Source organism: Candidatus Protochlamydia sp. R18, from assembly GCF_000648255.1.
GTDB lineage: Bacteria > Chlamydiota > Chlamydiia > Chlamydiales > Parachlamydiaceae > Protochlamydia > Protochlamydia amoebophila.
Genome location: NZ_BASL01000510.1, coordinates 1 through 57671, shown reverse-complemented (window position 1 = coordinate 57671; position 57671 = coordinate 1). Strand labels below are relative to the sequence as shown.

At 34.1% G+C, this 57671-nt stretch carries 41 protein-coding genes (1 of these 41 running past the window's edge); 12 read left to right on the top strand and 29 right to left on the bottom strand.

The window, feature by feature from the left end; genetic code table 11:
• The 5 genes from TY19_RS00685 to TY19_RS00665 form a co-directional block, all read right to left on the bottom strand.
• On the bottom strand, positions 1-2253 hold the 5' portion of the coding sequence (locus TY19_RS00685) for a hypothetical protein (protein WP_042278927.1). Its footprint begins 1794 nt before the window's first position; 2253 of the gene's 4047 nt are visible here — the first part of the coding sequence; the start codon lies at positions 2251-2253; the stop codon falls past the left edge of the window.
• A 492-nt stretch (positions 2254-2745) separates the two neighbouring features.
• Complete coding sequence (locus TY19_RS00680; RefSeq protein WP_052354701.1) at positions 2746-4350, bottom strand: efflux transporter outer membrane subunit; 1605 nt, start codon at positions 4348-4350, stop codon at positions 2746-2748.
• 175 nt (positions 4351-4525) lie between these two features.
• On the bottom strand, positions 4526-5716 hold the full coding sequence (locus tag TY19_RS00675; RefSeq protein WP_042278926.1) for an ATP-binding cassette domain-containing protein: 1191 nt from the start codon (positions 5714-5716) through the stop codon (positions 4526-4528).
• Positions 5717-6619: 903 nt separating this feature from the next.
• Positions 6620-7933 carry a YihY/virulence factor BrkB family protein gene (locus TY19_RS00670; protein ID WP_052354700.1) on the bottom strand — a complete coding sequence of 438 codons (1314 nt, stop codon included), beginning with the start codon at positions 7931-7933 and terminating at the stop codon, positions 6620-6622.
• 125 nt (positions 7934-8058) lie between these two features.
• A complete protein-coding gene (locus tag TY19_RS00665; protein WP_042278924.1) occupies positions 8059-10338 on the bottom strand; it encodes a hypothetical protein in 2280 nt (759 codons plus the stop codon).
• 274 nt (positions 10339-10612) lie between these two features.
• Here TY19_RS00665 and TY19_RS00660 point away from each other — a divergent pair, with 274 nt between their 5' ends.
• The 3 genes from TY19_RS00660 (at position 10613) to TY19_RS00650 (ending at position 13645) form a co-directional block, all read left to right on the top strand.
• Positions 10613-11218 carry a LemA family protein gene (locus TY19_RS00660; protein ID WP_011175450.1) on the top strand — a complete coding sequence of 202 codons (606 nt, stop codon included), beginning with the start codon at positions 10613-10615 and terminating at the stop codon, positions 11216-11218.
• Positions 11219-11251: 33 nt separating this feature from the next.
• Positions 11252-12229: a M48 family metallopeptidase gene (locus tag TY19_RS00655; protein WP_226988448.1), complete on the top strand. Its 978-nt coding sequence runs from the start codon at positions 11252-11254 to the stop codon at positions 12227-12229.
• Between the two features lie 477 nt (positions 12230-12706).
• Positions 12707-13645 carry a glycosyltransferase family 2 protein gene (locus TY19_RS00650; RefSeq protein WP_042278922.1) on the top strand — a complete coding sequence of 313 codons (939 nt, stop codon included), beginning with the start codon at positions 12707-12709 and terminating at the stop codon, positions 13643-13645.
• Between the two features lie 75 nt (positions 13646-13720).
• On the opposite strand, the gene TY19_RS00645 is transcribed toward TY19_RS00650, so the two are convergent.
• The gene (locus TY19_RS00645; RefSeq protein WP_042278920.1) at positions 13721-15409 is read right to left on the bottom strand and encodes a hypothetical protein; all 1689 of its coding nucleotides are present in this window, start codon (positions 15407-15409) and stop codon (positions 13721-13723) included.
• A 276-nt stretch (positions 15410-15685) separates the two neighbouring features.
• On the opposite strand from TY19_RS00645, the gene TY19_RS00640 reads away from it, so the two are divergent.
• Positions 15686-17002 carry a glycosyltransferase gene (locus tag TY19_RS00640; protein WP_052354698.1) on the top strand — a complete coding sequence of 439 codons (1317 nt, stop codon included), beginning with the start codon at positions 15686-15688 and terminating at the stop codon, positions 17000-17002.
• A gap of 14 nt (positions 17003-17016) precedes the next feature.
• On the opposite strand, the gene TY19_RS00635 is transcribed toward TY19_RS00640, so the two are convergent.
• The 3 genes from TY19_RS00635 to TY19_RS00625 all read right to left on the bottom strand — a co-directional run bounded on the left by TY19_RS00635 (position 17017) and on the right by TY19_RS00625 (position 20736).
• Positions 17017-18831 (bottom strand): glycosyltransferase, encoded by a 1815-nt coding sequence (locus TY19_RS00635; RefSeq protein ID WP_042278918.1) that lies wholly within the window; start codon positions 18829-18831, stop codon positions 17017-17019.
• Between the two features lie 571 nt (positions 18832-19402).
• Positions 19403-19870, bottom strand: coding sequence for a DoxX family protein (locus TY19_RS00630; RefSeq protein ID WP_042278916.1), 468 nt, complete (start codon positions 19868-19870; stop codon positions 19403-19405).
• Positions 19871-19884: 14 nt separating this feature from the next.
• Positions 19885-20736, bottom strand: a complete 852-nt coding sequence (locus TY19_RS00625; RefSeq protein ID WP_052354697.1) for a c-type cytochrome — start codon at positions 20734-20736, stop codon at positions 19885-19887.
• 273 nt (positions 20737-21009) lie between these two features.
• Between TY19_RS00625 and TY19_RS00620 the strand changes: the two genes are divergently transcribed.
• Together TY19_RS00620 and TY19_RS00615 are read left to right on the top strand one after the other, a co-directional pair.
• Positions 21010-21201: a hypothetical protein gene (locus TY19_RS00620; protein WP_042278914.1), complete on the top strand. Its 192-nt coding sequence runs from the start codon at positions 21010-21012 to the stop codon at positions 21199-21201.
• A 241-nt stretch (positions 21202-21442) separates the two neighbouring features.
• Entirely contained in the window at positions 21443-23572 is a 2130-nt protein-coding gene (locus TY19_RS00615; protein ID WP_226988447.1) for a hypothetical protein, read from the top strand.
• 207 nt (positions 23573-23779) lie between these two features.
• Here TY19_RS00615 and TY19_RS00610 read toward each other — a convergent pair whose 3' ends face one another.
• The 7 genes from TY19_RS00610 to tsaA all read right to left on the bottom strand — a co-directional run bounded on the left by TY19_RS00610 (position 23780) and on the right by tsaA (position 32410).
• Entirely contained in the window at positions 23780-24337 is a 558-nt protein-coding gene (locus tag TY19_RS00610; protein WP_052354696.1) for a DUF2878 domain-containing protein, read from the bottom strand.
• Complete coding sequence (locus TY19_RS00605) at positions 24306-24806, bottom strand: DUF2937 family protein (RefSeq protein ID WP_158383079.1); 501 nt, start codon at positions 24804-24806, stop codon at positions 24306-24308. Before TY19_RS00605 ends, TY19_RS00610 begins: the two co-directional genes overlap by 32 nt.
• Positions 24807-24902: 96 nt before the next feature.
• Positions 24903-25844, bottom strand: a complete 942-nt coding sequence (locus tag TY19_RS00600) for a cation diffusion facilitator family transporter (protein ID WP_042278907.1) — start codon at positions 25842-25844, stop codon at positions 24903-24905.
• Positions 25845-25852: 8 nt separating this feature from the next.
• Entirely contained in the window at positions 25853-27868 is a 2016-nt protein-coding gene (locus TY19_RS00595) for a cation:proton antiporter domain-containing protein (protein ID WP_042278903.1), read from the bottom strand.
• A 190-nt stretch (positions 27869-28058) separates the two neighbouring features.
• A complete protein-coding gene (locus TY19_RS00590; RefSeq protein ID WP_042278901.1) occupies positions 28059-29771 on the bottom strand; it encodes a protease-like activity factor CPAF in 1713 nt (570 codons plus the stop codon).
• A gap of 585 nt (positions 29772-30356) precedes the next feature.
• A complete protein-coding gene (locus tag TY19_RS00585; RefSeq protein ID WP_042278898.1) occupies positions 30357-31409 on the bottom strand; it encodes a Fic family protein in 1053 nt (350 codons plus the stop codon).
• 176 nt (positions 31410-31585) lie between these two features.
• Entirely contained in the window at positions 31586-32410 is an 825-nt protein-coding gene (tsaA, locus tag TY19_RS00580; protein WP_042278896.1) for a tRNA (N6-threonylcarbamoyladenosine(37)-N6)-methyltransferase TrmO, read from the bottom strand.
• Between the two features lie 112 nt (positions 32411-32522).
• On the opposite strand from tsaA, the gene TY19_RS00575 reads away from it, so the two are divergent.
• From TY19_RS00575 to TY19_RS00560, 4 genes are all read left to right on the top strand, one after another.
• Positions 32523-32792: a translation initiation factor gene (locus tag TY19_RS00575; protein ID WP_052354695.1), complete on the top strand. Its 270-nt coding sequence runs from the start codon at positions 32523-32525 to the stop codon at positions 32790-32792.
• A gap of 134 nt (positions 32793-32926) precedes the next feature.
• Entirely contained in the window at positions 32927-33367 is a 441-nt protein-coding gene (locus TY19_RS00570; protein ID WP_042278894.1) for a host attachment protein, read from the top strand.
• Between the two features lie 21 nt (positions 33368-33388).
• Positions 33389-34897 (top strand): hypothetical protein, encoded by a 1509-nt coding sequence (locus tag TY19_RS00565; protein ID WP_042278892.1) that lies wholly within the window; start codon positions 33389-33391, stop codon positions 34895-34897.
• A 3-nt stretch (positions 34898-34900) separates the two neighbouring features.
• Positions 34901-35758, top strand: a complete 858-nt coding sequence (locus TY19_RS00560) for a DUF2156 domain-containing protein (RefSeq protein WP_042278890.1) — start codon at positions 34901-34903, stop codon at positions 35756-35758.
• Positions 35759-35832: 74 nt separating this feature from the next.
• On the opposite strand, the gene TY19_RS00555 is transcribed toward TY19_RS00560, so the two are convergent.
• The 5 genes from TY19_RS00555 to TY19_RS00535 form a co-directional block, all read right to left on the bottom strand.
• Positions 35833-36303, bottom strand: coding sequence for a hypothetical protein (locus tag TY19_RS00555; RefSeq protein ID WP_042278888.1), 471 nt, complete (start codon positions 36301-36303; stop codon positions 35833-35835).
• 34 nt (positions 36304-36337) lie between these two features.
• Positions 36338-36772, bottom strand: coding sequence for a hypothetical protein (locus TY19_RS00550; RefSeq protein WP_042278887.1), 435 nt, complete (start codon positions 36770-36772; stop codon positions 36338-36340).
• 2 nt (positions 36773-36774) lie between these two features.
• Entirely contained in the window at positions 36775-37449 is a 675-nt protein-coding gene (locus TY19_RS00545; protein WP_042278885.1) for a hypothetical protein, read from the bottom strand.
• Between the two features lie 223 nt (positions 37450-37672).
• Positions 37673-38980: an APC family permease gene (locus TY19_RS00540; RefSeq protein ID WP_042278883.1), complete on the bottom strand. Its 1308-nt coding sequence runs from the start codon at positions 38978-38980 to the stop codon at positions 37673-37675.
• A 10-nt stretch (positions 38981-38990) separates the two neighbouring features.
• Entirely contained in the window at positions 38991-39731 is a 741-nt protein-coding gene (locus tag TY19_RS00535) for a gamma-glutamyl-gamma-aminobutyrate hydrolase family protein (RefSeq protein ID WP_042278881.1), read from the bottom strand.
• A 353-nt stretch (positions 39732-40084) separates the two neighbouring features.
• On the opposite strand from TY19_RS00535, the gene TY19_RS00530 reads away from it, so the two are divergent.
• A complete protein-coding gene (locus TY19_RS00530; protein WP_042278879.1) occupies positions 40085-40543 on the top strand; it encodes a YkgJ family cysteine cluster protein in 459 nt (152 codons plus the stop codon).
• Positions 40544-40562: 19 nt separating this feature from the next.
• Here TY19_RS00530 and TY19_RS00525 read toward each other — a convergent pair whose 3' ends face one another.
• The 8 genes from TY19_RS00525 to TY19_RS13905 all read right to left on the bottom strand — a co-directional run bounded on the left by TY19_RS00525 (position 40563) and on the right by TY19_RS13905 (position 56093).
• Positions 40563-41213, bottom strand: coding sequence for a carbonic anhydrase (locus TY19_RS00525; protein ID WP_042278877.1), 651 nt, complete (start codon positions 41211-41213; stop codon positions 40563-40565).
• 82 nt (positions 41214-41295) lie between these two features.
• Entirely contained in the window at positions 41296-42309 is a 1014-nt protein-coding gene (locus tag TY19_RS00520) for a phosphatidylglycerol lysyltransferase domain-containing protein (RefSeq protein ID WP_042278875.1), read from the bottom strand.
• A 269-nt stretch (positions 42310-42578) separates the two neighbouring features.
• Positions 42579-42797 carry a DJ-1/PfpI family protein gene (locus TY19_RS00515; protein WP_338140279.1) on the bottom strand — a complete coding sequence of 73 codons (219 nt, stop codon included), beginning with the start codon at positions 42795-42797 and terminating at the stop codon, positions 42579-42581.
• 46 nt (positions 42798-42843) lie between these two features.
• Positions 42844-43899 carry a class I fructose-bisphosphate aldolase gene (locus tag TY19_RS00510; RefSeq protein WP_042278873.1) on the bottom strand — a complete coding sequence of 352 codons (1056 nt, stop codon included), beginning with the start codon at positions 43897-43899 and terminating at the stop codon, positions 42844-42846.
• 5 nt (positions 43900-43904) lie between these two features.
• On the bottom strand, positions 43905-44519 hold the full coding sequence (locus TY19_RS00505; RefSeq protein ID WP_042278871.1) for an HAD-IA family hydrolase: 615 nt from the start codon (positions 44517-44519) through the stop codon (positions 43905-43907).
• A gap of 7 nt (positions 44520-44526) precedes the next feature.
• Positions 44527-45510: an ROK family protein gene (locus TY19_RS00500; RefSeq protein ID WP_042278869.1), complete on the bottom strand. Its 984-nt coding sequence runs from the start codon at positions 45508-45510 to the stop codon at positions 44527-44529.
• A gap of 365 nt (positions 45511-45875) precedes the next feature.
• Positions 45876-46535 (bottom strand): outer membrane beta-barrel protein, encoded by a 660-nt coding sequence (locus TY19_RS00495; protein WP_042278867.1) that lies wholly within the window; start codon positions 46533-46535, stop codon positions 45876-45878.
• Between the two features lie 12 nt (positions 46536-46547).
• Entirely contained in the window at positions 46548-56093 is a 9546-nt protein-coding gene (locus TY19_RS13905; RefSeq protein ID WP_042278865.1) for an Ig-like domain repeat protein, read from the bottom strand.
• Positions 56094-56398: 305 nt separating this feature from the next.
• Between TY19_RS13905 and TY19_RS00485 the strand changes: the two genes are divergently transcribed.
• Positions 56399-56944, top strand: a complete 546-nt coding sequence (locus TY19_RS00485; protein WP_042278862.1) for an HdeD family acid-resistance protein — start codon at positions 56399-56401, stop codon at positions 56942-56944.
• The last annotated feature ends 727 nt before the right edge of the window (positions 56945-57671 follow it).

The following is a 57671-nucleotide window of genomic DNA, read 5'->3' as shown; positions in this document are numbered from 1 at the left end:
CTCTAAATCAAACTGAGCAATATTTTTCATCGCCTGCAAAGAATAATCAACTTGCAACTGCTCAAGTGTTAATAATGTTCCCTGTTTTTTTTCTTCTGTCTCAATGCGATCGATGCTAAGCTTACCGTTTAACAATAGACTACTTAGATTCTTTGATTCGAGATTGACTTGAGTTGGTTCCGCAGTTAATTGAATAAAAGAAGGTTTTTTAAGTTTCGGTAAACTAAGCTGAAAAGCTGCACTTAGTTCTTGAGAAGCCTCCGGCACTAACAAATAATTAATCTGTAAGGGTTTTGTTAAAGCAAGCACCTCATTCATCAGACTTCCTTCAATTTCAGCCTTAAAGTTTGAATTTTGCATTTGAAGTAATAAAAATGGAAAATTAAGATGATTATGGCTTTCCATTTGTGCAAGAGTATATAGATTAAATTGCACAGGTCTGTTTAAGAGGGGAGAGTAAAACCCATCGTTTTTTAAAAAAGAAAGTTGCGATGATAAGTGAGTTTGAAATGTAGAGAAATTATCGCCATCTATTTTTAATTGAATGTCTTTTAATTGTACGGTTCCTAAATCAGTAAGATAAGAAAGTTGGATCAGTTTTATCGTTGATTCTAATTGTAAGCGGCTATTTGTTTGACCATTTAACGGAATATGCAATTTGTTAATTGTAATTAAAACTGGGCAGGGTTGATCTAGAGCAAATTGTTCTGAAGAAAACATTGATTTCAAACAATCTGAAGGAAAAATCCAACTTAAATTTAAAGGCGAGATTAGCTTAATCTCCTTTCCAATTTTAAATTGTGCTTGATTAAGAACTATTTGCGGGGTTTGTATAGATAAAGATAAAGAAAATTCACCTTCATTTTTTGCTTTAATTGAAAATTGAAGGTCGGCAAAGGAACCTGCTTGTTTGATTAATTCTGGGTGGTCTTCTAAAAAAGGAACTAATTTTAAAGGAAAATTAGAAATCTTTAAGGAAGATTCCATTTCTTTTTTTAGTTCAGTTTGTAAATCCTGCCAATTTTCTGGTTTAACGACTACGGTTTCAAAACGGAGATCGAATTTTTCTTGTTCGAGTTGTCCTTGACCAATTAATTGTAAATTCGCCGTTGGGGCACAAAGGGTGGATTCTAGAGCTGTTTTTAAAGAAAAAACTTTAATTTCTCCGATTGAAGGCAATTCTAAAAAGATGGTGGGAATTTCTGCTTGGGTTTTAAAAGCTATTTGGCATGGATCGATAATGCTATTGGAATCAAAAAAAGTAAGGGGGAGATGAAAATCATAAACTAATAGCTTTAGCTGCGATGATTCAAGGAGTTGAAAATAATGAGGTGTAAAAAGGTTTATAGATTCGGGTCTTAGATTGAGAGTGAATCGACCAGGTTCTCGAAGACTGAAGACTCCTTTAGAAATTTTTCCTTTGACATCTCCTTGCATTTGAGGTGATAAAGCATTCAAATGAAATGCTAGTCCTTCAGAGCTCGGTTCTTTATTAATTTGTAAATTGAGACGATCTCCAAATAAAGAATAAAAAACTGTATTTAAGCCGGGTATTTTTAATGCTATAAAGCGATCTAATAACTCAACGGGGAAATTAACAATTTTTGCATATATATGAGCATCTTTGCTTCCATCTATAGTTAAATAATTTTGAGCATTAATAGATAAATTTTCCCAGTTACTGGCTTTAAGTCCAGGTAATGTGATGTCAATTTCAAAATTTCCTGAAAGATTTTCTTGTTTGGTATTACCTTTCAGATGAGCAGCTAAAGGTTTTCCTTTAGAGAAAAAAGAAATTGTCCCATTCACATCAGAAAGTAAGATTGTTGTTGGTGGCAAAGGTGCATATTCTACATGGCGGTCATAACCAAATGCTCTCTGAAGATTACTATCTCCCTTATTATCAGTGACAATTGCCACATTTAATTCTTGTAAATGGGTTTCTCCTAAATCTGTACTTCCAAGTAAAAATTGCCAGAAAGCAGCATCGGTAGAAAATTTTTCAATTCCGATAACAGAGCGACCTTCTGGATCTTTAAGCAATATTCCTTCAATGATTTGCCCTTTTCCCCACCGCAAATTTAAAGAATTTATTTCAATTTGGCCAGGAATCGAACGATTGATCCAAGTAACAACCTGTTTTTTACCCCATTCAGAACTTATAATGGAAGGCAAAGTGATTAATCCAATTCCGAGAAGAATGCAAAAAAACAATAATAGATACGATAAACGGTATGAAAAAAAAGAGCGCATGAACTGTAGCCTTATAAAGTTTTACCTTTTATTATACAGGTAAATTTAAAAAATGGACTTTGGCTAAGTTGCTATTCTTTACCGTCTTTGAAATATATTCTAACGTTCGTGTATGTACAGATGAAATGCTTAACAACTCCAAATCTAGATTGTCAGCTTAGCCAAAATTTTAGTTTTCGAATCCACTTATGTATAAAAACAATTTTCCTCTTCGAGAGAAGCTATAAGATAATTTACAAAATCTTAAATGTCAATCGATGTTAAGATTTGATTAACTATTTATTTAGTTTTGATTAAATGGGGCTAAATTCGTGGCAATGTGAGATTTTAATTGTGAGAAAAAAATCTTAAATAAGATAAATTAATAATACTTAAGTATAAAAATGAAGTAAGGTAATAAAAATTAAAAAATTTAGTTATTCTTAGAATTAAAACCTTGATAATGGAATTAAATTTAATAAATTTTTAATTTATTTTTTTATCCTATATGGTTTAATCAGTTTCCCAGTATTTAGGAGTACAAAATTGGGTATCCCATCCTCCTCCCAAAGCTTTGATCAAACGAATTGTTGAAATATATCGTTCACCTAGCACAATAACAGTATTTTGTTCTGTTTCCAGAAGAGTGCGTTCAGCATCCACAACGTCTAAATAATTAATAAGGCCTCTTTTGTAGCGCATTTGAGATAATTTAAGGGTTTCTCTTGCAGCTTTCACACCAGCTTCTAATGCTTCTGCTTGTAAGGCTTTTTGACGAAGATTAACTAATGAATCTTCTACATCTTGAAAAGCAATTAATACATTTTCTTGATAATTAGCTAAAGTCTCTCGAAAACGAGATTTTGTGAAAGCTAAGTTGGCACAATTTCTTCCTCCATCGAAAACAGTTTGTATCAGATTCAAACCAATTTCCCAAAGCCGAGCTTTCCAAGAAATTAAAGAGTGAACAAACGGGCTTTCAAGTCCAAAACCTGCATTTAAATTCATTGTGGGAAAAAAAGAAGCATAAGCAATTCCAATTTCCGCGTAGGAAGCTGCAAGATTTCTTTCAGCTTCCGCAATGTCTGGTCTTCTGTAAAGAAGTTCAGAAGGGAGCCCCGTTGGGATGGAAGGTGGAAGAGCATTAATGGGGTTAAATTTGATAGAAAAAACAGTGGCGGGGGTTCCGGTTAAAGTTGCAATAATATTTTCTTGTAAACTTCGAAGACGTTGGATGTTGGCAAGATCTGAGCGAGCTCTTGCAAGCTCTACTTTAGCTCGACTGACATCAGAATAAACAATTAAACCAGCATTAAAGCGTGCTTGATTAATATCAAAAGCTTTTTGTCTTGCTTCAATTGTTCTTTGTAAAATTGCTTGTTGAGAATCTAGATCACGCAATTGGAAGTAATTTGAAGCAATATCAGCTGTTAACGTTAGTAAAATGCTTACATAAGCTTGAGTAGATGCTTGGGATCGAAAAATAGCTGATTCATAGGTGTTGGTTAGCTTAGACCATAAATCTAGTTCGTAGTTAAAATCAAAGGATAAAAAATATTGAGATTGAATACCTCGAACAGTCTGAGGTAAATTGCTGAACATCGCATCTTGATTGTTTTGTTGGGAAGAGGAAATCGCATTTCCAAGGGCGTTTTTTTGTAACATTCCAGATCGTGCATAAGAAGGAGAAAAATTGACAGTAGGAAACAGAGACGCTCGATCAATACGAGCAATTGCCCGAGATTGTATCACCCGTTCGAATGCTGCCCCAAGAGTATGATTTAATTCTAAAGCCTGCTCTTCTAACTTATTCAAAATAGGATCATCAAAAATTTCCCACCAGTAATCTAAATCTTTTTTTGATTGTTCGAAACGTTGCTCTTGATTAAAACTTGATGTTTCTTCCTTTGCTAAATTGGAAGGGCCTTCATTAACGGAATCCTTTTCCCATTTTTCAGGGGTGCTTATCTTACTTGCATTTTTCCAGACCTGAGGAGTCGTTATAAGAGGGGCTTGATATGGGGCAATTAATCGGCAACTTTGAAAGCTTATACAAATCAACAGCAGAATTAAAAAACGATTTAAAGTGGAAAAAATAAAAAATTTGATATATTGCATGTTAACTTACGTTTCGAGTTCGTTTATAGATTTGTTTTGGCTACTAAAATTACGTTTTGGAAATGGTTAGGTAAGCAACCAATTAATGAAATTAACATATAAAGGAAATATAGTTTTGTAAAAAGTTTATTTCGCGGAAAAACAAAATTTAGCTTTAAAAACATCTAAAAAAAGTTTATCGATGACAAACTTCGATGACACATTTTTTTTCAGCAAGTTCATCGATTAACGCAGATAAACTTTCGCGATTGTCTTTGTCTAAATTAGCATCCCATTCGTCAAGCAAAAGAACATCTACATCAACCTTGTCAATAATTTCTAAGAGTCTGCTTCGCAAAGACTCGCCTGTAGAATATTTATTTGTCTCAGAAATGAAGCTTAGCTGGTTTTGTGTCGGGAGAAAAAAAGCTCGGTCACAAAGAGCATTTTTTACAAGCATAAGGACTGTTGACTTTCCAGCTCCATTTTCACCTCTTAATGTAATTCGACCAGATTGTTGAGTGAAAGTTAACAAATCTAAGTGAGAATTTAAGGTTGGAGGGACTGATAAAGACACATGGTCAGTTTTAGGTAAATTAGAAGCATCTAATTGAATTTTTGACCATTTGATTTTTTTCTCCATCATTTGTTGAGCATCAGTAGCGGGTTGAATGGTTTTATAAATTGATAGTAACTTACTCCGATGCATTGTCCAGCGGAAAATTAAGCTAAGGGTTTGATAAGTATAAGATAAGATATTAAAAAGGATAGGGAGAGTGACTAAAAATGCTGTTAAATTAGCTACGCTATGACGATTTGTGTAAACATGGTAAACAACAACGATAAGTGAAGGAATGCAGGTCAGTAAAGAGATAACAATTGCTAAAACTTGATCAAATCGCTCTAAATCTACGTTCTTTTGCAAACATCGATTTAAACGTTGGGTTGTTCTATCTTCCCACAATTTAAAATTATATCGGTTGCCTAATAATACATTATCCCACGCAGCCAATAGAGATTGATAAAGATCTATACGGGCTGTTAAAGCTTTTTTTGTTAAACGCCTTTGCAAGCGTCGTTTAGCTTTCATCACAACCAAAACTGTTAAAACACTGATAGCATACGCTAGTCCAAACAAAGGCTCGACGACAATTGACAAAGCAAAGATGTTAAAAAACACACTAATCACATAGGCATACAAATCATAAACATAATCGATTAGAGTTTGTAAAGCGTTGGGAGCTTCTGCAGTTAGAATAGAAAGTTTTTCCTCTCTTATTCCTTTATTATTCCATTCACCAATTTGATTGCGATTAGACGAGACAAATGCATTGATGAAAGAGCGTTGAGCTTCCTGGCGCCAAGAAATTTTTATAATGCTCGCCATACAACCGGGAATATAGGGAAATACTAAGGAAGTAAGATAGATAAATAAATAAGAAAAAAAAGCTTCTCCCGCTGTAATTTTTTTAACAATTATTACTAGCCAAATTGTTGATGAAGCTTCGATAAGTTGTTGAAAAGTGAGGAGGGCAAAGGATCCAAAATTGCTTAAGTGTCTTCGGAGTAGAGGAGGAGGTATTAAACATAAAATGTTTTGCTAAGCCGCTGTTTAAATGTGTTTTTATTTAGAATCTTTCAAAAAAATTATATAGAAAAATTAAAATAATACTTATATATTTATGCTTGTTATTATCATTTCTTCCTCTATTAAGTTCTATAAAATATTTAGCTATAATGCTTCTATCACAAAATTTTATAAAGTTATGGGCTTATTGAAAATAAATGACAACAACACTTTATCATTCATTCAACTTATCGACAAGATATGATTTATAATTTTAATTATTTAACTATCAAATACTTACGACTATCTTTTTGAAACATAAGAATTTCATTTTTAAAGTTTTATATTAATAGTTTTGCCTACTTCTGTCCCTCTTTATGCCTTTATATTTCTTTAAAAATTAGATAATTAAATATTTAATTATATTAATAATTTATTTAAATGGTATTAACATGGGAATAAATATAAAAATATATTTTTTTTAATGAATTTGTAAGATTAGAAAATTTGTTAATAAAATTTCTTGATTATATCTTTATTGATAATGAGAATTTACAAAAAAATATTAAGAATAGTTAGTTTTTCGAGCACATCAACTTTATTTGCATGGTCTTTCAGAAAAATTTAAAACCAACTTCATGTTATGTAGTACAAATTGAAAAACTTATTCATAACTGTAAATGAGTAAAAATTAAAACTTTAATCTATACATCACGATTAGGTTTAATTAATATCAACCTTTTGAGAAACGTAGGTATAAAGTGATTGGTTATCAGTAGCGTTTTCTATGGATTCATCAATCAATTTTAAAAAACTATTAATCCTATCCATTTGAGGGGAAGGGCGTACTGAGGCCATTAACCTTTCACTCTTGTCTATGGCATCGCAAACTTTTTTCGTTGTAATACTTTCCACTGCTCGTGCCGGTTGATAACCAATTGTTTTATCATGAAAAGAGATTGCAGATAAAATGCGATCGCTCTGTAAAGCCTCCAAAACAAGTTGTAAGTGATTAAGTGACATGCCTAATTCATGGGATAAAGCTCGATCAGTTAAAGGCATTTCATTTTTTACAAAAGCTTCAACACATCGATAAGTAATGAGTAAAGCAATAGCTTTATTAGAAAGGGGAGTGAGACGCCTTGCAGGAAGAAATAAATCATTTTCAATTTCAAAGGCCATTTCAGCGCCAGCTAGCAAAATATTCCAGCTAAATTGGAGCCAAATTAAAAATAAGGGTAAAGCTGCAAAGCTTCCGTAAATAGCTCCATAGCTAGCAACCCCAATTTGGAATTTAATGTAAATCCATTGCCAAATTTGAAAAGCTGTTCCTGCGACAATACCTGCAATCAAAGCGGATCTTAAATAAACTTTTGTATTAGGCATGAATAAATAGACAAAAGTAAAGAGGAGCCAGCCCAAAAAATAGGGGAAAAGCTTTAAAAGATAAAAAAGAAACGGACTAAGTGCTTCTACGATAATATTATTATGCGCTGTTTGAGTGATTTGTGTATTGATAAAAACATTTATACTACTTGAAGTGACGAGAAAAAGAGGGGCCACAAGCATAGCTGCTAAGTAGTCGCTAATTTTTCGGCTATAGGGACGTGTGTGCCTAGTTTTCCAAATGGCGTTCAGAGCCATTTCAATATTATTCAAAAGCCCAAAAACAGTCCAAAGTAAGGTTAAAGTTCCAATCCCTGCTATGACACCACCTTGAACAGTTTTTAACCATGTATAAGCAAATTCGATCACTTTTTCGACAAGCTCTTTTTGTTCAAGAAATTGTTGGTTAAGCTCTGATTCTAAAGCTTTTTCAAATCCAAATCCTTTAGCAATTCCAAATAAAACCGCCAAAACAGGAACAACTGATAATAAAGTATAAAATGTCAAAGCAGAAGCTTTAGCATAACAATCATCATCAATAAATCCTTTACAGGTATTAACTAAAACGCGAAAACACCTTTTAAAAAAGGAAGGAGAGATAAATTTTTCAGGAGAAGAACTTGAATGTATGTGCTGTTGACTATCAGTCATAAATTTTTTAATATTAAAATTAGGATTCTAACATTACATGCAATAAGGACTTTGTCAATAAACTTTTCGAAGATTCCCTAATATTAAGCGAATAGAAATAAACTTCTATTCGCTTAATAAACAGTTTATATGGAAAAAGATGCTTTAAGTCGTTTAAATTGCGTAGGGTAGTCGAGTAATACATCAATTAAAATATCATGTGACACTATGTAGGAATGAGTTGGACAAAATAATGAAGCGATAATCATTCCTCCTGTTAACATTGCATTAGCCGTATTGCGCTGGACGTCAGGATTATGAACGTCTTTTTTTAATTTCTCTTCCTCTTCTGGCAACCAAACTTGTTGCAACGTTCCATAAAGCAAAGAAAGAAGATCTATGACAAAGGCACGCTTTGTCAAATCTGAAATCTCTATCACTTTATTAATGAACGCATCTTTAGATGTTGCATCTCTAAGATCACTAAAAATGGCTATAATATGTTTAAATTGACTGTCCTCATCATTTGGCCCTGATATTTGCATCAAAATTCTTTTAAGGATGGCATAAGATTCAAAAATAGTAAAAGAGGATGGATCAACGTCTTGATAAAAAAATTCGTCTAATTTATCTAGGGTGTTAGATGGATTATTTTGCCGCATTAGACGTTGGCTTGGGCCCTCAGATCTTCCTTCTGGAACACCTTGTAAAGGGTAAAGTCTAGACAACATTGAAGAGATTAAACGATGTAATTGAAAGTTAAGAGTATCGCTACTTGCAAATTTTTGAATTGTTTTATCGATCATACGATTTTCTAAATCTTGACATAACTTTGGAATAATTAATCTAGAATCATCTATGTGATTTTTGATAATGTTTAAATTTTCATACAAGTTCTTAAGTTGATCATAAGAGCATTGATCCAATACAGATTTGCTAAAATTACTAGATTGAATTAATTCCAGGAATTTTCCTTTTATAACTGTTATATCAGTTGGTTTTTCCAAATTTTTAAATTCTAAAACTCGTTTCGAAATTTTTCCATAATCTTTCGTTTGAATAGCGGTAGATTTAACTTTTAACTGAAAGCGTAGTGTAGGATCAATTTTTAATGATGTTAGCCAACGCAATGACCAGTTGATAGAATTTTGAATTTCTATGACTTTATCTTCTTCGGTTTTTAATACGGTCTTTAATTCAGTTCCTTTTTCTGGGCTTGAAGGGGGTCTTTTCGTTTTAGATTTTATTTTATCTTTTTGAGGGGTAGAAAAAATAGGAGTTTCAATGAACGTCTTGGTAGCAGTACTAACGAAAGGTAATTTTGAATCCCAAAAAAAGCTTGGCAAATCAAAAAAATCCGAACTTATAGGCTTAAGATTGACAGATGAGGTGGTGGAAGGGGTAGAAGCAGTCACTTGAGAAGAATCTTCCGTCACCTGTTTAGAAGTTTGATCATTGGATGAAGTCGTCGTGATTGGCCTAACTTTTTTTATAGCAGGCGCTTCTGTAGCTTGATGTAAAGGAAATTTTGGGCTCAAATTAGCATTTGACAAACATGTCTCCGTTACAGTAGCAGGTTCTTTCAGTGCCTCTGGAATTGAAGGGATAGATTTTGTTTCTGTTTGGGAATTATCAACTAGATTTTCGACTCTCACACCTTCTTTTTTAGCTATCACAGAAGATGTTTCTTCAAGATAATTTCGAGGAGTTGTTGGAGAAACCTGTTGGTGTAGAGTTGTTACAGATGTAATATTGGGTAATTCAACGCTTTCTGAGTTAGGTTGATTTGCTTGAGCTGGCGTTGCAGTAGGCAAAACTTGTGGTATTTCTATTGAAATAGCATTTATTGAATGAGGAGTAGAATTTTTAGCTGACAATCTTTCTGTGGTTGGATTAACTGTTGGCATCGTAAATTGTTGCATATCAGTAGAATCAGGCGAAGTAACAGCGATTGAACCTTGCTTTATTGAGTTACGTGGCTTTATTGAGTTACGTGGAATTTGTTTTTCAGATCTTGTGGACATAATAGAGGATGAAGATGAAGATCTAGGAATACATATTGGTGAAGAAAGTGAAGCTGAATTGCTCGACGGTACAATTCGATTATCAGAGATTAATCCAGTATAAACGTGATATTGATAACATGCTTTGGGATTTCTTTGCATATAATAAGGGCCGAATAAAATATTAAAAGCCAACAATCCTGCTTTCCCTAAAAGACGATAAAAAGGTTCCGGATTTCTTTTAAATTCTTCATTTTGTATTGATTTAAAAAGAATATTTCCTATTACACAAATACATCCAGCAGCTTCGAAAATGGGTAGTACAAGCATTTTTAAATTTGCTTTAGCTAAATTCCCATTAGCAATATCGTTTTGGATTTGGTTCATCCAAATTTTTAAAGGAATTAATCCATGAATTTTCATTTTTGGCCCCTTGAATAATAAGTAAAATAAAAAATTATAAAAACTTTTTTTTAAAGTCAATGCAAAGATTATTTAAAAAGAATACTTTAATTATTATTAATATTAGTATTAAATTTAAAGCTCTTTAGAACAATCATCAACGTCTGATAATATATGTTATGTTCCTTTTATAGGGAGTTAATTTATTTGTCTCTAGATGCGTTAAAAAAAATAAAAGTCTATGATTAGGAAATAAATTTAAATTAACGAAATTGACCTCGAAAGGAGTTTTTTTATGGCTACAGCACTTTTAATTTTATTGGGAATCGTCATTGTAGTTTTTTTATGGGGTATGGGAGTTTACAATACTCTCGTTCGTTTACGTAATCAAGTCAACAATGCCTGGGGCCAGATTGATGTTCAACTACAACGTCGCTATGATTTAATTCCCAATTTAGTGGAAGCTGTTAAAGGATATATGAGTTATGAAAAAAACACACTAGAAGCTGTAATTAGTGCGCGCAATCAAGCTCAAGCTGCACGCGGTCAAATTACCCAAAGTGGCGGTCCCACTGAGAGTTCTGCCAGTGCTGTTAAAAAATTAGTTACAGCTGATGCGGCGGTTAGAGGTGCTGTTACAAATATTATGGCTCTTGCAGAAAATTATCCACAACTAAAAGCAAGTGAGAATATGCAACAGCTTCAAGAAGAATTAAGCTCAACAGAAAATAAAGTTGCCTTTGCTCGTCAAGCTTACAATGATAATGTCATGCTTTATAACACAGCTCAGCAAGAATTCCCCGCAGTATTATTTGTTACAATATTTGGGCATCATTCAGTGGAATTATTTCAAATTGATGATCAAAAAGCTAAACTAGCTCCAAAAATATCTTTTGATTAAGCAACTTATTTTAAGAAATAGAAGGATTCAGTGATGGCCATGAACTTTTGGGAAGCTCAACGTGAAGCAAAGACAAAAACAACTCTTTATTTAGTGATTTTCTTTATTCTTACTTTTATCTCAGCAACCCTTGCAGAAATATTGATGAGAGGCTTTGCACAAGATGGTTACCATACTGATTTTCCTTATGTAGGCTTAGGATTTTTAAGTGTTATTTTTTGTGTGGCCGGATTCAATTATATGAATTATTTGCAAAATGGTGGTAGTTACGTAGCAGAGTCTTTAGGTGCGAAACTTGTCGACCAGAATACGCGTGATGGTAAAGAAAGGCAATTATTGAATATCGTAGAAGAAATTGCTTTGGCCACTTCTTTACCTATTCCTCCTGTGTACATTTTAGAAGCTCAAGAAATCAATGCTTTTGCGGCAGGAACTTCGTACGATAATGCAGCTATAACTGTCACACAAGGATGCTTATTAGCTTTGAATCGAGATGAATTGCAAGGAGTTTTAGCTCATGAATTCGGGCATATATATAATCGAGATATGCTGATTGGAATGCGTGTTGCGGCTATGATTATGGGATTCTTTATTGTCTCTTATATTGGACTTAGAATGTTACAAACCGCTCCTTATGCAAGAAGAGATGATAAGGAAGAACGTAAAAGTGGTAATCCTGTTGCAGCGATAGGTATGATTTTCACGTTAGTAGGAGCATTCATGTGGTTTTTTGGCTCTATTCTTCAAGCTATGGTGAGTCGCCAAAGGGAGTATTTAGCGGATGCAAGTTCTGTCCAATATACACGCAATCCTGTAGGAATCTCTAATGCTTTAAAGAAGATCCAAGACTATAAACTTTCTGATATGCCAAAAAGTGGAAAACCTTTTGCTCATTTATACTTTAATGAGCATACCTCTTTTTGGCAGCGTTTATTCGCGAGTCATCCTCCAATTGAAGATCGTATTGCAGCGATTGAAGGTCATAAATACGTGGATCTTAATCAAGAATAATGATGTTTGCATTGCCCTCCCCTGCACTTAATTAAATTTCACGAAATTTTACTAAGGCATCTAAACTATCAAAGGAAAAAATTAAAATGCTTAGAAGCTTGCATCCTCATTTAGGTATTTTGGCTTTAATAAGCAAATAAATGAGGTGATATTACGTGTCAAAAAAGCTGTTCAACTAAAATTTTTTTACTAAGCTTAAACTGTTTGTTCATAATTCGTTTACTTTCCTTTATTTTGTAAAAAATGGGAGCAAATTATTCTCATTACTTTTTTCTGAGAAAAAATGTGGAGTTTCGAATAAGCACAGAATAAAATTTTGAAAAGTTTTTTTTAACCTTTTAATGCCATTCATGTAACCACTATCGCCATTAACGTGATTATGAAATTTTTCTGCTAAAACATAGAAAATTTTTTGATAATTTGAAATTTAATGATATAAATTAGATCTTAAATTTAAAAATTTTTCAGGATTTTGAAATGAATGGCCCTAAAATTGACATTTTGCTAGCTACTTATCAAGGCTCTAGCTATATTGACGAGCAAATTAGTTCGATTATAGAGCAATCTTATCAAAATTTTCATTTGTGGATAAGAGACGACAATTCTTCCGATCAAACAGGGCAATTATTAAATCAATGGGCACTAGCCTACCCTCAAAAAATTACTTTGATTTTGAGCGATAAAAATTTAGGGATTACTCAAAATTTTTCATGCCTTTTAGATTATGCGCAGGCTCCTTACATTTGTTTTGCTGATCAAGACGACAAATGGCTTCCGCATAAATTAGAATGGAGTCTAAAAAAGATGCAAGAATTAGAAAAAAAGCACGGGCATGCGACTCCCCTTCTTATTCATTCAGACTTAGTCGTTGCATCAAAAGATTTATCTATTATCCATCCCTCATTTTGGAAGTATACACGTTTGAATCCTCATTTGACGAGCTTAAATCGTCTTTTAATTCAAAATAACGTGACAGGATGCACTTCGATGATAAATCGATCTTTAGTTGATCTCGCAAAACCCATTCCTGAAAATGTTGCAATGCATGATTGGTGGCTAGCTTTAGTAGCCTCTTGTTTTGGAGTGATCGGAAATATTGAGCAGCCTACGCTACTGTACCGGCAGCATGTTTCAAACGATACTGGAGCTAAACAAAACAGTATTTTAAACTATTTTACTCAAAATTCTAAGGAAAAAAATAAAAAGGAAGATGCAGCACTTTTCTCCTATCATCACGCAGAAATGATGTTAGAGCGGTATAAACTATTACTGAACGAGAAGAATAGAAATATATTGCAGTCTTACGCAAAGTTAAGGACATTACCGTATGTCAAGCAAAAACTTCAAACTCTAAAATATCAATTTTATAAACAAGGGTTTCTGCGATTTTTGAAAACATTTCTTTGTCAATATTGATAATTTCATAGAGAAATAAAATTTAAATTTGCTTATAGGCGATATTAACTAAAACATGGCCTATAGGATGAAATGTTATCGAAGTTCTTTAACTTCATTTACAACCTGAGCAATTAAACCAATTTCATTTTTCATGGCAACACTTTCCAATATAGATTCAGAAGTAGCCCCTATTATTTTTTCAACTAAAGCCTCATATCGTTCAGTAAAATCTTGATAATTTATAAGTTTTATTATATTTCTGGACATCTCATTGTTATGTTTAGCAATGTTGAAATTTAAAGTAGCTAACCTCCTACCAACTAAAACCGGGCAGTTGTAAGTTCCATCTTTGAATCTTAATTGATTTAACGTTTCAATTTTAAGTTTTTCCAGCTCGCAATTTTTACTTGGTGTGACTGGTTTTTTAGTTGCTCCTGCTAGTGTTGCACTTTTTGTTTTTATAGGGCTTCTTGTTATGATGATAGCAGAGGTAGATTTTCTTAGTTTTGCAGCAGCTTCACGTTTACTATCATTTAAACTTTCCAGTTCTTGAAAATAAGATACAAGAGTTTCAATTTTATTTTCCTCTTCATCTGAGCTTTCCAGATAATCTTTCCATATGACATCTTTTTTCAAGGTTTGTACCAATTCACAATCATCATATTTTTTTAATTTAAATGTCGATATCTCTAAAACTTTAGAAATTTGCTCTGTTAATCTTCTTTGTACATGGGGGTTAGTATCATTAAGTAGCAATAAATGGGGATTTAAAATATTTGCTGGATTTGGTTTAGTAAATTGGGGTCTTGCCGAATTTATCCTTGAAGGGGTTGATGGCGGTGTTGTTGAATATGCTGGAAGGCTAGAACGTTTTTTATTCATAGCCTCTTTAAGTGAGGCTATGAATGAATTTTGGGCAGATGGAGTTTGATTAAGAGGGCGTCTATTAATGCTAATGCCATCAATGGGAGTTGACTTTGACAGATTATTTGCTGTCGCTTGCAGAGTCGACACGGATATTTGAGAAGAAAAAGAAGAGAGAGAAGGAGGAGGAGGAGGCGGCGGTGGTGGTGCATCTACAGGTGCGGGTGGAATAAATGAAGTGCTGCTCAGAGGTGTTGAAACAGTAGGCTGCGATTTCACAGAAGCTCTAAATGGCGTTGTTCCTGAACTGGGAGCTTTTGCTTGCGAATTTACTGCGGGTTTTTCAGTAATCAAATTAGGTGGCATATTGCTCTCTATAAAACCAGGAGTTGAATCTAAAGCTCTTAAAGAGGGAGACTGTGCCTTTTTACCCCTTTTTACGGTTGTTGTTTCAGGCCAATATTCCTTATACGAAGAGTGACGAGATAGCCTTGAAAATGGCTGAACTGACTCTTTATTTTTAGGAAGCCTTTGACTCATGAATTGATTGGCACGTTCAGGATTTAATAAACAAACAAATGGAAGCAAAATGCCAGTCACAACACTTTCAATGACTCTTATCAAATGAATTAATGCAGAGGATAATTCTAAATCTGTTGATGCGACTTTATCCGGAAAAAACAAGCTAGCTGTAATATTATAGGGAGAAATGACTATTCCAATTGCAAATTTACTTGTTGTCAAACAGGCGTGCGCGAAAGCATCTGCTAAAGATGTAAATGGGATGGCAACAAAACCAATAATTCGAGAACTAACAGAACCTAATACAAACGAATGGTTAATATTCGCCATTTGTTTTGTAAAATATGCTGTAAAACTAAAATTTTCTAAGTTTGATAGTGATGCGCTGGGTATCATTAAATTACCTTCTAAGAAATTTTCATCATTTCTGTATAAAACATGTGATATGATGATTTAGATCAATTTTATAATTATTATTTATAAAACTAAAATGTAATCATAAATCACATCTTATAATTTATCTAGAAAAAATTCGCTTAAACAATGCTTTTAATCAAATTTTTACAAAATCTTAAATTAAAAATAAAAAATGTTTTTGTTTATATATGAGTAGAATTTGTCAAAATATCAAATTTTTTATAATCTGTGATGAAAATTTAAGGGTTTAAAGCCATGTCAACAATTCTCATTTACACACCCAATGTGGTTCATTCAAAAATGGCAGGGCCTGCAATTCGTTGCTGGGAGATTGCAAAAGCTTTAAGCTCATCTCATCATGTTATTTTAGTTATTCCTAATCAAACAGAAATGAAAGGAGAAGGATTTCAAATTATTGCAAAACAAAGCTCTGAATTAAAGCTGTGGATTAAAAAGGCAAAAATATTAATCGCACAAAATTTAACTCTATCCATGGCATGGCATGCTAAAAAAAACGGAATTAAAATTATTATCGATGCTTATGATCCCCTACCCCTAGAAATTTTAGAACTTTTTAAAAACGATAGGGTTGCCAAAAGAAAAGAAAGTTTAAACTCCTCTCTTAATCAACTTATTTTTAACTTTAAAATGACCGACGGAATTCTTTGTGCAAGCGAAAAACAAAGAGATTTGTGGATAGGGTTTTTACTAAGCCAAAAATTAATTACACTTCCTCGCTATGATCAAGATAAAAGCTTAAGGCAATTTATTGATGTCGTCCCTTTTGGCCTTCCAAACAAAATAGCTAAAAAGGATGGGCCAGGGCTTAAAGAAAAATATTCTTTTGATTCTAAAGATAAAATTCTTTTATGGGGAGGAGGAATTTGGAATTGGTTTGACCCATTAACCCTTATCAAAGCTGTCAAAAAACTTAGCATGACAAGATCGGATATCAAGCTTGTTTTCCTGGGAATTAAGAATCCGGATCCTTCAGTTCCTGAAATGGAGATGGCTTCAAAAGCTATTAAACTTGCTGAAGAATTAAATATTTTAGATCGTCATGTATTTTTTAACCATGACTGGATTCCTTATAACGAAAGACATAATAGTTTTTTGGACGCCACAATAGGTGTTTCTACTCACTTTGACCATTTAGAAACCCGATATTCTTTTCGAACAAGAATGTTAGATTATATTTGGACTGGACTTCCCATTTTAGCGACCGAAGGTGACTCTTTTGCGGAATTGATTGAACAAAATAAACTGGGAATTACAATTCCTTATAATGATGAAGAATCTTTAATAAATGCCATTAACTTAATGGTTGATCATCCAGATTTAATCGCCGAATTTCAAAACCAATTAACATCTATTCGTCCTTTGTTTTATTGGAACAAAATTATTGAACCGATCAACCATATGATAGCGAATTTTGATAAGACGCCTAATTCATCCATGAATTTTGAAGTGATCAAAATATTGACAACTTTTGTTATCCATCAAGTTTATGAAAAAGGCTTTAAAAATACAGCCAAAATTATTTTAAGAAAAATGTTCAATAAATGGAGATAGAAAAGAATGAATAATTAAATTTTTGATTGTTTCTGCAGCGAATAATTTTCAAAAAATTGCTTATCAAGCCAGCTAGACATTTCCACATCTTCAATATTTTCAAATTTACGTGAAGCACTTTCGTGGTGGATTCCTTTTGCATAAGGAGTATATAAACAATAAAAACCTTTAGATTTAACTTTAGTTGCTAAATTAGTATCGCTGTAAGCAATTGGATACCATATTTCATCAAATCCTCCGACTTCAATAAATAAAGTTTTTTTCATTAGTGAGCAAGCTGCGGTGACAGCATCTACTAAGCGAATAATCTTTGTCATTTTTTGATTCGTTTTTGGAGCAAGTTTTTCTGAATTAATCCACATTAATTGATTAGCTGGTGCATCGCGTTTAATGTCAATTCCCCCATGCTGCAATAACCCATTAGGATAATGCAATTGACATCCCACCATTCCAATCATAGGTTGATCAATCCATCGGCACATTTCCTCTAAAGCATCTTCTTCAAGTTCTACGTCATTATTAAGAAAGAGAAGATAATCGCAATTCTTGGCATAAATAGTTCTTTCAACAGCAATATTATTTAATCTTGAATAGTTGAAAGGTTCTTTAACAATAATTACTTCACTACCCAATTTTCGAATTTCTGAAGCAATTGTTTCATCTTGACTGTCGTTATCAATAGCTGTCACAAAGACTTGAACATTTTTTTGTTTCAAAATACTATGGATCGTTTTTAAAGTCAGAATTTTTTGATTTTTAAAAGGGATGATTACTTGAACTTTTGGAACAGCGTTTAAAGCTGGAATAGCTCGGTAGGTTTGGGAAATTAATCCTTTACCCCATGACCATGTTAATTTTTTTGCTAAGCTATATTTTTCTAATTGTTTGACAAATAAAAGAGATGCTTCTTTTGGTTGAAAGTGGGGATTTAAACAACGTTTCGCATATAAATAAAAAGGTAGGTGGTAGAATTTTGCCCCAGCTAAATCTAATCTTAAAGCCAAATCCCAATATAATTCCTCTTTATTAATTTCTTCCATTCCTCCAGCTCTATTCCATAATTGACGTGGAATTAAGACACTTCTCCCTAAAGCTTGATGAAAAAGATAAGGGAAAACTAATTCGTTTGGTTTAGAAAAGAGCCTCCCTGGAATGGGATCATCGTTTTCGGTGATTTCATATTCATCTGTATAAATACACCCATTCTCCTTTTCTTTTATGAGTCTTAAAAATTGTTCGCACCGGAAGAAAAAATCTGGTCGAATCCAATCTTCAGGATCTAAAATAAAAAGAAAATCCCCTTCAGCAAATTGCGCTAGAGAGTTTAAAATCTGCGTTAGAGAATGATCAGAAAATGAAAATGTTTTAATTAATTGAGGATATCCATCTTGATATTCTTTAATTAGCGTCTCAATTTCTTTAGTTTGTTGCTCCTTGTTATAACCAACCAAAATTTCGAAGTTAGGCGCTGTTTGTTGTAAAGCAGAAAAAAGAGCTTTGCAAAAACAATTTCTTCTTAGCGAACCTGAAACAGGAATTAAAATTGAATAAGAAAATGAAGGCTCAGAGGAAGACATTAAAGTATGCAGACCAATAGTCAATTGGCGAAGCTTTTTTATTCGAGGGCCCTGTAAATCTCCTAAATCACGACACTCTTTATTTAAAGCTGCTCCTAATGATTGAAGATGACGGAAGCTGTGTCTTGCAAAACTTGCCCAATGAACTTTGAGCAAATTTGATCGATATCCTTGTCTTAAGTAATTGAAAAGAGGATAAATACAGTCTTTTAACAAAATAAAAATGCGCTTGGAATGATGAAATATTTTCATGATGGTTCTTTGTAATATGGAATATTGGAAAATAACATAAAGCTATTTAATGCAGAAAATTTAGATTTGCCTTAATCAATTGTTTAATTGATTAGCGCATAAAATTTAACTTTTATTCCCTTCTTTTCTCGCTCCTTGTTTTTTATTTTTTAAATTATAACTAAGTAAAAAATTTAGGTTTGGTATTTATTAATAAAAAATAATTTTAGTCTACTTGGGATTTCTGCTATTAATATTGAAAAATTTTTGGATATAATTCATACCGCTAAAGTAAAACAATTGCTTGAAGCTTGTGATTTTGAAAAGCCAAGTAAGCTAACAAGATTCTATACGCTATTCCCATAATCTATCGATTTAAAAGAAAGAAATTTTTATCAATCAGAAACAACTTCAAAATTAGCATGACTATTTTTGAAGTTCAATTTTTTTAAAAAAATTAGGCAAATAAGGATTCCCGCATTTTCAATAAAACCTTATGCAAGCGAAATTTTTGAAAAATTCGAAAACCTTATTACTTCCAAATTCATCTACTTAATTATTAAGTGCTATTTAATAAAGGTGCGTTTGACAATTACTTATTTTCAAGAAGGTATTTTTCAATTAAATAATCAATTGAAAAGCGACCTGGGCCAAAAGCAAAAACAAATAAAGAGATGAGAAGAAAGTTGAAAGGACTTTCAGCTACAAATTCAGTTGGATTTCTAAAGATAGTTTTTAACGATTCCTGATGTGCAGTTGCATAAGCTATTAACATAGTGATGATTAAAGGAATTGCAGCAACTCGAGAAGCCAATCCTAAGATTAAGCAAATCCCTCCAAAAAATTCCGTACAAGCAGCCAAATAAGCAAAAAAATAAGGAGCTGGGAAATCAAATTGGGTTAATAAACTGACAAAGGGATCCATATGAGTTAATTTTCCCCATCCTGCTAACAAAAATAACGTTCCCCAATATAGCCGACAAAGCATTAGAATCGGAGATTTTAAATTCGTTGCAAAGGTGATAAGCTTTTGGTAGGCTTTAGCTCGTTTTTTAAACATACGTATCCACTGAGTTAAGATCTTTGAAATTGAGGTCTCTTTTGCTTAATAATATACGCAGCAATGTCAATTGCTTCGTCTTCTGGTAAAGAAGCATCTTGATAAGGCATGTTCCAATAAATAAATGAAGAAAGCATATCTAATCGCGTCATTCCAGCTCCATCATTAAATGAATGAGGACCCCATAAAGGTGGAATGCTTTTTCCTTCTAATGCCGTTAATGTAGCTCCCCCCTCTCCATTTTCTTTATGACAAGATGCACAATAAGAAATATATAATTTTTCCCCTTTCTGAGAATTTCCTTTATATTCACTTTTTAAGAATTTTAGACCTAGCCAGGGAATATCTTTAATATGTTCAACTTCTTTCGAAATCCATTGTAAATAAGTGACTATATCTTTCATATGTTGAGAATTTTTAGGAAGAGAAACTCCGTTCATACTTCTTTGAAAACAGTTGTCAATACGCTCTTCGATGCTGATTTCTCTATTGTCCCGTTTAGAAAAACGAGGATAGCTGGTTGTGACTCCGATCAATGCAATTCCGCCATTTTTTCCTCCTAAAGTGTCTCCCCCCAAAAAATGACAGTTTGTACAAGAAAGTTGATTTTTCACATACTCAGGTGCATAGTGTGGTGTATTCATGATGAGTCGATATCCTCTCATGACACTATCTCGAATATCTAAAGGGGCTTGTTCGGGATCTTGCAAATCTACACTATAAATTGTATGAGCTTGAGTCAAAGCAAGTCCATGTTTAAATGAGCAGCGATCATAACATTCAATCTCACGAGCTTTATGCTTAATAGCCCAGAAAAGGCCAATTCCTAAAAGAATTGCTAAGATGAAAGAGATAGATTTAATCATGTTAATATGCAATGTATGGTTAATGTAGGTAAGTAAAATAGTTGATAACTTTTTTACCCATAAAATTTTTAAGTATCAAAAGTTTTGACAATATTTTTGTTTAAACCCATGTTGATTGAATTATTAAATCTTTTTTGTAGAAAATGGCAAGAAAGATTCATCATTTTTTTAATGAGCAGTATAATTGCTTTTTTTTAAATTCTTTTTTTTGCAATTTAAATAACAAAGCTTAAGAAAAATTGAAATTCAATTTACGGATAAAGGAATATAAGTATGTCTGCGAGTTTAACCATCCGTCGATTTGGCTACATCGCCTCCCTCTTGATTTTTGTTTTAGGTGCAACCTTATTTTATAATGAATCTCATACTTTTTGGAATAGCTTATCGGCTGCTTTTTTAAGCTCTCTTTTAGTTTTGATTTCTTTTATTATGATTAGCTGGCTAGTTCAAGTTTTTACAAAATAGATTTGCGAAATTCACTTTATTTTGTAAAGATAGTCTTACTTAAATCAATTCCCCTAATTTTTATGGGGTGATAATCAGCCAAAAAAGTTTAAATGTGCGATTGAATCCGCACGAGGGCCTTTAGCGAAACATTTTAAAGTGAGTTTTTACTGTGAAACTTTTGCATAAATCGTTGATTTTTCTATTAGGTATAGTTAGCTTTCCGCTTGTTGTGATTGCTCTCCCTCAACTAGAAAAAAAAATGACGTTGGATTATTTAGCGAGTCAAATTTCTCAAGAACAATATCCAGCTTTAGCACTTTTTAAAATCTGGGATTCCTCTATAAAGATTACCGATCAATCTAAAGAGTTATCTAGCACTCCTCTTGACTTATTAAATTCTGTGAAAATTTGTTCACAAGAACAATTTGCTTATCAATTTATTAAACTTTGTCATCAACTTGGCATTCGCACACGATTAAGTAGTAAACAGAATGCTTTTGCCTTTGATTTTGGCTATGACGATGAATGGATCTTCATTGATTTAGAAAAAAAACAAGTTTATCTAACTTTAGACAATCAAACACTAGCCTCTTCCGAAGATTTAATGGACGATCCATTTTTAGCTTTAAGAAGTAAAGATTCACTTTATGATACTGATGTTGACTTTGAAAAAAGTATTATAAAACTGGCTCAATTCTCGATTACTGAACCTTTTTTGGTCGAGCAAGAAAGTGGCTTATATGGACAAATATTTGATCCAGAGAGCGGATTTAATCAATTTAATATTGATGAAGATGATTTAAAAGACCCTGTACCTGAGGATATACAATCTCAAGTGTTTGATTTTACTTCTCCTTGTTTTTACTTGATGGATCTAGGTGAATTGCCTGCAGAAAAAATTTGGTGGCAAATTTCCCCTAACCCTACTTTTAATTTTATTCCCTCCAATTTTGAACAAATTGAGCCTTTTAAAACGGAAGTCATTTTATCTCCGACAACTGAAACATTTTTTAATGCGGGAAGCATTTATTATTTCCGAATTAAAGGCTTCTCTGATGGTAAATGGGGTGCTTGGTCCAGAATTTTTGCCTTTACCATTGAAAAACCAGATCCAGTTGCATTAGTAGAATTTGAAAAAAAGGGTCAGCTTTTTGAGCTAAGTTGGGAGAGAGAATCTATTGATGATCCGGCTATTGAATATTTGGTTTTCGGATCAAACTCTCTAGATTTTATCCCTACTCTTTATACAAATTTGCAAATTAATGCAATGGAAGACGGGAAAATCACAGATATAGAAATTAATAACAACTTAGTTGCAATTATTAAAGAAACTAAAATTTTGGTAGATGGATCTTTAGCATACTATCGTATTATTGCACGGAAAAATGGACAATATTCAGTCCCTTCTTCCCTTATTCATGTTTATGATGAGGAACTTATTCAACCACGTAACGTTTTGCAAGTTGTTGAACAAGAAGATGGTAAACAAATTATTAAAAGAATGTTATTACCCCTTTCTTATCCATATTTTCAAAGTTTTTTACCCCAAATTTCTAACTCTTACGATACTTTTGACAATAGCCTAATTAAACTCTATAAAATTTATCATCGAACACCAGTTTTACCTTTAATAGAAATCAAAGCTTATCAAAAATCTTCTTATGTACCAGATCAAATTTGGGAACACGTGCGACCCTATTTATTGCCAGAAAATCATCCAGTTAAGCCTAAATTAGATCGTATGTTTTCGGCAACTCGCGTGATTTTAACACCAGAAACTTTTAAAAAGGCTGGTTTTAAACGCTATCAACAAGGACGTGCTAGCCGCATCATGGCATCTCCCCACCCTGATTTACCTCACCACTTTATCAAGGCATTTCCAGATAGCGATCTTGTTGTACGGGCAGAGTGGCATAAATTTGTTCATCGCATTGAAGGGGCAAAAGTGATAAGAAACTGGATTACTAATAATAACTTACAAGCCACTTTCAGTGTTCCTAAGAAGTGGATTTATCCTTTACCAGAATATCCCTCTCCTCCTAATTCATCTAGATACATGCGAAAAAATTTTATTTTAGTCGCAGAAAATATGCGTATTTTGAGTCATGACAAAAATGAAAAGGCCTATAAACATCGTATGACTCGCAAATTATTAGACCAAATTTATCAAGTTTTTGACGATTTAGGGCTGTATGATTCTGTTTATGCTTTTAATGTCCCTTTTTGCAAAAATGGAAAGCTAGCTTTTATTGATACTGAACATCATCATAGATGGCCAGTTCCTTTTCAAAAGCTTAAAAAATACTTTTCAAATGATATGCAAAATTATTGGCAGCAACTTATTGATCAAGGTGGGCCAAAAGGGCATGTTAGAAATCCTAATTATTAGGAAATTTCTTTTTTTGGAGTCGATACTTAACACAGTATCGACTCTATATTTTAGAAGGATTATTTATGTAGATTTTTTGTTCTGTTTTTCAAACATTCTTACAAGTCACTGATTTTTTATCAAATAAAGCCAATTTCTAAAAAACAATTAAAAAATTTCTTTATTTTACTCTTAGAACTTGGATTAATCGATTCCATTCGTTCACGTCTAGGGGCGTTCGGAATGTCTTGCTGCAAACCACTGTTTAAATTTATCACTCAGCCATAGTAAACAAGGAAAAAGAATAAGCCATACACCTCCAAGAATCATCAAAGTTAAAGGTAGCGGCTTAAGTAAGCTGATACTTCCGAGGCGGATAGCCGAAAAATAACTAAGAGGGCCACCAAAAGCACCTAAAACTGCTGCCAATACCCATCTTTGATTAAGCCAAGAAAAAAGAGGAAGGTTAACAGCTACCAGAGCCCAAAGTAAGAAAATCCACACGGGAGGAAGCCAAATGATTGAATGAAAAGAATGATGATAATTGATTAAACCAAATTGAACATATAAGGCATCTGACAAAGGCCCTAAGAGACAGATAAAACAAACCAACAAAAAATCTGCTTTTCGAGAATTCGATCGATAAATTTGATAAATAATGATAAATAAAACAAACCAAAATCCATAATAATGTGTGTGGTTATGTGCGGCATCATTTAAACACCAACACCATCCCCCATAAAATAGAGCGGTGCTAATCGCGCGGTCTAAAAAAGGAAGCAACACGTTGTGATCCAAATTTAAAAATTTTTGATATCAATTGATACAATAAAATCCCTACTATAATCCCGATTGCCGTATAGCCCAAGCCTTCTAATGTCAAATTAATACCTGCTTGATAAGAATAAAAGGTTTCTTGAGCAATAGGGTAATTCATTTCTTTTAGAAAAACAAATGGGCGTTCAAAATAAGAGCTTTGAACCAAACTTCTTAGACTATCATTGAGGTTTTGCCAACGAGTGACTAATGCCTGCATGAACTCCCCTTGTTTGACGAAATCTAAATCACTACTATGAACAAATTTTTGGATATATTGTTCTAAAGATTTATTAGAGGCAAAAGCTAATTGGCTTAATTGATCAATGATATATTTCAACTCATCAACATGACCCGCTAACCGCTGCACGTATTGTTGCAAAAATTCAGGGATTTGACTTCCTAAAAATGCCCCTAAAACAACGAAAAAACGATCCAAGAACTTATCCAAGATTTGCCAAAATTTCATCAAATTACCTAATTCGTCTATTTCATCATGCCTAGTTCTTTTATTATTTTTCAACTCCGGCACAATCTAATGATCCCCTGGATAGTAAGGTTCGATATGAACAGTCACATCTCGAACTGCTGGCCAAGCTTTTTGAATAGCTGCGCGTACTTGTTGACTAATTTGATGTGCGAAATCAACTGTAAGTTTTGGTTCCACTTCAACATCGATATCCACATGTGCGTCAGGACCATAAAGTTGAATGCGAATTTTTTCTGTCGCTTGCACTCCTTCTACTTCATGTGCAGCTTTTTCGACGGTTTTAAAAAACTCTTGATTAGGGACTTTATCTGTTAGTTGATTAAAGTTTTCGCGTGCAGCAAAAACCCCAAGACCTATCATAAATAAAGCAATCAAAATAGCTCCTATATGGTCAACGATTCCGCTCCATTCAGGAACCAAGGCAGCTGCAATTAATGTTAAAGTTGCCAATAGGCTTGTTAACCCATCTATTCGATAATGGACCGCGTCTGCAGCAAGAGCTGGACTATTTTCGTTTTTTGCCGTTCTAAAAATTAACTGATAGCAAATTTCTAAAAGAATCATAGCTGTAGCAGGAAAAATCCAAGCCCAGGGATGTAAAAAAGGTTGAGGAGCTTCCTGAATAAATCCATTGACTTGTTGGAACAACATAATGGCTCCAATAAAAACTAAAATTAAGCCAATTAAAAGACCACCCAAAGGTTCATAGCGACCATGTCCAAAAGGATGATCTTCATCAGGTGGTTTCCGAGCTAATTTTATGCATATAATCAAAAAAATAGTCGATAGAACATCCATTAAACCGGAAATAGCATCTAAGAAAAGAGTAGAGCTATTGATCAACGCTACACCAAAAAGCTCAAAAACAATAATAGCTAGTCGTATTTTTATTCCCAATTTAGCAGATCGAAGAATAAGTTGACTGCGTTGAGCTCTTTTGAGATAAACATCCGCTGGAAGAAAAATTGGTTTGGGAAATTTTGCCATGAAAACCTTTAATTAATAATCGATTGTTTTTCTAATTTTCCAAATAATTCTAGTGCTTGCTTTAAAGGCGTCTTTTCACCCACGACAACTAAAACATCATTAGCGAGTAATTGAGTATCCGGAGAGGGATTAGAAATAACAGTTTTTTCGCGCCTAATTAATAAAACCGTCATTCCGTGTTTTTTACGTAAATTTGATTCAGATAAAAGCATCCCAACCAGGGGAGAATTTTCGTGTAAACGGAAAGTTCCCATTTCAACGTTTGATAAATTTAGCTTAACTTCTGATAAATTCGTTAAAGGGGCTTGTTGATCGCGCAACATTTTGTATCCATCTGCTCGAACCTCTGTGACAAGTTGATGGATTTCTTCGTCTGGGATGTAATATTGTTTTAATACACGAGAAAAAATTTCTACAGAAGTTCCCAATTCATCAGGAATTACTTCATCAGCACCTAATTTATGCATTAACAGCATTTCTCGCATGTAACGTGTTCTTACAACAATGTAAATGGTTGGATTAGATTCTCGTGCAATTTTAACAATTCGTCTTGCTGCAATAGGATCATTAACTAAAACAGCAATTGCTTTGGCTTTATGAATGTGGGAGTGCTTTAAGACAGTTAAATGTGTCGCATCACCAAAATAAATTGATTCATTAAGTGTCCGTTGTTCCCTGACAATATCTGGGTTCATTTCTAATATTGTATAAGGAATATTTGCTAATTTGCTTGAACGCGCTAGATTTTTCCCACTGATCCCAAACCCAACAATAATCACGTGATTACTGAGTGACCTATCATCATTTTTTCGTTGTTCTCTTAGCCCTGAAAGCAATTTTTGTGGTAAAGGTAAAGAACAGATGAAACTAACAATTTTTGGAGAAAAAGAAATCAAAATTGGGCTAATAGCAAGAGAAACAAGTGAAATTGATAAAAAAAGTTGGTATTCATAATCTGTTAGGAGTCTAAAAGGCATTCCAGCGTTTGCTAAGACAAAAGAAAATTCTCCAACCTGACCTAGCATTAAACCTGTTAAAATAGCTGTTCGCATGGGTAATCCAATCATCAATGTTGTTAGTCCTGTCACGAAAATTTTTAAAAAAATGACGAGGGTAGATAAAGCTAGAATAGTAAATAAATGATGGATGAAAAAATCGGTATTTAACAACATGCCTATGGAAACAAAAAAGAAGCTAATGAAAAGCGTTTGCAAAGGGAAGATATGACCCACAGCTTCATGGCTATACTCTGATTCAGAAATAATTAAACCAGCTAAAAATGCACCGATCGTTAAGGAAAGCCCTAAGCTTGACGTCAGCCATGCAACACCAAAGCAAAGAGTTAATACACTTAATAAAAAGAGATCTTTATTTCGCGTCCTCGCCACTTGTAGTAATAAACGAGGGACGATCCGTTGCGCACTAAAAAAGACAGCGACTAAAATTGACATTCCTACCATAAAAGGTTTAAAAACTGTCCACTTTATTTGAAATTGTTTTTCTTCCATATTTCCAGAAAGCATAGGAATAAACAAAATCATTGGAATTGCAATCAAATCTTGAAAAATCAGAATCGAGATGGAAAGTTTACCCTGAGGACTTAAGCTCTCCCCTTTTTGATCTAAAAGTCTAACAACAATTGCTGTGCTGCTCATAGAAATTAAACAGCCGATAAAGATAGATTCTTTCCATGGCAATTGCATGAGATGGGTTAAAATATAAGTAAATAGAATGGTTAAGCCAACTTGTAGAGAACCTCCTAAAAAAAAGAGCCGTCTAATCTGAAAAAGTTTTTTAATGGAAAACTCCATTCCAATTCCAAACAAAAGGAGAACGATTCCCAATTGAGCTAACATTTCTACATCTTTACTTTCTTGCACGAAGGCTAATCCGTGCGGGCCTGCTAACATACCTGTTAAAAGAAAACAAACAACAGGAGGAATGTTAAATCGATAACCCACTAGAAGGATAATAATCGATATAGCAAACAGAATTAATAAATCTGTAAATAGAAATAATTCCATATCGAATCCTACTTTACTTGCAAATGGAGCTTTGTTTTTTAAGCCAGAGAGTTTTAATTAGCAAATTAAAGATTGAAGTGAAAGAAATGATTTTTTGCTAGTTTCAAAAAGCCGTTCTAATCAAATTAATTCTAGGGCTCCAAATTTTGAATACCTTTTCAAAATTTGGAGATTTGAATCTTATAAAAGTTTATTTTTTCTTAATCAATGCTTGTATAGCTTCATTGACTGCGGCTTTATAACCTTGATAACCATTTTGCAAATCATCAACAGTTAATGAATAAACAATATCTGGAGTGACACCCAAATTTTCTATTTTTAATAAAGTTTCGGGTCTTTCTGCAATAGAACCAGTATAGGAAAATGCAGCAATTCCATTATTATTTGGAAAACTGGCCTGTAAAACAAATCCACCTGCGCCAGATGTACGCGTTCCAAAAAGAACAGCTCTTTGATTATCTTGCATGATAGCTGGCATGAAGTCGCCACCTGAAAAGTCGAGTTCATTGATCAACATTAAAATAGGCTTTGTATAACGATAATCAGAATGAGGATTAATCCAGTCACACCCTTCTAGATGCGTTGGATCGGTTAAAGTTCGCTGCCCGTCCCATTCTTGGATTGTAAATTCATAGAAAGCTTTGAGAAATAATAAATGTTGATAATCAATAGGACCTTCTTCTACCTCATCATCTATTCCTTGTTGAATTTTTTCAATTACATCTAAAATTTGATAAGCAGTCAAAACATCTTTTTGTGTAATTTTCATTTGGTGTTTAGGTGTTTTAAGCGGATTTAAAGCAAGCATAGAAGCTAATTCATATTGGAAAGAAGCATAACCACCACCATTATGCACTTGATCGATCACTAAAGCATCTGTTTTTTGCTCTAGATAGTTTAGTAATTCTCCAAACTCCTTACTCTCTTCTTTATAACCAATATAATGAGGAATGCGGATATATCCGATTTTTTCTTCTTCAGATATTTTATAAATATAGGCATACCAGGAAATTTCTTTTTCTTTGTCAATTTTATCAAACATCCAAACACGGGGCCCTAAAGTAGGAATAAAACTTTTTCGAGCACATAATGTTCCATCCCGCTTTGTTTCAGACATCATTTTACGATGCGTCAAATTCATCATCGTCATGCAAGGACTTCTAACACTGATTTTTTTGTTAGGAAAAAAACTTTCCACAGTTTGTAGGAAAAAAGAGGGTGAAAAAATCAATTCGGGACGATAATCCCAAATGAGTTGGTAGCTCAAAGGAACTTCTTTTGAACGAGAGTGAACTTTAATAGTTACAGGTCCTTGAGGAATGATGTCTCCAAGCCATCCTAATCGATTAGTCAATTTAATTTCTGCCAATGCTTGATCTGTTAGAGGATTAGAATTTTTACTTCCCTGTTGTTTTAACTCTTCGATCACATCGCCTAAAGGGCGACCATCAAATTCTATGATTTCATCTCCTACTTTAATCGTATAAGTAGAAGGAGGTAATTTTAATTCATCGATCCATGTAATAAAATAACGATTATTGACTCCTTTAACATCAAAAGGAAGGGTGGCAGTTTCTGTGGAAAAAAAAATAACATCAACATGATAGTCTTTGGTTGAAGCCAAGAAATTTTTAACAATTCTTTGAAAATCTTTATGGGTCAGGGTCGGATTCGATAAAATAAGATCAATTGATTTATTCAATTCCTCGTCTAAATCCAATCCTGTATAATTTTTTTTCCATTCCAAAGGAGCATAACCTACATCGAAGACATGCTTAATCATTTTAAGATCTTCAATCATCGATCCTTTCTTTATATCCTCTGTAGAGGCAAAGCTCAATGAAGCATAGAATAAAACAAAAATGGCGCAACTTCTGAAAGTGTTAAGAAAAAAATTATTCATTTCTACCTTTTCTGGTTTAAAAGAGATTAAGGCCTATTTCTATATTTTTATTCTATTCAATGAATCACATAATAATACTACACAAAAATATAAAATAATTGAACAAAGATTTATTCATCACTAATAATAAATTTTAAGACAAAAAATCAAACATTGGGTAAATAATTGCTGATGTTTTGAAACTATTTAGGTATTTATAGGCTAAGGATACCTGATTATTTATTTGGTTGATGTTTAACGAACGATCTCATTTTATCAAACGATTTTTCATCTTAAAAAACATTTTATACAGGAAAATCATTAATATATAAAAAATGAAAACATAGGGAACAATTCTGGCATTTGCGGAAAAAACTTTTGCTTTCTTGCCTCATCCTTGTCAATCCATTTGTAAAGCCCGATAACCTGTTGGTTGTTTGTGTAGGAATTACTTTAATCACAAAAGATGTTAATTAGGTTTTCAACAAGCAACCTTGATTGGAGTTGCTCCAGTTATTGAACTTACTTAGAAAAGCTTAGGGACAAATCATTTCGTATACTCGTAATTGTGCCATGTTTTTTAGTTGATCTTCGTTCTTCTATTTATTAGGAAGAGTTGGCAAGTTTCCATTTTGCTCCCCGTCCCTTACCTTGAGGGATAATGATTCCTTCGTCTCTTAGTTGTCTTAAAACCAGGCGAATTGTATCTCGACTGACAGCAGGACAAGCCTTTTCAATATCCGAAATGGCAAAGGGACCTATCATTCTTTCAGCAGTTTGACGAATATAAGCATTTTTGCTGCCTTGGCCAATTTTTAGTGTTCCTACACGAGCTTCAAATTCGTTATAGGCTCTTAAAAGCACTCCCCAAAAATATGTCATCCAAGGCATCACATCATGCTTTCCTTCATGCCAACCTTTGGAACTTTTTTCTAGTGTTGCATAATAACTTTCTTTAGACTCTTCAAAAATGCGTTCTAAACTAATATAACGACCTACTTGATAATCAAAATGATATAAAAGTAATAAAGTGAGTAATCGAGCTGTTCTTCCATTTCCATCACTAAAAGGATGGATGCATAAAAAATCTAAAATTGTCACAGGCAAAATAATCAACGGCTCTTTTTGAATAGATTGAATGTTTGTTTCATATCCTTCAATTAATGCATGCATTGCACATGGAGTTTCAAAAGCAGATGTTGGATTAAAGCGTATACGTCTTGTCCCATCTGAATGGATTTCTGTAATTTGATTGTCTAATTTTTTCCACTGTCCCCCACTCTGGGATTGATAGCGATAAAGCCAACTATGTAACTGTAAAATTACATTATTTGTTAAACGCATGTATTGGCCAGATTGATGAATCAAATTCAAAGCGTCACGATAACCGGCAATTTCTTGTTCTGATCGATCAATGGGAGCGCTATTTTTAGTCACTAAATCAGCAATTCGATTATGCGGAGCTGTAATTCCTTCTAATCGATTAGATGATTCACTCGACTCAATAGCGGCAACTTGCTGTAAATTTTTTAAAATCTCAGGGGATTGCTTGAAATACAAAGCCTGCTTTCCTCGATATTCACCAAGTAAACGCAAAGTTGACAGATGTTCTTCTGAAAAGCGAAGCGAATTTAAATAACTAAGGGATAATGAATGCATATATGTATAAATGGGGTAATAATAGCTAGTTTTTACCCTATTTATAAAATAGATTCCCCTATTTTTCTACTTTTATTTAAAAATTAAGGAAGTTAAAGGGATTGATGAATTCAAATGAAATTAAAAGAGGGAAATCTTGTTTTAATAAAGCAATCGCAAAGGATGGGCTATCTTTGTTAAGTTGCAACCTCGCTATCACAGCTATTCATTCCCCCAAATCTTTGTATAAAAGCTTGATGCATAGGAACATCTTCCCATCGAGAAGGCCTATTCCCTCTTAATGTTTCTTTGTCATATCCTGTGATAAGAGAAAAAACAAGAAGTATGGAATTATCAATTGAATAATTGACCCGCCATGTTTGATAAGCGAGTTGATAATTGTTACCTTTAATAAGTTTAATACGATTATTGGAAGAAGGAAAAGGATTTACTTGTAAACGCAATGTGATCTTCGCTTGCAGAAAGCAATCCCACTCTTTTTCTAGATATTGGAGCTGTTCGAGAACTTGTGATGACCATTGGATAGAAAATACCTCGTCAGCAGCAGTAAGGTCATCCAACCACCCCTGTTTTTGGCATTGAAAAGAATCGGCATAGTTAAGATAAGGCTTGATATCTAGAATAGGAGTTCCTTCTAGCAAATCATGGTTGACAATATAAAGTTTTAATCCGCAAATCTTTTTCAATTTGACGCAAGAAAGTCCTATTAAATTAGGGCGATGAGGAGAACGCGTTGCAAAAACACCTTGTTTTTTCTCTCCTCTTGGAGGGAGTACTTTTGGTTTCCAATGGGTATGCAAATGAAATCGAAATAATATCCATATTCTTTCAAATCCTTCCAAACCTGTAAGGGCCTGTTCAAATTGAACCTGGGGAAGTAATTCAATAAACCCTTCGTTGTCAGAAAGAGGCGCTTGTCTAGGAACTTGATATTTTTTTATTTGCTCAGCTCGAAAATAACCAATAGGCTTCATGAAAAATTGTGTTTTGTCGTCTAACATTGTTTCCTTCAAATAAACGGAGAAAATTGGTATTAATTTTCACATATTCATTGTTAAAATGAATCAATTTTTGATTTCTATTGAATTTTTACGATTTTGCCAGAGGAAAAACATGCCTTTTACAATTGGTGGCGAATGGATCCCTGAGCCAATGCCAGCCATTAAATCTAAACTTCCTATAAAAGTTATCAAAGAAAAAAGAGGATCTTCTATTGTGACTATTATTTTAAATCTTCCATTACAAACTGAAGAGTTAAAATTTTTATGTTCAACGCTTAAACAAAAATTTGGGTGTGGTGGTGCTGTTAAATCTAATCAAATTGAATTGCAAGGAGATAATGTGCAAAGAGTCAAAGATCATCTCAAGCAAAAAAAGAGTTAAAAACAATAAAAAAATAAATACCTTTTTTTCCGAGTTTGATGTTTAAATAAATTTTATGAGAATACACTAAAAATAAAATCACTAAAACTTTGTGAAAACCACAGTTCTTGTTATTAATAAAACGAGGGAATGAAATGAAAAAACCAACTTCCTGGCTGTTAATCGCCAATAGTAGCTCAGCTAAAATTTATGAAATTGAAACAATTCGTTCATTAGCTATTGTAGAGACTTTTGAACACCCTGAAAGCCGGTTGCATAATCGTGATCTTGTTTCAGATAAACCTGGCCGCGATTTTGAAAGTTTTGATCAGACTCGGCATAGCATGGAGCCTCATACAACGCCAAAACAAAATGAATTTAATATTTTTGCTAAACAACTAGCAAGTTATCTAGAAACTGCATGTAATGATGGGAAATTTAAAAAACTGTACATTTCTGCTTCTCCTTCTTTATTGGGGTTATTGCGGCAATTTCTGCATACATCAACGGCAAAATTGGTTTGCGGAGAACTTAATAAAGATATGACGCATATGGCTCCCGATGAAATAATGACTCATCTTCCTTTTTTTAATTAAATATTCGAAAAGCAATGAAAAATGATCAATTATTTTTGGAGCGAGTTAAGAGAAAGTGGAATTCACGTTCGAGATCAGTGGCAGTTTGAGCTAAAATCAGAATTTATGATTAATCAGACGCTGGTCAAAAATATTTATAAACAAGAATTTTATTTTTTTATTCCCAGTCCTTTACAAATTAATTCAGAGACCCTCACTAAGGCTCAATTTTTCTCTGATCAAACAAATTTGATTCGTTATAAAACGCCTCGGATGAGTTTATCTGAATTAATCGATCTTTCATATTCTTCCTCACCTCTTAATCGCTTACAACTAATTATCGAAGCTAATTTAACAAATCAAAAAAGTATTATCGATGAATTGCAACTATTTGCAAATATTTTCAAAACAGCTTTGAGGGATCGAATTTTTCACATTTCACAAAGCTTAGAAAAAATGGAAAATCAAACGATGATTCTTTATTCTTCCATCATCGAAGAGCTTACTAAACAAGTTCAACAAGTCACATTTCACTATCGTGAAATACAAAAGAAACTCTTACACAATTCCTCTTCTCAAATTAATTATGCTTGTAAGTATGTAGATGAATTTATCAGTCACACAATTGATGAATATTTTCTTATTCTTCTTAAACAATTTACTCAAAATGATAAAATTGACATTCATATAAAAAAAGAATTGGCTAGACATATAGCAAAAGAAAAAGAGTATAGAAGAGAATGCAAATTAGAATCGAAGTCAAATGATGAGCAAAATAATGAATCCATTTTATATCGGCAAGGATTGCTCAATCGATTTATGCTTGAATCACTCATGCTAAAAAGTTATCGAGCTTCTCTTGAAGAAAAGCATGGAAACATTTTAGGTGGTGTAGCTGCAGGAATTGCTATGTTTGTCTATATGATTTTATTTGCTTGGAAAATTTCCGTTTTTGTCATCAATTCTTTCCCTTTTATTATGTTTGCCGTATTTTTTTATATTTTAAAAGATCGTATCAAAGAAGGACTAAAAAAAATTTATTATAAAAAGGCTTCTCGGTGGTTTCCTGATTATTCGACAGAAATTAAAACACAAAATGAAAAAAAAATCGGCCATTTAACAGAAAATTTTGCTTTTATTGAACCATCTCAATTACCTCCCGATTTTTTGGAAATTCGGAATCATCATTTTCACGAAGAACTTCAAGCTTTAAATCGACATGAATCTATTCTTCATTACAAAAGAGAAGTCTCTCTCTATTATCAACCCAGCCATTTACAAAGAAGAAGAAAAGAGTTAACAACCATCTTTAGACTCAATATTCAACGATTTGTGCAAAAAGCTAGTAATGCGTTGCAGCCAAACTTGACTCTTAACCTTTCTACTGAAGAAATTCAAGAGCGGTTATTACCTAAAGTTTATCATCTCAATATTATTATTCGAAATACCTATCAACAACCTGATTTCACTTATAAAAGTGAGATAGAAACTTTTCGTGTTGTTGTGGATAAGATCGGTATTAAACGAGTCGAACAAATTAACCAAAATTAATCCATGCGTAAAGAGCCTCTTAATTTATCTCATCAAACTCTTTTAACGCAAAAATTTCGGCAGATGAGATTAGTAATTTCTGAATATTCTTTCGCAAATCTTTATTTGTTTAGAAAACAACATGAATACGAAGTTATTTTTGGAGAAGATATTTACATAAAAGGAATTGATCGAGGAAAACTCCCTTTTATAATGCTGACTTCAATCCCTCATCCCAAAGTTTCATCTGAAATTATTTTTTTCTTAAATACAGGCTATTTCTTATTTCCCATTCCAGAAGAATGGAATCTTTTATTTGACTTTCCATTGAATTTTAGCTTTGAAGATGCAGACTCTGATTATTTATTTAAAGTTGAAAAACTAGCTTTTTTTTCAGGAAGGCACCTAAGCAAAAAAAGAAATTTAGTCAAGCAACTATTCGATCGATATCAACTTAAAACGGCCCAACTAACACAAAAAAACAAAAGCGATGCTTTAAAAATTTTAATCGATTGGCAAGATAAACAAACTCAACAGGAACAGACAGACTATTTTTCGTGTCTAGAAGCTATTAAATTGCTAGAATGTTTAAATTTAGAAGGAGTTATCATTTATATAGATGGCAAACCTGCTGGTTTTACTATTGGAGAATATCTCACACCAACCTGTTTTGTGATTCATTTTGCTAAAGGGGATGCTAACATTCATGGCCTTTATCAATATCTTTATCAATATCAAGCCCAAATACTATCTAAACAAATAGAGTGGATCAATCTAGAACAAGATCTCGGATTACCTTTTTTAAGGCAGGCTAAACATTCCTATGTGCCAGACCGAATGATCCTTAAACAACGCGCTAGGGATAAGAATAAAGAAGCCTAGTCAGTTTTTTTAAATCCTATCGATAAAGAATGACAAGGAATGTTAAACAAATCCTTGTCACTCATCAAAATAAATTAAAAAAACTTTTTCGAGTTGCTCATACCTAAAATCAGTGAGCCAGCTATAGTGCTCACAAAATAGATAGGTAGAGACAAAGGAATTTGTGCATAATATCTATAAGCCCACATACCACCAAGCCAAGTCACAGCACCAGTTAAGCAAGCAACAAGGTCATTAACAGATTTTTGGGTCTTTGTTTCCGAAGGTAAAATCTTTTGAGCAATTCCTGCAATAGCATCAATTATTATAAGGTTTATAATACTTACAGTAGCGACAGAAGTTGCAGCTATATAAGGATTTTTCAAGTAAGGTTGAGCTCGGTTCACTTCTCTCTGAGCATAATTCACTCCTGATTTAATAACTCTAACTGCATGTCCAGCTAAATTTCCAAAGATTTCTTTTGTTTGGTGAGCTGCGTGAGCGGCATAAGCGACACCAGAAAGAATACCGTTCTTGATCATTGCATAATCAATCTTCTGATACATAAAAGTTCCAATTGTTAAAGTTTAAGGTTATTACTTAATATAAAGTCAAAAATTTTGTTTTAATTAACAAATAAATGCCAATTGTCGCTGCACTCACAGCCGTGCTAACTAAAGGTGAAAGAGGTAGCCTTAAAGCTTGAAAAACAGCATAATTCAATCCAATGATCATCCCACCAAGTATTGGAAAAGTTAAGAAAGCTACCATATTTTTTTCTGTTTCCATCAATCGATCAGGATAAAATTGGCTAAATTTTGAAATCGATCGAGAAACAAATAACACCAATTCTGTTGTAGCGATACTTGTAATAATAGTTGCTAAAATAGGCAAGTAATTATTTCGCGTATATTTTGAAGTTTGGCTTACAAAAGAAATTAAATGACCTTTAAAAAAAGTTTGGTGTTTTGTGCGATCTTTTAAAGAATTTTGACAAAATCCATTGAGAAAATCAAAACTAATATTAAAATTCATGATTAACTCTGTCTAAATTCTGCACGTAAAATATGAAAACCAATTTGCGCACAAAAAGTTGCTATACCCAAAAGAGCATACCTTGAAGTAGATATATTGGGCTTTAAAATGCACCTAAAAGTTGTATGCAAACCTACTAATGACGCACCAGTAAATACTAAAAAGGCTATATCTTTTTTGTCTTTTTGATCTTTAGTAAGATTTTCTTCTCTAATGCGAGTCTCCTGTAATTTATCATATAGTAAATCTATAGCTTTGAGAACAATCTGAAGTAAAACCACATTTGTAATAATGACTACAGGATAGGCATAATGAGGATTTTGAAGTTTTGCTGAGCTAAAAGCCACAATTTTCCTAGTTTTGTCCTGTATAATTGCAGGGCTTTTACGAGCAAGATTTAACCCTTTTGCCGATAGACTTTTCGCTATGTCCAAGCCTTTGAAGGTGTATTTCTTAAGAAGATTTAAATTTTTTTCGGCATATTTTCTTGCAATTCTCAAGCCTTTTTCTATGCTTTCTTGAAATATATTAAAAATTTTCTTAAAAAATTCATTCGAACCTTTAAAAAATTTGATCCCATAATTTTTAGTACTTCCTACTACTTGGCCAGCTTGTTTAGAAAAGTGCTTACAATAGTCAACAGCTTGGTTTTTAATTATTTCAAAATTAATGCTCATCGTTTTTTCCTTTAAATTAAAGCTGTCATAAAATCTAACTTATTGTTTAAATTAGTTTCAAGAAAATAATCCACTTTCTAATGATTGATATAGAAGTTTTATAATTATCATTGCTTTTTTCATTCTTTAAATATAATTTAAACTGGAAATTGTCTATACTTATTTAAATTTAGTTAAATCTACCCATTAAAAAGTTGAAAATGATAAATATCTATTTATATATTTAATCACCCATTTCAGAAACTGTCGCTAACGTTAAATTATTTTTCCGCTTCTGAAAAAAATAAATGGGAATTCCAGGTAGGAGCGCCCCTAGGCCCCAATATAACTGAGAAGAAGAAGCTTGAAATAACATCCAAATAAGACCAATCAAAGATAACGAAGGAATAATAACCAGAGATATTTTTTTTAACATTTTTAATGTTGTCCTATTGCGATAATAAAGGACAAAAACAGCTAAACATGTCGCTCCATACTGTACAAATCGAGAGACAACGCTGATCACAGCTAGCTGAGTAAAACTGCCAGACAAAGCAGCAATGGTAGTCAAACTTGCTGTCAAAAGGATAGCTACTACGGGAACACCGGCTTTATTATTTTTGGCGATCCATCTGGGAACCAAGCCATCTTCTGCTAAAGCCGCGCCACTCCTTGGAGTAATAAAAGAAGCTGTAAGATTCACACCCCCAATCGAAATAATCATACCTAAAGTTACAATCCATCTCCCAGCGGACCCAATCATTTGCTCAGTCGCATCAGCTAAAGGAATAGAACTTTCAGCCAACTGAGGTCCTAATATCTCCATGGCAATTATTTGAATTAAAAAATATAGAAACGAGCAAAAGCTAATAACAGCCATCACCGCTATTGGTAAGTTACGGTGAGGATTTTTTATTTCTCCTGCAGCAATAACAAGAGTTTCAAACCCTCCAAAAGCATAAAAAATAACTATAGCGGCATTTCCAAAAGAAATAGAATCTAAATGAGATAATGACACATCAATCGCTTGAAAGTTCCCCTTAGTATAAAAAAAACCAATCAAAACAAAAAATAGAAGAGGTAATACTTTTGCTATCGTCACGACGTTGTTGATATTTTTAAGTTTTTCAGTTCCTCCCATATTAAATAAAATAAGAAGAGCTAAAAAAATTAAGATCAAAAATCCCCTTAAAGGCTCTGTCAATGCATTTGGCCAAATAGAACTCAAAGCTGTAACAAAACCTACAATAAGCGAAGCCCAAGCCATCGCTCCAGCAATCCATCGCATAAAGCCTATTTCAAATCCTATAAAGTCACCAAAAGCTTCTTTAGCATATAAATAAGCACCTCCATTGCGATCGAATAGAGCTGCACATTGCGCAAAGCACCAAGCAATTGACAAAATAAGTAGAGAAACAAAGACATAAACATACAGACTAGATGCACCGGTTAATTCAGAAACTTTTCCAGGAAGAAGAAAGATTCCCGATCCTAAAATCATATTGATCCCAAGCAAAATTGCGCTCATGAGCCCCATTTTATTTGTTGCCATCGTTTTCTCCCTATTGACTAGCTTTGACTAAACCCTCAAAGAGCTTTCGCGTTTCTTCTTGTTTATCGGCCATTAATTCTGGGTGCCATTGTACACCAATAATAAAAGAACTGTCTTCCTTTTCAATTCCTTCAATGATGCCGTCTCCTGCTACTGCATTAATTCGAAAACCCGGAGCGACCTTTTTTACCGATTGATGATGAAAACTATTGATAGTGGTATGGCTAACTTCCATGGTTTTTTTTAGAATTGAATGTTCCAAAATCTTAATTTCATGAGCTGCTACATGTACCTGAGCTTGTTGAATGTGTTGATAAACTTGATTTGAGTGTAAAGAAACATCTTGATAAAGAGTTCCGCCAAAAGCAACATTTAAAAGCTGAGCTCCTCGGCAAATACCTAATATAGGTTTTCGGCTTTGATGAGCGAGCTGAACTAATTGAATTTCGTGTAAATCTCTCTCTGGGCATAAATCTTGTAATAAAGGATGAGGTTCTTCTTTATAAAAATGAGGATGTACATCACAACCCCCTGAAAGTAATAAACCATCAATCAATTCCATTTGTTGCTCAATTTGTTCCTGATCTGACAAAATTGGTAATACAATTGGAGTTCCACCAGCAATTAAAATGGATCGAATATAATCTTGCCCTACAATTATACGCTCTCGCCCTCTAAAACACCCATTATCAATCATTAATAAACTAGTTGAAATTCCAATGATTGGTTTTTTAGTTGCAGATTTTCGCATAATTTTTGACCGATAAGTTTGTTTTATAAAGTTTATTTCTTTTAGCATTAAAGCGTTTTAACAAAACATTTACATATTGTTGTAGAAAAAAAATTATTGTGAAGGGCAAGGAGAACTAGGACAACACCCAGCGTAGAGTGGGGAACGCATTTGAATGAACCAGAGTCTATTTATAAAAAATAGATAAAAAATAGCAATTTTCATTTATATTCTTTTTTTAAATTATGAATATTGTATACTATTATTGTTTTTTTTGCAAATATTTATTATTATTTAGTAAAGTTAAACAGAAATGATAGTTAAATCTATTTTTAACTAGTTAAATCTACAAATTTAAAAATAATTAAATTCTTATGAAGCACTCCTCCTTATTACCTTGGTATAAAAAAGGACTTCACTTTAGTTGCACAGAGTGCGGAAAATGTTGCACTGGGGTACCTGGTTTTGTGCTTATCAGTGAGCAAGAAATCCAAGAGATGGCACATTTTTTAGAAATTTCAGTCAAAGATTTTAAAAAATTGTATATCAAAAAAAGAAATAATCAAACTTTTTTAATTGAAAAAAAATCTCCTGAAGGCTATTCGTGTGTATTTTTTCGAGATAAAAAATGTAGTGTTTATTCAGCCAGACCGTCTCAATGCCGTTTATATCCTTTTTGGCCTGAAAATCTCCTTTCTCGACAAGCATGGGAGCAAGCAGCAAATTTTTGTGAAGGAATTACCTGTAAGGGGGCCGTATTCTCACAAGAAAAAATTGATGAAATGAAAGAGATTCAAATGCAGGCTAATGAGCATTATGTAGTGAATGAATGAGCCAAGCTATCTAAGTTATTTATGTCCTTGCTAAAATCAATTGAGCTTCTTTTTCATCGATGAGAACAAATTGATTGAGATCTTCCTTATAACAATAAACATCCGCGTGTGCAATATTAAACCACCACCCATGAATTCTTAATTCGTTTTTATCTAATCTTTCTCTAATAAAAGGATAACTTTTAATATGCTCTATTTGCTGAAGAACGTTAATTTGAGAAATTTGATTATGCTCAGATAAAGAAGGATTAATTGTCATTCCATTTCTCACTAAATTTAAAGAGTTTTCTCCATGCTTAAGCCAAGACTGTAAATGAGAACAGCAATTTCCTTGTATCCCTTCAATTAAAGCACGCATGGCGCCACATTCAGAATGGCCACAAACAATAATATCGGGAACATTAAGTGAAAAAATAGAAAATTCAATGGCAGCCAAAGCACTATTATCTGAATCTACGGAATAAGGAGGAATTAAATTTCCAATATTTCTAAGAACGAACAAATCACCAGGATTCGTGGAAGCAAATAGATTTGGGACAACCCTACTATCCGAACAAGCAATAAAGAGGACATCAGGTGTTTGACCAAGAGCCAAATTAGCAAAAAGATGACGACTTTCTTCAGTTAAACCTTGTCTAAAATCGGCAATACCTTGAATGAGTTTTTTCATAACCTATGAACTGGTTTAAATTTGAATCAAGGAAAGCTTAAAGCATTCCTTGAAAAAGGCCTATAAATTAAATCAATCAACCTTATTTTGAAATAATATTTAAAGCATGCATAAGAGCCCAAATATCTCCTATACGAATACTTGGATTCGTAAATAAAAGGTATGAAAGCTCACTTTTGGGATCAAATTTTTCCCAAAATTTCATTTTTCCATCTAAGTGAAAAAATCGGTTAGCGAACTTAAATGAAAGCTCAGCAATATATTTTGAAATAGAATTCAACCCTTCTAATTTTCCTAACTGTCCAGTCGTGACAGCCCCAAAAGTAACATAGTGACAATTTTCTTTAGCCAATGTATCAATAACAGTTGTTAAAAGAAACTCAGGAGTTCCATTAGCAGCACCAGGGATATGCATTAAACGATTAATCAACCATCCATTACGCGATTGAAGTTCATTGAGAACAACAACACCAGTAATCTTTTCTCCCTGCTTAGCGTAAAACCATCTTTTACCGGCTCGATTATCAAATAAATGTACGCGGGAGATATAAATTTGTGGACCTCGCCTTCCTTTAAGCCATTTTTGAGCGACATCTTCAATTTGAGCTTCAAGGCTGAGATTAGGGATAATGTATTCTTCCACAACCACGGCTTCTTTTTGGGCATGTCGAACTTTACGTCGAACTAAACTAGCATTAACTCCAGTTTTAGCTCTTGGGTCATCGTGAGGATCCATAAATAATTCATGTCCAAATTCTACTGAGGCATGGCAAACGTTTTCCATTGCCCATTTACAAAATTTTTCCGTTATAATGACATAAATAATGTTTTTATAGCCTTCTCGATGGCAAAAATCTGTAAAAGATTTGATTAATAAAGGGGTATCTTCCCATTGGCACACAGGATCTCCGTATACAATAGCTCGTGAATTCTCTAAACGATAACCAATTAATCCATCAATAAAAGGATCAGTAAAAATTTGGCATCGAGGATCTAAAATAGCTTCTGAACAAGATCCTCCAAAACGTCTAACTTGCATTAATGCATCAAATTGCGAATCTACATCTTGATCTAAAGTAGGCATGACGGCGGTCATTTCTTATCTCCTAAAATTTACTAAACTAAAATTTGAGTTTTTCTTATCAATAGTCAATCTGTGCTGATAAGTTGAGAGAAAGACGTATGGAAAATAGTGGTGGACTATTTGCTTAAAAACGGCTTTTCCTACTTTGTAGCAAAAAATCTGACATATACAGAAAAACTCAAAGTTTAAATTACTAAACGAATGCAGTTTTTTGTTTGTGAGTGGATAATAATTCTTGAATAATACTCAAACAAAACGCTGGCAAATCTTCTAATGTTCGGCTAGAAATAAAATGACGACGATTGACCAGGAATAACGAGCGCATCAAACTCATTTTCTTTAACAACTTGAAAACCGATATCAGATTTGCAAGGCATCCCATGCTTTCCTTTGCATATTTCATGACTTTTAGAACCAGCTAAAACAACTTTTGCTCCTTCTTTTAAACGATAGAGCGGATAATAAAGTTCCATCTCTTCATAAAAATTTTCCAAAAAAATTAGAAGGTGCTTATTGGGAAATTCCTTTGAGCCATGTTATTCCCCTTTAAGCGACCGTGATAGATTTATCTAAATAGACATCTTGAATCAAATTTAATAGTTCGATTCCTTCCTTTAAAGGTCTTTGGAAAGCTTTTCGCCCCGATATTAGGCCCATTCCGCCAGCACGTTTATTAATAATAGCTGTTTTAACAGCTTCTGTCATATCATTTTTACCAGCTTCTCCACCGGAATTAATCAATCCCATTCGTCCCATATAGCAGTTGGCAACTTGATACCTTGTTAGATCAATCGGATGGTCTGTTGTTAACTTTTGATAAACAAGCTCATTTGTTTTACCATAATGCGCCAGAGCTTTGAACCCTCCATTATTAGTTGCTTGTTTTTGTTTGATGATATCCGCCTCGATCGTAACTCCCAAATGATTAGCCTGCCCGGTTAAATCAGCACTGGTTGAATAATCTTTATCTTGCTTAAACGCATTATTGCGTAAATAACACCAAAGCATTGTCGCCATCCCCAGTTCATGCGCTTTTTGAAAAGCTTTAGACGTTTCTTGAATTTGGCGATGAGATTCTTCAGAACCAAAATAAATGGTTGCACCGATTGCAGCAGCCCCCATTTCCCACGCTTGTTCAACTTGACCAAAATAAATTTGATCAAATGTATTGGGATAACTTAATAATTCATTATGGTTGAGTTTCACGATAAAAGGGATTTTGTGAGCATAACGTCTGGCAACAGAACCAAGTGCACCTAAAGTAGAGGCGATTGCATTGCATCCCCCTTCAATGGCTAGCTTCACAATATTTTCTGGATCAAAATAATCAGGATTAATAGCAAAACTTGCTCCGGCTGAATGTTCAATTCCTTGATCAACAGGCAAAATAGAAAGATAACCCGTTTTGCTTAATCGCCCCTGATTAAAAATTTGAACTAAGTTACGAAGAACTGGCGTCTTTCGGTCTGTTAAATTCATGATCTCATCAATATAATAAGGACTTGGTAAATGAAGTTTATCTTTTGATATTGTTTTACATTCATGATCAAGTAAATAACTTGCATCGTTTCCAAGTAAATTTAAAATCGCTCGATTAGCCATAGAAATTACCTTTTTAGTAAACTATCTAGAATCATTTTTGTTTGTTCATAATTTTGATGTTGGATAGCCGTCATTCCGATGTGCTTCCCTATTTCTGTTAACAAGGGTCTGTCATCGATATAAATTACTTGCTCGGGTTTTACTTGAGCTAAATCCAATGCGAGTTGATAAATATCGCTGTCGGGTTTGCGTAGATGAACAAAGCCTGATACCACAAAAATATCGACAAACGCTTTCATTTTAAATTGATCGATTCGATTTTGCATCAATTCGCGGCCTTCATTACTTACGACAACAATCTGTAAATTCCAATCTTTTTTGATTTTTTTTATAAAATCAATCATTTCATCAAAAGGCTGAGATTGCTCGAACATAAATTTTTTAAAAGATTCAATAGAAAAAGAGCGTTCTTGATCAAATACCACACGTTTTAAATATTCATCTAATGAAATTTTACCAATTTCATACGTATCAAAAATTAAATTATGTCGTTTATTCATTTCTTCATAATTTAATTCAAAAATGTATGAAGCCTTTTCACGCATATGTCGATCCCATCCATTTGTCAAAAGGACGCCACCAACATCGATAAATAATGAAGTAAATAATTGTTTACTCATACCCCTCTCACCCAACGTTATTTTTTAAGACGTCTAAAATCACAGCTCCGGATCCAATAATTCCCACATTTTTACCAAGTAAAGCAGTTTTTATCTGTAATTTGCCTGTCGCCGCTTTTAAAGCAGTTTCTCGAATGCCTTTATCAATAAATGATAGGATTTCTGGAATGCCATCTAGAACCCCACCTCCTAAGATTAAACAAGCAGGATTAAAAGCATTCACAAGATTAACGCAACCTGCAATTAAGGCTTGCTTAACTTTTTCTAAAATCAATAGAGCTAGAGGGTCTCCACTGTGATATGCTTCAATAACAGCTTTAGCTGAAACATTTTCTAAATATCCACCTGCTTTTTCTAAAATGGATTGACCACTTTGGTTATCGGCAAGAATGAGCTCTTTGGCCTGTCTAGCAATTCCCCATCCTCCAGCAAAAGCTTCAAAACAACCATTGTTACCGCAGGTGCAACGAGGGCCATGAAAATCGATTGTCATATGGCCGACTTCTCCGAATGTATTATTATCCCCTTTTTGCATTTTTCCCTGGCAAACGATACCACTGCCAATTCCTGTTCCTACGAATAAACAAATAAGATCTTGATAATGTTTACCAGCTCCGTAAAGCCATTCTCCCCAAGTAATAGCGCGAACATCATTCACAACCTTAACTGGAATTCCAGCTTCTCTTTCCAGATTTTCGCGTAGTGTTACTTGATGCCAGCCTGGGAGATTTGGAGCAAAACGAACGACTCCTGTTTCTTCGTCAATTTGACCTGCTACCCCTATTCCAATTCCTTTAATCTCAACTTTTGTCCGATTTTTTAAATCCTGAATCGCTTGCATGATTTGTTTTTCTACACTAGCTGGTCCGTGTTTAGAATCCGTTTTAAGTCTCACACTATCAATCAATGTGCCGGAGACATTCAAAATTCCTATCCCAATTTTGGTTCCCCCTAAATCGATTCCAATGACACAATCTGTTTCTTTTAGCATATCTTTCGTACAGTTTTACAGTTTTTAAATTTGTAGCTTATGTTGGTAAGAAAATTAGCAAATAACATAAGGGGAACAATTTTGCTTGGTAATCCCTTAAAAAAAGATATATATAATTAAATTGTTTTTAGCGACAACAAATCCTGCCTTAAGGGAAGATTAAATGACATTGATAGTTGAGAAATCTAGCGTAAAAAGACTAAAGTTAAATTTAAAAAATCAATTTTAAGAAAAAGATGATTAAAAATAGATTGGTAAAAATGATGCTTTCTCACTATTAAAAGAATTTAATGCCCTCAATTATAGGTTTAAAAAAACATACAAGGTGAATAAATGGCCAAATTAATAAATATCTTTTCATTTTGCTAAAACTTATAACCTATCCCTAGCCCTAATTTATTTCCGCCGAGATTTACTTGTGTTTTGAAACAATTAGGTTGATAAAGATAATCAAAAAACATATTTAAGAAAAAACAGGCATTGATATCATAATAAAAGCCTGTTTTAAATACTCCTCCAAAGACAAAATATGTTTTATTGTTATGAATCCCAAAAAATCGATTTTCTAATTTGACAATTCCAAAACTCGGTCCTAATCCAACATAGAAAGATAAATTTCTTGGCAAAATATAAGTGTATTGCATGCCAAAGCTCATGTTAACAATTGATATCCTTGTAAAATCATGTAAGTAAAAAGAATGGCCTTTTTTGGACATTCCATCGACATTGATCCATGCTTGAAAATATTTAGGAAAAAAAACGGTGACTTGTCCTTCATACCCTCCCATACAATTTCCATAAATGCGACGAAAACGTTTAGAAGCTGGAAAAAATAATTGACTTTTTGCCTCTGTTTTGATCTCTAAGCTTGCTGCTACATCAGTTAAATTTAATAAAATAAGTAAGAAAGTGCTTAAAAACGCAAATGTTGGATAAGGAATAAAATTATTTGAGAATTTTTTCCAACAATCCTCTAAGATGAATGATTTTTCTAATCCAAAAGTTGCATTGACAAATTCTTTCATTAACATTTTCCTTTAACGATGTTTCTTGATGGGAAAAACCTTTGTGCTAATAGGTGAAGATTTTACTCCTTTTTTGTTAACCGAGACAATATAGTAAGTATAAGCTTTGTTTTTCTTGCGATTGCCATCTTCAAATTGAAAGGGACATTGGTTAGGAATTTTTCCAATGCACCGTTTTAATTGAGCATCTCGATAAATTTCATAAAAGACAATATTGGCATTCTCTTGAGGAGGAATCCAGTATAAAACGTTCACTAAATGATCTTTATCGACGAATTGGTTAACAATTTGACAGCCATAAAAATTCTGGGGTGGTTGGGGAATAGTATCTCTCGTCACCACCTGTATCAATGTTTGTGAAGTGGAAGTAGCAAAATTCAAATCTGAATTGTAAACGGCAATAATTGAATGGGATCCTGGAGCTAAATTGATGACTTCTAAAGTTGCCATTCCTTCATTTAATGCTGACGTACCTAAAGGAACGGATCCATCATAAAAAGTCACTGTTCCTGTTGGAGTTCCTGAACCAGAGGTAACAGTAGATGTAAATGTCACAGGTTGTTTATAAGCTGAAGGATTGATAGAAGAAACCACTTTGACATTCGTCCCAACTTTATTCACACATTGAACAAGTGTATCTGTCGAAGAGGAATAACTAGCGTCTCCAGAATATAAGGCAACTAATGTAATTTCGCCACTTGGGAGCGTTGTCGTCGAATAAGAGGCTTGTCCATTCACAAGATTCAACGTTGTTAATGGGACAGAGCCAAAATACAACGTTATAATTCCAGTTGGTGTACCCGAACTTGCGATAGGGGCAACAGTTATTGTAAAGTCAACATTTTGACCGAAATTAGAAGGATTCGGTGCAGAGTTCAAATTAGTCACTGTTGTGACTGTAATATTTGTTTGATTAACAGTTTGGGCAACTGATGGAGATGTCGAAGCATTGAAATTTGCATCCCCATTATAAATGGCTTTAATCGTATGATTTCCAAGCGCTAATAAATTTGTCGAATAGATAGCCAAGCCATTATAAACTGGTACCGTTCCAAGTAATGTTGTTTGATTATCATAAAAAGAGACATTCCCACTTGCAATTCCGATCGGCGTAGTCACAGTAGCAAAAAGAGTGACATTTTCTCCTGAGCGGGATGGATTGGGAGAGGTTGTCAAAATATCAATTGAGGAATTAGCTTTGTTCACATTTTGCATCAAAATAGAAGAGGTCGATGTGGCAAAATGACTATCTCCACTATAAACAGCAGTTAGGGAGTGTGAATTAACAGAAAGATTAGAAACTGCCAAAGTAGCAACTCCTAAGTTGTCTACTGTCGCTGTTCCAATCACTGTTGTGCCATCCAAAATTGTCACAGAACCTGAAGGGGATCCAGATCCTGTGATTAAACTGACATTGGCAGTGAATATTACCGATTGCCCATATGTAGAGGGGCTAGCTGAAGTAGAAAGTGTTGTGGCTGTTGTTCCTTGATTAACCTGTTCAGAAAGAGGGGAAGAAACCGATGCCGCAAAGTTACCATCTCCTACATAAACAGCTGTAATCGCGTGAGTATTCACAGAAAGCATAGAAGTTGTAAAGTTGGCAACTCCCCCTACCAAAGTAACATTTCCAAGAACAACATTTCCATCTCTAAAAATGACTGTTCCTGTCGGTGTACCCGTTCCGAGCATAGGCGCCACAGTAGCGCTAAAATTAATAGAGTTTCCAAAAACAGAAGGATTAGTCGATGAATTTAGTAAAACTGTCGTAGCAGCTGCTTTCACAATTTGAGTCAAAAGAGCCGATGTCGAAGCGGCAAAATTTCCATCTCCGTTATAAGTCGCGGTTAAATCATGAGATCCCACAGTTAAATTAGACATATTTAATGTTGCCCTGCCTTCAGATATATTCACTGTCCCAAGCATGAGTGAACCATCTTTAAATGTGACGGTTCCCGTCGGTGCAACAGGGGCAGTACCTGCTGGAATTGTTGCTATTAACGTATCGGTTTGACTAAATTCAGAAGGGTTAATAGAGGAAGTAAGTGTAATTAATGAACTCGATTTGTTAACAATTTGATTGAGATTTGAGGATGTGGAACCTTCAAAACTTGTGTTTCCACTGTAGACAGCTGTTAAAGTATGTGTTCCCACCCCTAAATCAGAAACACTGAATGTGGCTTGATCATTACTAATTGTCCCAGTTCCTAATACACTTGAACCATTTTTAAAAGTTACGGTTCCTGTTAAGGTTCCATTTCCGCCTGTTGCACTTACGTTTGCAGTTAGAGTGATTACATCTCCAAATTGTGAAGGATTACTAGAAGAGGATAGAATCGTCTTAGTTGTGCCTGGTTCGACAATTTGGTTTAAATTTGGTGAAGTTGAGTTTCCAAAACTGGAATTTCCATTATAGGTTGCTTTTAGTGTATGTGCACCTACCGATAAATTAGAAATAGTAATCGAAGCAATACCGTTTGATACTCCACTTGTTCCTAAAACAACACTTCCTTCATTAAATGTCACTGTACCAGATACGACTCCAGAACCCGCTAGTACAGTAACATTGGCTGTTAAAGTAATCGTTTGTCCAAATACTGAAGGAATCATAGAAGAAGATAATGCTATGCTTGTTGTTGCCGCAATAATATTTTGAGATAAAACAGGCGATGTTGAAGCAGCGAAATTTGCATCTCCTTGATACAATGCTTTAATCTGATGGGTTCCTAACGTTAATGAAGAGGTAGACAATATTGCTACTCCTGCTCCATTCAGTGCTTGTACCCCAATTAGAGAGGACCCATCAAAAAAAGCAACATTGCCTGTGGGGGTGCCAAATGGAGAGGTTAATGTGGCTGTCAATGTGATTGTTTCTCCCACGTGGGAAGAGTTGAGAGAAGAAGTGAGGCTTGTGACTGTACTAGCTTGCAAAACTGTTTGAGATAAAGTCATAGAAGATTGAGCGTGATTAGAATCTCCCGCATATTTAATCGCAATCGGCAATGTCCCTGCAGGAAGCGTCGTAGTTAAAAAAGTAATTTTTCCTGTTGAATCTAAAGTTCCTGTTCCAATGACTGTTGAACCATAAGTAGCAGTTACGATACCTGTTGGAGTAAACACATCTGTATTAATAGGCTCTACTGTGACATCAATTGTTACTAAATTTCCGATTGTAGAAGGATTAGATGAAGAAGTTGCTGTTGTTCTCGTGGAAACTTGTAAAATAGTTTGATCCAATATGGAAGAGATTGACGAATTAAAATTGGCATCTCCATTATAAACTGCCGTAATGGAATAGGGCGTGTTATTTGCAGATAACATTGGCGTCGCAAAAGAAGCAATCCCTCCCCCATTTAAAGAAACAGTTCCAAGAATTGTCGAGCCATTTTTAAACGTAACAGTTCCTGTAGGAATTCCGCTACCTGGATTAATTGGACCAACGGTGGCTATAAAATCAATCGGTTCTCCATAAATTGAAATACTTTGAGAAGAGCTAACAACGGTTGTTGTTGGAGTTTTATTCACAACTTGATTTAAAGCAGCAGAAGTCGAAGCAGCAAAATTCCCACTTCCTAAATATTTTAAGGTTACTGAGTGACTTCCCACATTTAAATTAGGTCTTGTGATAGCAGCCCTTCCTGTACTATCCAGCGTAGCCACACCGAGTTCTGTGGTTCCATCATAAAATGTCACTTGACCCGTAGGAATCCCTGCTGTTGAATTCACTTTTCCACTTAATGTAAGTGATTGCCCAAATACAGAAGGATTATTAGACGAAGTCAGAGTAGCCATTGTTGTCGTGGCGGCTGTAACAGTATGAGTTGCTAATCCTTGCGATTCTGTAAATTTCGCATCTCCGGTATAAATAACGGTTACCGTTGGCGTTCCAGTTGGTAATATGGTTGTAGAAAAGGAAGCAATCCCATTGTTCAGAGTCGCTGTTCCTAATGAAACTGACCCGTAATATCCCGTTACAGTTCCAGTTGGGATTCCCCCACCCGGACTCACCGAAGCAACAGTCACATTAACTGTGACAGAGCTATTAAAAGCAGAAGCATTGAAAGGAGAGAAGCCAACTGTTGTCGTTGTTGCTGATTTATTAACAACTTGTGTTAAAGCTGAAGAAGTTGCTGTTAAAAAGTTACTACTTCCTGAATATAACGCTGTAATACTATTTGAACCAACATTCAAGATAGAGGTTGAAAACGTGGCAACACCGTTGTTGAGAGTTGCTTGTCCTAAATTTGTCGTCCCTGATAAGAATGTAATCGTTCCGGTTGGAACACTAATGAGCCCTGCTGAACTTACGGAAGCATTAAATGTCACTAGCTGACCATACAAAGATGGGTTTGTAAATGAAGTCAAAGCAACATTGACGGGTGCTTTATTAACAATTTGCTGTCTAGAAGGAAAGTTTTTAGCAATAAAATTAATATCTCCATTATACCGAGCATTAAAAATGGCTACACCAGCTTGGACATTATTTGCATCAATTCTTGCGGTGCCTTGAATAATTGGGGCTGTTCCAATTAAAGTACTTCCATTATAAAAAGTGACTGTACCAGTTGGGGATCCCGTTGTGAAAGAATCTACGGTTGCTGTTAATGCGATGGTATTACCATAGATTGACGGAGAGGGAGATGCTGTCAAAATCGTATCTAAATCCACAGCCGTGATTGTATGACTTAAAGTAGCAGATGAAGGTGAATAACAAGGGTTTTCAACCGAGCAACAGCTGGGATCATAGATCGCTGTAAAATCGTGTGTTCCTGTCGGGAGGCTATCTGTCGTAAATACTGCCTCTCCACTTTCGTCAAATTCAATGGTTGCTAATTCCCCAGATTGATCAGAAAAAATCACAGAACCTGTTGGTAGCCCATCTAAACCATCGACTGTAGCTACAAATGTCAAAGTTTGTCCATAAGGAGTGCTTGAAAGATTGGGAATAACAGAAAGAGTAGTTAACGTCGTATTTGGATTCACTTGTTGCGTAATTGTATTTGAAATGGAGAAAGCATAGTTAGAATCGCTATTGTAAGTAGCTGTTAATTGATGAGTTCCCACACTTAAATTAGAGATAGGAAGCACAGCAACTCCATTCGCATTCAAAATTGACGTTCCAATAGCGATTTCCCCATTAAAAAATGTCATCGTACCTGTCGGAGTATAATATCCTTGAGTAGCAACGACAGTTGCTGTTAATTCAATCATTTCACAGAAATAAGAGGGATTTGGACTAGCTGTTAAAACTGTTTTTGTTGTTAACATATCCGTCTGTTGGACTTGTTGAACGATAGAATTAGAGGTTGATGTAGCAAATATTGTTTGATCACCGCTATACACAGCAGAGATGGGGTGGGGTCCGAAGTGAAGATTATCAGGCATAAATGAAGCTACCCCTGTCAATGGATCGACAAGAATAGGAGGTGAAATAGCGATTCCTCCTTCATAAAAGACCACCGTACCAGTAAATGATGGAATAGGCATTGGAGAACCAGTTGCTGTTATGGTCGCTGTCAATGTGGCATTAGCTTGTTCAGAATGATTGGGTAAGGTAACTAATACTGTTGAAGTATCATAAGGAACAACATATTGGTTATAAGTGCTCGAATTCGATGTGATAAAGTTTATGTCTCCGCTATATGATGCAGTAATGAGGTGTAACCCTAAAGTATTAAGCCGATTGGCAGGTTCAATACAAGTTGCTATTCCATTGGCATTAATTGTTCCTGTTCCAAAAGCCACTCCATTATCATAAAATATGACTGTTCCTGTTGGAATACCTGTTAACGCAGTTACCTCAGCGCTGTAAGTCACTGTTTGATTGATAGGTGAAGAATTCCTAAAAGATGTGAGTTTGATTTTTGTTGGTAGCTGGTTGATAACAGTCTGTTTGAAAGTATTAGAAGTCGAAGATATAAAGTTAAAGTCGCCATTAAAAGTAGCCGTTAAAGAGTGATCGCCGGGATAAAGTTTAATGGTTGAAAAAGTGGCAACACCATTGGCATTTAATGTTCCTGTTCCTAATACTTTGGATCCTTCTTTAAAAGTCACTGTTCCTGTTGAAATTCCTGAACCCGGCGCATTAGCGGTCACTGTCGCACTTAAGGTAATCTCATCTCCAAAATTTGAAGGGTTTAAATTTGATGCCAAAGTTGTCGTTGTCGTATCTTTCACAACAATTTGATTGATTAAGGGGGCTAAGGAACCAGTAAAATCCCCATCCCCCAAATAAGCCGACCCAATCCGGTGTGTCCCTAAGCTTAGGCTAGAAATTTGAAGTGTTGCTTGACTTTGATTAGCTCCGCTAGCTGCTAAAGTCCCCGATCCAATTAAATTAATTCCATCATAAAATTCTACCTTTCCTGTGGGATTTCCCATGCCCGGAATATGAGAATTCACAGTTGCTGTAAACTTGATTAATTCTCCAAAAACTGAAGGGGTATGAGATGTTGCCGTTGTGATTGTTGTCGCTGTAAAAATAATCGTTTGCGTCATAGACGATGAATTGGAAGGATTATAATTTACATCTCCACTGTATTTTGCACTTAAAGTATGGGGCCCAATAGAGAGATTTGAAATTGTTAATGTTGCAAAAGCTACGTTTGACGAAAGTTTAGTTATGGGAACAGCACCTAAAAGCGTGGAGCCATCGTAAAATGAAAGAGTCCCCGAAGGAGTGAGAGGAGGTGTCGCAACAGAACCGACCACATTAGCTTGTAATGTTATCGGTTGACCAAACTGAGAAGCATTAGGAGAGTTAGAAAAAATTAATGTGTTAGTATTAGCTAAAATAACTGTTTGATCTAATGTCATCGAAGTCACAGCAATAAAATTTGTATCTCCTGGATAGGAAGCAGTGATAGAATGGTTTCCTCCATTCAGATTTGGTGTTGTAAAGGTGGCTTGACTTTTATTAGCACCAGTCTGCACAAGAGTTCCTGTTCCAATCGATGTATTACCATCATAGAAGGTAATTGTTCCTGAGGGTAAGCCAAGTGTTGTTGGTGAGGAAATGGAGGCTGTAAAAGTGATTTCTTCAGCATAATTGGAAGGATTTAGTGTGGAAGTCAGGGATATGACAGGAGTTGCTCGGTTAACTTGTTGAGAAATGACTGACGAAGTAGAAGTAGAAAAATTCAAATCTCCACTATAAACTGCTGTGATGGAATGAGCGCCGACTGCTAAATTCGCGATTGTTAGAGACGCATTTGAGTCCGTGATATTTGCAGTTCCAAGGGTAGAATTTCCGTCTTTAAAAGTAAAATATCCAGTCGGGGTTCCAACCCCTGTTGCAACAGCGATGGAGGCAGTCAATATCGTCGGTTGCCCATAGGTCGTGGGATTAGTCAAAGAAACAATGTTAGAAGTTGTTGTTCCTTTGTTTACTATCTGAGTCAAAGCTGTTGAAGTAGAAGTGTTAAAATTGCTGTCTCCTCCATATACTGCTGTCAATGAATGAGACCCCACTGATAGATTGGAAACGTTTAAAGTGGCAATACCTGCATTTACATTTCCCGTTCCAATGATTGTTGACCCATCTTTAAATGTCACAGCTCCTGTTAAGGTTCCAGCCCCGTCATTGATATTAACTGTGGCTGTTAAGGTTGTTGAATTGCCAAATATTGTCGGGTTAATAGAGGAGGTTAGCACGGTCATCGTGGTTCCTTTAGTCACAGTTTGCGTAACTAAGCTCGATGTAGAACCTGCAAACTTGGCATCCCCGCTATAAATTGCTGTTAAAGAATGAGTTCCTACTCCTAAATCAGAAATGGAAAGATTAGCTGTACTACTAGAAGTTAGAGTTACAATTCCTAAAACTGTATTGTTATCTTTAAATGTAATTGTTCCTGTTGGAGTTTCATTAATTTGAGTATTAGACAATGTTACTGTGGCGGTTAATTGGATTGTCTCTCCAAAATAAGAAGGATTAATATTAGTTGTAAGATTTGTTATGCTAGGTGCTGGATTAACAATAAAAGTGTTTGTTGCAGATGAATCCGAAGAGGGTTCATAGTTACTATCTCCACTATAAACAGCTTTAAACTGATAATTCCCTGTTGAAGTGGGATAATAGGGGTCTGAAATCGCAACTGCTGTATTATTTAACCCTGCCAATAGTGCTATCGGTGAACCAACTTGCGTACTTTCTACAAAAAATGTCACAGTTCCAGTTGGTGTTCCCCCTGTAAAAGATCCATTTACAGTAGCACTATCAAATACGGTATGTCCATAGAAAATGGTTGTTTGGGAGGGTTGTCCGTGAGTTATAGAAGACTCTGCAACAAAATCAGAATCTGCTGTATTTTTAGCCGCTTGCTGTTTTTTGCTTATTTTTTCTAAACCTTCATTTTTTGAAGAAGGGATGTCAAAACTTTTCTTAGTGGATGAAGTTAAAAAAGGATTTCCAATTAAATATTCGAGATAAGGGGCAATAAAATCATTTTCAACTTTTTGAGTTATAGTAAGAGTTGCGGTGAAATGGCCCGTATTGTCATAAACATGTTCAATGATGGGTTGACTGGAAACAGCTTTTAATCCATCTCCAAATTCCCATTCATAACTGACCTCACCTGAATGTATTAAAATTGTTTCGGAAGCATCAAAAACTGTGGGTAGTCCAGACTTTGCCTCCTTTACACTAAATCTAGCTACTATTCCTTGTTTATCATCAAAATTAATATTTTGAATGCTTTGTCTAACAGAAATGAGCGGCTCTAGCGCTCCAGTCAAGAGATTGACAGGAATGATTTGATCGGCAGATTCTTTAAGAATATAAATGTGATTTTCGTTGGGGTGAATCACAAAAGAATTTGTTTTTTTTTGTAAAATACCTGAATCATTTTTAAGCGAAATATGAGTGATTGCTTGTGTTTGTGCATCAACAATTGATAATTGATGATTGTTCTCTTGCAGTGCGTAAATTTTTTGCCCATCATTTGTAATCGTTAAACTTTCTATGTTATGATCTAAAAGCGCAAAAGACGTAGTTTCTAAAGAAGCTAAATGAATACTTTTAATTTCATTTTGATTTTTTAAGCTCACGTATAAGCGTTGGTTTTTACTATCGAAAGCGATACTGGATGGATTTATTTTTAAATTTACAACCTTTGTCAATTGACCATTCAATAGATTTAAACAATCAATGTCGTTACTATCCTCATAACTGAGATAAGCAACTTTTTTATCTGCCGGAACGATAAATTTAGCGGGAATTTGGTTTAAACTCCCCACTTCTCGAACCATTTTTGTCTTTAAATGAAAACATTTGATTTGTTTTAAATCTTCTTCAACAAAATAAACTTCATTGGTTGCCGCATGTATAGCTAAAATTTTAGTTGCCGGCTCAATGATAATTGGCACCCCTTCACGTCCATTGCTTAAGTTAATAGGAATAATTTCATTAGATTTTTCTGCCATTAAATAGGCAATTAAATCTGGTTGTCTACAACTAGTTACAGAGGTAAAAGTTTTTGCAGCGATAAAATCGTTATTCCCAAATAGATGAAAAATGGAAAAGAAAAAAGAAAACAGCAGAAAAATTTTAATTAAACGCATGTTCACTCCTTGAGTGTGCCCAAAAATAGTGTGCTCAAAAAATTGGGACTATATAACATTAGCTTTAATTCAGTAATTTTTTTTTGATTTTACTCATATAATTAAACTTAACCATCTAAAAAGCAAGAGCATAAACTCTTTCATTTCTTTTAATTTAAAACAAATATTAATTAGTTTAAGGTAATAAAAAATTAACGGGACAGAAAATTAAAGTTTGGATAAACAAAAGTTTTATCTCTTAATAACCTTTAAAATTCGAATTCGTAAAAAATTTAGATTTTATTAAAACGTTTAGAGGAGACAACATGCTTGAATTTATTCAAAAAAATCGGACTCTTTTAATAATTGAAGGATTTTTATTTGCCCTTCTAGGCATAATAGCAATCGCATTGCCAGGGATTTCAACTTTAAGTACAGAATTGTTTATAGGGTGGTTTATTTTGTTAGGTGGTGTTATCCAAACCTATCGAGCATTTCAATCCTATCGTGAAAAAGGATTTTGGGCTTCCTTCGTTGTGAGTTTAATGTATCTTCTATTTGGAATTTTACTACTTATTGATCCTTCCGCTGGTGTCATTTCGTTAACAATACTATTAATGCTCTTTTTCATTTTTGAAGGTGTTGCCAAAATCATCATGGGATTTCAACTGAAATCTACTAACAGCTGGATATGGTTTATCTTTAGCGGAGTTTTATCATTAATGATGGCTGGAATCATTTGGATGGGCTGGCCAGAGACAGCATTTTGGGTACTTGGCCTTTTGGTCGGAATCAATTTACTATTTTTTGGATTATCGCTTACATTTTTAGCTTTAGGAATAACTAAAATTGATCAGGAACAATTAAAATAAGTTGTGTTTAAATAGTAAGTAATCATTCTAATTTTTGAATCTCTAATTTTAAACGCGTCTCCAAACAGATGTTATTTATTCCAAAACGTCTCTTTAGCCGAATATATTCGATTAGAAGAAGGATTGTGATCGGATCCAATCCTTTTTCTTTAAGGCGTAGAGTGTTTAGAGGAACAGTCTGAAAACTTTTCAAAAAGCTTATCAAAGCTAAAACTCTTTATTGCCATTTCTTTCGCTTGAACTTAGAGGATAGATAGTAAAAGATTCTTGAAAAAAGAATAGGAGATATATAATAATCTAATAATCTGTTACAGCCAATCAGGTAAATTGTTTTGTTTTTAGATGGTAAAGAAAATTAATATAAAATGTTTCAACATGAGGAAAAGGAAAGGGTAAATCCATTAAATTGTTACAAATATGGCACTAACTTTTTTTTAACAAGATTAGCTTCAAATTCTTGTAATTTGTCATATGCAAAAATGTGTAAGATTTTAGTACTTGAAAAATTTAGATTTAAATTTTCACGATTTTTTAGCTTCCAAAACTTAGCTTGTGGAGTCCCCACAAAATTTTCAAATGTCTGACACTAGTTAATTCAACAATAGTTTAGAAATTTTACAGCTCAATTTATCAATTTTAGTAGATGGATAAATAAATCAATAAAATCAAATAATTAATGTAAGTTGCAAATAACTAAGTTAAAATAAAATTTAGATGTAAATAAAAA

What these genes read in the sequence shown, in the direction of transcription:
- TY19_RS00680 (WP_052354701.1), bottom strand. Translation starts at nt 4,350, where the DNA reads ATGCAATATATCAAATTTTTTATTTTTTCCACTTTAAATCGTTTTTTA.
- TY19_RS00675 (WP_042278926.1), bottom strand. Translation starts at nt 5,716, where the DNA reads ATGGCGAGCATTATAAAAATTTCTTGGCGCCAGGAAGCTCAACGCTCT.
- TY19_RS00670 (WP_052354700.1), bottom strand. Translation starts at nt 7,933, where the DNA reads ATGACTGATAGTCAACAGCACATACATTCAAGTTCTTCTCCTGAAAAA.
- TY19_RS00665 (WP_042278924.1), bottom strand. Translation starts at nt 10,338, where the DNA reads ATGAAAATTCATGGATTAATTCCTTTAAAAATTTGGATGAACCAAATC.
- TY19_RS00660 (WP_011175450.1), top strand. Translation starts at nt 10,613, where the DNA reads ATGGCTACAGCACTTTTAATTTTATTGGGAATCGTCATTGTAGTTTTT.
- TY19_RS00655 (WP_226988448.1), top strand. Translation starts at nt 11,252, where the DNA reads ATGGCCATGAACTTTTGGGAAGCTCAACGTGAAGCAAAGACAAAAACA.
- TY19_RS00650 (WP_042278922.1), top strand. Translation starts at nt 12,707, where the DNA reads ATGAATGGCCCTAAAATTGACATTTTGCTAGCTACTTATCAAGGCTCT.
- TY19_RS00645 (WP_042278920.1), bottom strand. Translation starts at nt 15,409, where the DNA reads ATGATACCCAGCGCATCACTATCAAACTTAGAAAATTTTAGTTTTACA.
- TY19_RS00640 (WP_052354698.1), top strand. Translation starts at nt 15,686, where the DNA reads ATGTCAACAATTCTCATTTACACACCCAATGTGGTTCATTCAAAAATG.
- TY19_RS00635 (WP_042278918.1), bottom strand. Translation starts at nt 18,831, where the DNA reads ATGAAAATATTTCATCATTCCAAGCGCATTTTTATTTTGTTAAAAGAC.
- TY19_RS00630 (WP_042278916.1), bottom strand. Translation starts at nt 19,870, where the DNA reads ATGTTTAAAAAACGAGCTAAAGCCTACCAAAAGCTTATCACCTTTGCA.
- TY19_RS00625 (WP_052354697.1), bottom strand. Translation starts at nt 20,736, where the DNA reads ATGATTAAATCTATCTCTTTCATCTTAGCAATTCTTTTAGGAATTGGC.
- TY19_RS00620 (WP_042278914.1), top strand. Translation starts at nt 21,010, where the DNA reads ATGTCTGCGAGTTTAACCATCCGTCGATTTGGCTACATCGCCTCCCTC.
- TY19_RS00615 (WP_226988447.1), top strand. Translation starts at nt 21,443, where the DNA reads ATGACGTTGGATTATTTAGCGAGTCAAATTTCTCAAGAACAATATCCA.
- TY19_RS00600 (WP_042278907.1), bottom strand. Translation starts at nt 25,844, where the DNA reads ATGGCAAAATTTCCCAAACCAATTTTTCTTCCAGCGGATGTTTATCTC.
- TY19_RS00595 (WP_042278903.1), bottom strand. Translation starts at nt 27,868, where the DNA reads ATGGAATTATTTCTATTTACAGATTTATTAATTCTGTTTGCTATATCG.
- TY19_RS00590 (WP_042278901.1), bottom strand. Translation starts at nt 29,771, where the DNA reads ATGAATAATTTTTTTCTTAACACTTTCAGAAGTTGCGCCATTTTTGTT.
- TY19_RS00585 (WP_042278898.1), bottom strand. Translation starts at nt 31,409, where the DNA reads ATGCATTCATTATCCCTTAGTTATTTAAATTCGCTTCGCTTTTCAGAA.
- tsaA (WP_042278896.1), bottom strand. Translation starts at nt 32,410, where the DNA reads ATGTTAGACGACAAAACACAATTTTTCATGAAGCCTATTGGTTATTTT.
- TY19_RS00575 (WP_052354695.1), top strand. Translation starts at nt 32,523, where the DNA reads ATGCCTTTTACAATTGGTGGCGAATGGATCCCTGAGCCAATGCCAGCC.
- TY19_RS00570 (WP_042278894.1), top strand. Translation starts at nt 32,927, where the DNA reads ATGAAAAAACCAACTTCCTGGCTGTTAATCGCCAATAGTAGCTCAGCT.
- TY19_RS00565 (WP_042278892.1), top strand. Translation starts at nt 33,389, where the DNA reads ATGATCAATTATTTTTGGAGCGAGTTAAGAGAAAGTGGAATTCACGTT.
- TY19_RS00560 (WP_042278890.1), top strand. Translation starts at nt 34,901, where the DNA reads ATGCGTAAAGAGCCTCTTAATTTATCTCATCAAACTCTTTTAACGCAA.
- TY19_RS00555 (WP_042278888.1), bottom strand. Translation starts at nt 36,303, where the DNA reads ATGTATCAGAAGATTGATTATGCAATGATCAAGAACGGTATTCTTTCT.
- TY19_RS00550 (WP_042278887.1), bottom strand. Translation starts at nt 36,772, where the DNA reads ATGAATTTTAATATTAGTTTTGATTTTCTCAATGGATTTTGTCAAAAT.
- TY19_RS00545 (WP_042278885.1), bottom strand. Translation starts at nt 37,449, where the DNA reads ATGAGCATTAATTTTGAAATAATTAAAAACCAAGCTGTTGACTATTGT.
- TY19_RS00540 (WP_042278883.1), bottom strand. Translation starts at nt 38,980, where the DNA reads ATGGCAACAAATAAAATGGGGCTCATGAGCGCAATTTTGCTTGGGATC.
- TY19_RS00535 (WP_042278881.1), bottom strand. Translation starts at nt 39,731, where the DNA reads ATGCGAAAATCTGCAACTAAAAAACCAATCATTGGAATTTCAACTAGT.
- TY19_RS00530 (WP_042278879.1), top strand. Translation starts at nt 40,085, where the DNA reads ATGAAGCACTCCTCCTTATTACCTTGGTATAAAAAAGGACTTCACTTT.
- TY19_RS00525 (WP_042278877.1), bottom strand. Translation starts at nt 41,213, where the DNA reads ATGAAAAAACTCATTCAAGGTATTGCCGATTTTAGACAAGGTTTAACT.
- TY19_RS00520 (WP_042278875.1), bottom strand. Translation starts at nt 42,309, where the DNA reads ATGACCGCCGTCATGCCTACTTTAGATCAAGATGTAGATTCGCAATTT.
- TY19_RS00510 (WP_042278873.1), bottom strand. Translation starts at nt 43,899, where the DNA reads ATGGCTAATCGAGCGATTTTAAATTTACTTGGAAACGATGCAAGTTAT.
- TY19_RS00505 (WP_042278871.1), bottom strand. Translation starts at nt 44,519, where the DNA reads ATGAGTAAACAATTATTTACTTCATTATTTATCGATGTTGGTGGCGTC.
- TY19_RS00500 (WP_042278869.1), bottom strand. Translation starts at nt 45,510, where the DNA reads ATGCTAAAAGAAACAGATTGTGTCATTGGAATCGATTTAGGGGGAACC.
- TY19_RS00495 (WP_042278867.1), bottom strand. Translation starts at nt 46,535, where the DNA reads ATGAAAGAATTTGTCAATGCAACTTTTGGATTAGAAAAATCATTCATC.
- TY19_RS13905 (WP_042278865.1), bottom strand. Translation starts at nt 56,093, where the DNA reads ATGCGTTTAATTAAAATTTTTCTGCTGTTTTCTTTTTTCTTTTCCATT.
- TY19_RS00485 (WP_042278862.1), top strand. Translation starts at nt 56,399, where the DNA reads ATGCTTGAATTTATTCAAAAAAATCGGACTCTTTTAATAATTGAAGGA.